A 55,339-nucleotide genomic window follows, 5' to 3' on the forward strand; every position below is an offset into this window, starting at 1 on the left:
CGTGGTATTGCTCACGGAGCCGTGGCACGGCAGTATCGACCTCGTCGGCATCGGGTTCGCGCTGGCCGCCGGTGTCTGCTGGGGCCTGTACAACCTGTTCACCCAGCACGTGGGCGACCGGTTCTCCGGCATCTCCGGGCTGTCGTTGACGATCCCGGTCGCAGCACTCGCGACACTCCCCTTCGGGTTGCCGCAGGTCGTCAGTGGCGACTTCAGCTGGTGGGTGCTGCCTGCTGCTGCGGGGATCGCGCTCGTCACGCCCGTGATCGCGTTCGGGCTCGAGATGCTCGCCTTGCGCCGCATGACCCACACCGCGTTCGGCACCCTGCTGTCCATCGAGCCCGCATTCGGCATCCTCGTCGGCTTGCTCGTGCTCGCGCAGACCCCCACGCTCATGCAGCTCGTCGGGATCGCGATCGTCATCGTCGCCGGAGCCGCGGCACAGCGCGGAGGCCGACGAGACGCCGAACCCGTCACCACGGACCTGCCCGCGACGCCTGAGAAGGAGACCTCATGACCGCGACCCCGAAGTACAGCTCCACGTTCATCTTCGAGACGAAGGGGCTCACGGGCGAGTTTCACCGCATCGACAGCGAGATCGCCGAGCATGCCCGCGAGATTCCCGGTTTTCTCGGCGAGGAGGCATGGCACAACGAAGACACCGGCCTGCACGCCGAGGTCTACTACTGGAGCGAGCTGGACGCCCTGAAGCAGCTGATGGGCATGGACACGCACCGGCTCGCGAAACGCCGCTACCGGGAGTGGCTCGGCGAGTACCGGGTGGTGATCGCCGAAGTGCAATCCGTCTACGGCAGCCCGACCCTGGGCCTCGAACACCGTCCGGAGCATCAGGAGCAGTCATGAGCGGCATCTTCACGGGCCTGAGCGCATTCCCCCTCACGCCGCTCCATGACGACCAGCTCGATGAACGGGCCTTCGCGGGACTCATCGAACGGCTCGTCGCCGCCGGAGTGGACTCGATCACCGCGCTCGGATCGACGGGGTCCTACGCCTACCTCTCCCCCGACGAGCGCGCCCGCGTCGCCCACCTCGCCGTCGAGCACGCCGGCCCGACGCCCGTGTTCGTCGGAGTCGGCGGACTGCGCACGTCCCAGATCCTCTCGCACGTCGCGTCCGCCGAGGCCGCGGGAGCCGCCGGAGTGCTGCTGGCGCCGATGACGTATCAGCCGCTGACTGCGGATGACGTGTTCGAGCTCTATCGCACCGTCGCCGAGTTCACGAAGCTCCCGGTGATCGTCTACGACAACCCCGGGACGACGCACTTCACGTTCACCACCGAGCTGTACGCGCGGATCGCGGAGCTGCCGGGGATCGCGTCGATCAAGATCCCTGGCGTTCTCGTGGATCAGGCGGCGCAGCACCGCGTCGCGGAGATCCGGGCGGCGATCCCCGAGCACGTCACGATCGGCGTCTCCGGAGACGCGTTCGCGGCGGCGGGCCTGTCTGCAGGATGCGACGCCTGGTACTCGGTGATCGGCGGCACGCTTCCCGAACCTGCGCTCACGATCACCCGTGCGGCGCTGCGGGGCGAGCGCGCTGCGGCATTCACCGAGTCGGAGCGGCTCGCACCGCTCTGGTCACTGTTCGCCGAGTTCGGGGGCAGCCTGCGCGTGGTCGCCGCCATCGCCGAGCACCTCGGTCTTGTCCCCGAGCGGTGCCTGCCGTTGCCGATCCAGGGGCTCGATGGCCCCCAGCGTGCGCGAGTCGCCGCGGTCGTGGAGCAGATCGGGCTCTGACGCTGGAGTGGATGCCCTCGTCAGGCGGCCGTCCGCCACTGGCGCAGCGCGAACGATCGCGTCTTCACGCTCCGCCCGCAGAGGGGCTGAGGCCGGCTTGCCCCAGCGGCTTGCGCATCTGCTGCGTGATCACGGCGTAGCCGCTCGAGGAGTACAGCCCGATCGCCGCGGCGTTGCCACCGAAGACGTTGAGCTCGAGGGCATCCGCCCCGGCTTCGCTCGCCGCGTGCTCGACCGCCGTGAGCATGGCGCGACCGAGACCGGAGCCGCGCCGCCCCTCCACGATCTCGAAGTCGTACAGGAAGGCCACGCCGGGCGCGCCCCGCGGGTGGTCGAGACCGACCCAGGCCTGCCCGACCGGCTCGCCGAGCGCGTCGACTCCCCGCAGAAGCAGCATGCGGGGCGTCTGCAGTCCCTCCGGCAGCCGGCTGGTGTTCTCGGCACGGGCGCGCTCGACCGCACCGTCCGCGGGCCAGGCGCCGCTCGCGACCTGTTCGGCCGCGTACTCCTCGGCGATCGCCGACTGCCAGGCCTCGTACTCGTCGGGCGTCATCGCCCGCACCGTCACCGTGCTCATCGCCCCATCGTCACACGGCCGGCCCGCGGAACACCCACACACCCGAGTCTTCGACATGCCCGCGTGGGTACTCGAAGACCTCGACGCCGATGAGCTCGAAGCCGACCTTGCGGCAGATGGCGCCCGAGGCCTCGTTCGTCATGCGCGGGTACGCGTAGATCGCGACCGCCGGGTCGTGACGACGCACCTCCGCGATGAGGGCGCGAAGCGCGCCGGTCGCGATGCCCCGGCCCTGATAGCTCGATTCCACGGCCCATCCTGCCTCGACCGCCGCCTCGCCGTGATGCTCGTGCGGCCAGTACCCGATGGATCCGACCCCTTCGGGGTGCCCGTCGATCACGATGCGGAACATGCGCGCGGCGCCCTCGCGCCACTCGGCCAGGTATCGCTCATGACGGCGTTCGACGGCCTCCGCCGATTCGGGGCCGCCCAGGTGGGCCGTCATCTCTGCCGTGTTGCTGCGCTGCAACGTCGCGAGATCGTCGTCGGACCAACGTTGCAGTCGCACTTCAGTCATGGCGCCAGTGAATCACCGACTACCGACACTCCATCGAACCGAGCAGAGGCCCGAGTAGCCTGACCAGACGGACGGGCAGAGGGGGGTGGGAATGCGGGCCGACGCTGATACTCCCCCATCCCTCCTCGACGGCCTCATCGCCCGTGCCGGCTTCGACTCCAGCGAGGTGTCCCGCGTCATCGGCGTCGGCGACGCGCTCTGGCATCGCGCTGCGGTGGATCTGCTCCGATGGCGCGTGAAGACGCGCAGCGGCTTTCGTGTGCCGGGCGGGGCCGTCGCCGCCCCGGGGGCACGCCTCGCGGTCCGCGTCGGTCTGCTGAACTGGACCATCGAAGAGCCGGTGGAAGTCATCGCTGTGGTCGACGAGCCCGGCCGCGTGGGCTTCGCCTACGTCACGCGGCCGGGCCATCCCCTCGAGGGCGAGGAGGCGTTCGTGCTCGAGCGCACGAGCGACAGCGCGATCACCCTCACGATCAGATCGCGATCGCGCGCGGCGCCGTGGGGTCCGTGGCGCCGCGCCTACCCGGTGCTGCGCATCGCCCAGCGCGTCACGAGGTGGCGCTACCTTCGCGCCCTCCGCTGACCGCGGACCGCTCAGCCCGCCGAGGCGCGCTGTTCGTACCGTTCCAGCCGGCGCCCCTGCGCGGGCATGCCGAGTTCATTGAGCGGTCCTGACGCCGCGGGCTCCGGCAAACGCTCCGACGTGGGACACGTCATGACGATGTTGCCGGACAGGTCGTCGAAGGTGTGCTCGAAGATCGCGTGACCGCAGACCGGACACGGTCGGCTCCGCAGCTCCGCGGCATCCACCTGGTCGATGTCGCCGGCCGTCGGTGGGGCGCCGAAGATCGGCTCGAGCGCGGAATCGACTCGATCGAAGAACCTGGTGAAAGCGTTGCCGTCGCCTGGGCGGCTCGCTGCGTCGCGTGCCATGGCCGGATGCTACGCCTCGACGCCGGGCGCCGCCACCCCGCTGCCGTGCCTAGGCTGGACCCATGACCTCCGACACCACGAGACGGGCCACCATCATCACCGGCGGCACCCGCGGGATCGGCCGGGCCATCGCCGAGCGCCTCGCGAACACTGGGCACGCGCTCCTGCTCAGCTACCGCAGCCGGGACGACGAGGCACAGGAGCTCGCCACGCGTCTCCGCGCGAGCAGCGCCCGAGTCGAGCTCCTCCGGGCCGATCTGGCCGACCTCGACGCGGCCGCGAGCATCGTCCCAGCCGCCATCGAGCACTTCGGCACCGTCACCGGACTCGTGAACAACGCCGGCATCACCGGGAAGATCGGCGGCTTCCTCGACGTCCCGCTCGAGGAGAGCGAGCTCGTCTTCCGGGTGAACGTGCTCGCGCCGCTCCTCATCACCCAGCAGGCGATCCGGCACATGTCCACCGAGCTGGGCGGGCGCGGCGGCTCGATCGTGAACATCTCGTCCGGTGCGGCGACGAGCGGCTCGCCGAACCGCTACATTCCCTACTCGATGAGCAAGGCCGCCCTGAACGTGCTCACCCTCGGCACCGCCAAGGAGTTCGCACGCGCGGGCGTCCGGGTGAACACCGTCTCGCCGGGCACGACGCGCACCGAGATCCATGCCGACGCCGGCCGGCCGAACGCCCCCGAGGAGCGCGCCGCCTCCATCCCGATGGGACGCGCCGGCGAGCCGCACGAGATCGCGGGCGCCGTCGAGTACCTCCTGTCGGACGACGCGAGCTACACGACGGGCACTGACATCCGGATCAGCGGCGGCAACTGACCCCAGCGGCACGCTCGGCCGCCGTCAGACCTCCCCGAACCCCGACTCGACGAGCTCGGCGAGCGCATCGACGGCGGCGCCGCCCGCGGGATCCGCGCTTGCGATCACGACCTCGGCCCCCTTCGTCAGCCCCATCGCCATGATCGCGAGCAGACTCTTCGCGTCCGTGCCGTTCACGGTCACCGGCTGCGCGAAGGTGCTCGCGAGCTTCACCAGCTCGGCCGCGGGCCGCGCGTGCAGCCCGGACGGGTTGATGAGTCGCACCGTGCGCTGCGGTCCGCTCGGCGCGGACGCCGATGCGGGGCCGGGTTCCGGAATGGCGGATGCCTCGACGGCCCCCGCCGCGCCGCCGGCGGCGCTCTGCGCCGCGGCGACCACCGCATCCAGCCCGTCGCCGGCCTGCGCCGCCACCGCGGCGGCCACGCCGCCCTCGACGATCGGGGCATCCACGATGCGCACGCGCTCGCGCACCTCGTCGTCCAGGAAATCGAGCGCCGTCTCCGCGGTCAGGATCGCCGAGCCCAGATCGCAGAGCACGACGACGCCGCGGCCGCCATCCGCTTCCGCGATGGCCGCGCTCACGCGGTCGAAGCTCGTGCCGATGCGGCCGTCGTCCGTTCCGCCCGCCGCCACGAGCGCCGTCTCCGGCGCCATCTGGCCCGCCAGCTCGACGAGCCCGTCGGCGATCTTCGCGGAGTGCGAGACGAAGACGAGGCCCACGCGGCCCTCCGACGCCATCCCTCAGTCCCCCGCCGCGGCCTCTGCGGCCTCCGCCGCGGCGCGCAGCAGCAGTGCCGACGACTCGGCCCCCGGGTCGCGATGCCCGGCCGAGCGCTCGCCGAGATAGCTCGCCCGCCCCTTCCTGGCGACGAGCGGCTCGGTCGCCTCCGCGCCGGCCTCGGCCGCGGTCGCCGCGGCCTCGAGCACCGTGCGGGCGTCCGCCCCGGTTTCCGCTGCGGCATCCGCTGCCTCGACCGCCGGCGTCCAGGCATCCACCATCGTCTTGTCGCCCGACTCGGCCTTGCCGCGGGCGACGATGCCGTCGCGGGCCGCGGTGAGCACCGCAGCGATCGCCGACCCGTCCAGGGAGGTCGCGCTTCCGGCGGCCATCGCGCCCTTGAGGTACGCGGTGCCGTAGAGCGGTCCGGCGGCACCGCCGACCGTCGAGATCAACGTCGTCGCCACGAGTTTGAGCACATCCCCCGGGGTCGAGCCCGCGGCGAGGTCGTCGAGCTTCGGCAGCACGGCCTGGAAGCCGCGATCGAGGTTCTCGCCGTGGTCGCCGTCGCCGATCTCACGATCGAGCGCGATGAGCCTCGTGCGATGCTCGGCGACGGTCTCCGCGCTGCGGCGCACCCAGTCGACCGCCCAGGTGATGTCCAATCCCACGCTCAGCCCCTCCCTACCGGCCCCAGCGGAGCGCAGCCGTCTGCACGGGCGCGTCCCACAGCTGGATCATCTCGTCGTCGAGCTTCAGTAGCGTGATCGACATGCCCTGCATCTCGAGCGCCGTGATGTAGTTGCCGACGAGCGAGCGAGCGATCTCGATCCCGCGCTCGCCGAGCGCCTCGGCCGCGCGACGGTACGCGAGGTAGAGCTCGAGCTGCGGGGTGCCGCCCATGCCGTTGACGAAGAGCAGCACCCGGTCGCCCGAACCGAACGGCAGGTCGTCGATGATCGGGTCGAGCAGCCGGTCGACCAGCCGGTCGGCCGGCTCGAGCTTGATTCGCTCGCGGCCCGGCTCGCCGTGGATGCCGATGCCGATCTCGATCTCGTCCTCGTCGAGGGTGAAGCTCGGCTCCCCGGCGTGCGGGACGATGCACGGCGTGAGCGCGAGGCCCATCGACCGCGCGTTGGCGTTCACCCGCTCGGCGACGGCGGCCACCTCGTCCAGGGAATCGCCCCGCTCCGCGGCGGCGCCGGCGATCTTCTCGACGAGCACGGTGCCCGCGACGCCTCGGCGCCCGGCCGTGTAGAGCGAGTCCTTCACCGCGACGTCGTCGTTGGTGACGACGGCGCGGACCTCGATGCCCTCCGCCGCCGCGAGATCGGCCGCGGTCTCGAAGTTCAGCACGTCGCCCGTGTAGTTCTTGACGATGTGGAGCACCCCCGCTCCCCCGTCGACCGCCTTCGTCGCGGCGAGGATCGGGTCGGGCGTCGGCGAGGTGAAGACGGCGCCGGGGACGGCGGCGTCGAGCATGCCGGAGCCGACGTAGCCCGCGTGCAACGGCTCGTGTCCGCTGCCTCCGCCGCTCACGAGCCCGACCTTGCCGGCGACCGGCGCATCGGCCCGCACGACGAAGATCGGGTCGTACTCGACACGCACCAGATCGGCGTGGGCCGCCGCGAAGCCCGCCACGGACTCGTCGACCACGCGCTTCGGGTCGTTGATGATCTTCTTCACCGCAAATCCCTTCCCCGCAGGGCCGCGCGGCGTCGCGCAGAGGGCACCGACGCCGCAACGGCAGTACCGCCAACCTACGCCCCGGCGAGCGGTTCGGGTAAGGGGGCTCCGAGGAATCGAGCGGAACGCGCCGGAGGGAGCGCTCTTCCCCCGCGCCCGAGTCTGTGACTAGGGTGAGCACTATCACCGCCCTTGGGCGCGGCCCGCGGGCTCAGCGAAAGGATGGGTAGTCAACGTGGACAATCTCGGGGTCTTGTTCCTCGCGGAGCTCGTCGGCACGGCGATGCTCGTACTGCTCGGCTGTGGCGTGGTCGCCAACGTCGCACTCGTGCGCACCAAGGGATTCAACGGCGGGTTCCTCATGGTCAACTTCGGCTGGGGCCTCGCGGTCTTCGCCGGTGTCGTGGTCTCGTACGCCTCGGGCGCGCACATCAACCCGGCGGTCACGCTCGGCCTCGTCGCGAACGGCGCAACCGAGTTCGGCAACGCTGCGATGGGGACGACGGTGCCGGTCTCGTTCCTGAGCGTCATCACCTACATCGGGGCGCAGCTGATCGGCGCCATCATCGGAGCCGTGCTGTGCTGGCTCGCCTACAAGCAGCACTTCGACGAGGAGCCCGAGCCGGCGAACAAGCTCGGCGTGTTCTCGACCGGCCCGGCGATCCGCTCCTACGGCTGGAACCTCGTGACCGAGATCATCGGCACCTTCGTGCTGGTCTTCGTCGTGATCGGCTTCGGCCGCAACGGCGACGCCTCCGGTCTCGCCGCGCTCGGCGCTTTGCCCGTCGCCCTGCTCGTGGTCGGCATCGGCGCCTCGCTCGGTGGCCCGACCGGCTACGCGATCAACCCGGCCCGTGACCTGGGCCCGCGCATCGCGCACGCCATCCTGCCCATCAAGGGCAAGGGCTCGAGCGACTGGAGCTATTCCTGGGTGCCCATCGTCGGCCCGATCATCGGCGGCGTCCTCGCCGGGTGGGCGGCCATCTTCGCCCTGCCGCTCCTCGGTTGAACCGCTCGGGGCCGCCCTCTCGGAGGGCGGCCCCGAGTCGTTCCGACCGCCTGAACCTCAGCATCACTACGACGGCGACCGCCGGAGGGCGGACGCGAGAGGAGCCATCCCATGGCCGACTACATCCTGTCGATCGATCAGGGCACCACGAGCACCCGGGCGATCATCTTCGACAAGTCCGGCTCGATCGTCTCGACCGGGCAGCTCGAGCACGAGCAGATCTTCCCGAAGGCCGGCTGGGTCGAGCACGACCCTATGGAGATCTGGAACAACACCCGCGAGGTCATCGGCCAGGCGCTCGGCAAGGCGGACCTGACCCGCCACGACATCGCCGCGGTCGGCATCACCAACCAGCGCGAGACCGCCGTCGTCTGGGACAAGAACACGGGACAGCCCGTGTACAACGCGATCGTCTGGCAGGACACCCGCACCCAGGCCATCGTCGACCGCCTCGCCGCGGACGGCGGCGTCGAGCGCTTCAAGCAGGACGTGGGCCTCCCCCTCGCCACCTACTTCTCGGGCACCAAGATCGTCTGGATCCTCGAGAACGTCGACGGCGCCCGTGAGAAGGCCGAGGCCGGCGATCTCCTCTTCGGCACCACCGACTGCTGGGTGCTGTGGAACCTCACCGGCGGGGTCGACGGCGGCGTGCACGCCACGGATGTCACCAACGCGAGCCGCACCCTCTTCATGGACCTGGAGACGCTGAGCTGGCGCGACGACATCCTGGAGGCGTTCGGGGTGCCGCGCTCGATGCTGCCCGAGATCAAGAGCTCCTCGGAGGTCTACGGCACCGTCGAGCCGTCGAGCCTCCTCCGCGAGGTGCCCGTGGCGGGCATCCTGGGCGACCAGCAGGCCGCGACCTTCGGCCAGGCGGCCTTCGATCCGGGCGAGTCGAAGAACACCTACGGCACGGGCAACTTCCTGATCTTCAACACCGGCACCGAGATCGTGCACTCGAAGAACGGGCTGCTCACCACCCTCGGCTACAAGCTCGGCGACGACGAGCCGCACTACGCGCTCGAGGGCTCGATCGCGGTCACCGGCTCGCTCATCCAATGGCTGCGCGACAACCTCGGCCTCATCTCGAGCGCCCCGGAGGTCGAAGAACTCGCCAAGAGCGTCGAAGACAACGGCGGCGCGTACTTCGTGCCGGCGTTCTCGGGCCTGTTCGCCCCCTACTGGCGCCCCGATGCCCGCGGCGCGCTCGTCGGCCTCACCCGCTACGTGAACAAGGGCCACATCGCCCGCGCCGCGCTCGAGGCCACCGCCTTCCAGACCCGCGAGGTGCTGGACGCGGTGAACGCGGACTCGGGCGTCGAGCTCAGCGAGCTGAAGGTCGACGGCGGCATGATCGCGAACAACACGCTCATGCAGTTCCAGGCCGACATCCTCGGCGTACCGGTCGTGCGACCGGTCGTCGCGGAGACCACGGCGCTCGGCGCGGCCTACGCCGCCGGCCTCGCGGTCGGCTTCTGGTCGGGCCTCGACGACCTCCGCGCCAACTGGCAGGAGGACCGTCGCTGGGAGCCGGAGATGGACGCCGAGGAGCGCGAGCGCGAGCTGCGACTCTGGAAGAAGGCCGTCACGAAGACCCTCGACTGGGTCGACGAGGACGTGCGCTGACGCGCGGCCGTCGCGCTCCGACCGGCAGAAGGACGACGGATGCCCCGCACACTCGTGCGGGGCATCCTCGCGTCTGCCGCCGGTGACCGGGTCAGCGCTGCGTCGCCGCGACCCACTCGCCGAGCTTGCGCTCCGCGGCGCCGGAGTCGATCGCCTCTTCGGCGACCGCCATCTTGTCGCGGAAGCGATCGATGATCGCCCGCTGCACCTGAGCCGGGTCCTTGGCCAGTTCGAATGCGACGAGCCCGGCCGCCGCATTCAGCACGACGATGTCCCGGATCGGGCCGCGCTCCCCCGCGAACACGCGGTGCACGATCTCCGCGTTGTGCGCGGCGTCGCCGCCCACCAGCGCCCCGATGTCGGCGCGCGGGATACCGAGGTCGCGCGGGTCGAGGTCGTGCTCCTTCACGGTGCCAAGAGACACCTCCCAGATGTGCGAGTGGCCGGTCGTCGTGAGCTCGTCGAGCCCGTCGTCGCCCCGGAACACGAGGGCGGTCGCCCCGCGCGTCTGGAACACGCCGACGATCAGCGGGACGCGGTCGAGGTGCGCGACGCCGACCGCGGAGGCCTCGGGGCGGGCCGGGTTGCAGAGCGGGCCGAGGAAGTTGAACACCGTCGGCACGCCGAGCTGCGAGCGGACGGGACCGGCGTGCCGGAACCCAGGGTGGAACGCGCCGGCGAAGGCGAAGGTGATACCGGACTCGCCGAGCACCTCGGCGACGCGCTCGGGCGGCAGCGAGAGGTCGATGCCGAGCGCGGCCAGCACGTCGGACGAGCCGGAGGCGCTGCTGGCGGCGCGGTTGCCGTGCTTCACGACCGGGACCCCGGCCGACGCGGCGATGACCGACGCCATTGTCGACACGTTCACGGTGCCGAAGCGATCGCCGCCGGTGCCGACGATGTCGAGCGCCATCGGGTCGACCGCGAGCGGCAGCGCGTGCTCGAGGATGGCGTCGCGGAAGCCGACGATCTCGTCGACGGTCTCGCCCTTGACCCGCAGCGCGACGAGGAATCCGGCGAGCTGCGCCTCCCCCGCCTGACCGGTCATGACCTGCTCCATGCACCAGGCGGCGTCCGACACGCTGAGGTCCTCGCCCTCCAGAAGGGAGCTGATGATCGCGGGCCAGGTGCGTTGAGCCGTCATGGCTTCGATCCTACTGGCGCGGATTCACGGTGAATTCCCGGCGATCCCGCAGCCCGACTGAGGGTTGCCTTACTTCAATGGTCGGACACGGCTTGCCCTCCTGACGAAAACTCAGCGCTGGTTTCAGCCATAATGGAGGGGTGACGAGCACCTCTATCACTCCTCAGGCGAGCATGCCCGTGATCAATCGGCCCAACACCGTGGCGGTGGGGACGATCGTCTGGCTCGGCAGCGAGGTCATGTTCTTCGCTGGCCTCTTCGCTATCTACTTCACGCTGCGGTCGACGTCGCCCGAGCTCTGGACGTTCGAGGCGGGACGCCTGAACTTCCCATTCGCGCTGACGAACACCATCATCCTCGTGCTGTCGAGCTTCACCTGCCAGTTCGGCGTCTTCGCCGCCGAGCGCATGCAGCCGTACATGACCGGCGCCTGGTACAACCCGCTCAAGTGGGGCATGGTCGAGTGGTTCTTCCTCACCTACGCCATGGGCGCGGTCTTCGTCGCCGGCCAGATCTGGGAGTACGCCACGCTCGTCACCGAGGGCATCGCGATCGACTCGAACGCCTACGGTTCGGCGTTCTACCTCACCACCGGCTTCCACGGCCTCCACGTGACGGGTGGTCTCATCGCGTTCCTCCTCGTCATCGGCCGCGTGTTCGCGGTCAAGAACTTCGGCCACAAGGAGGCGACGAGCGCCATCGTCGTCTCGTACTACTGGCACTTCGTCGATGTCGTCTGGATCGGCCTCTTCCTCGTCATCTACGTGCTCAAGTGATGAACCCGAAGCGCCGACGCAGCATGTCCGAGAACAGAAAGAGCCCTATGAACCGCCAGAAGCGACGCACCGGCCGCCGGCACCCGCTCGCCACCGTCGCACTTCTCGCCCTGGGCCTGGTCTTCACCGGCGGCGCCTACGCGGCGTTCAGCACCGGCACGGCCCAGGCCGAGTCCAGCGCGAACTCGCAGCAGACGATCGACGAGGGCAAGAAGCTCTTCCAGGCGAACTGCGCCACCTGCCACGGCCTCGAGGCCCAGGGCACCAAGGAAGGCCCGAGCCTCATCGGCGTCGGCGCCGCGGCCGTCGACTTCCAGGTCGGCACCGGGCGCATGCCGATGCAGATGCAGGGCCCGCAGGCTCAGCAGAAGCCGGTGCAGTTCACCGATGAGCAGGTCAAGCAGCTCGCCTACTACGTCGCCTCGCTCGGCCCCGGCCCGGACATCCCCGCCGACCACCTCACCAACGGCGGCGGCGACGCCGCGAACGGCGCGGAGCTCTTCCGCATCAACTGCGCCATGTGCCACAACGTGGCCGGTGCGGGCGGTGCGCTCACCGAGGGCAAGTTCGCTCCCCCGCTGACGGATGTCTCGGGCGTGCACATCTACGAGGCCATGGTCACCGGCCCGCAGAACATGCCGGTGTTCAACGACATGAACATCTCGCCCGAGGACAAGCGCGACATCATCACGTACCTCAAGTACGTGCAGGACAACCGCTCGCCCGGCGGCTTCGAGCTCGGCTCGATCGGCCCGGTCGCGGAGGGTCTGTTCATCTGGATCTTCGGTCTCGGCTCGCTGGTCGCGATCACCGTGTGGATCACGGCCAAGTCCAACTGACGCACCCCGGCATCGAAGAAGCTTCACAAAGGAGAACCATGGCTCAGGACGACCACAGCGGCGCGGAGATCGCCGCTGCCGACTCGTCGCACGCCGCGCCCGCCGCTTCGCCGGGCACCGCGCTCATCGCCCAGGATGCGTTCGAGAACCCGGGCTTCCCGCCCCATCGTCCGCGCGTCACCGACGAGGACCCCAAGCGCGAGAAGCGCGCCCAGCGCACGGTGTACACGCTCTTCTACCTGTCGATCGTCGGCAGCGTGTGGGCGATCGCCGCGTACATGCTCTTCCCGATGGAGTCGAACAACGTCGGCGACGTCCGGCTGAACAACCTCTTCATCGGCCTCGGTGCGACGCTCGCCCTCCTCGGAATCGGCTTCGGCGCCGTGCACTGGGCGAAGTCGCTCATGTACGACGTCGAGCTTGTCGACGAGCGCCACCCGGTCGGCGGCTCCCCCGAGACGCAGGCCGCCGCGATCAAGGTGTTCCAGGACGCCGACCGCGAGTCGGGCTTCTCCCGCCGCGCGGTGATCCGCAACAGCCTCATCGGCGCGCTCCTGGTGTTCCCGCTCCCCGCCGTCGTGCTGTTCCGCGGTCTCGCGCCGCAGGACCAGAACCCGATCGAGCTGCTCAGCCACACCATGTGGAAGAAGGGCACGCGCCTCGCGCTCGACCCTTCCGGCGCCCCGATCAAGGCGTCCGACGTCACGATGGGCAGCGCGTTCCACGTGATCCCCGAGGGCCTGCAGGACCTCGAGCACGGCAAGCTCGACGAGAAGGCCAAGGCCGCCGTCCTGCTCATGCGTCTCGACCCCAAGGACCTCAACGAGCTCCCCGAGCGCAAGGACTGGTCGTACGACGGCATCGTCGCGTACTCGAAGATCTGCACGCACGTCGGCTGCCCGGTGGCGCTCTACGAGCAGCACACCCACCACCTGCTGTGCCCGTGCCACCAGTCGCAGTTCGACGTGTCGAACCACTGCGAGGTCATCTTCGGCCCGGCCAAGCGGCCGCTGCCGCAGCTGCCGATCGCCGTCGACGACGAGGGCTACCTCATCGCGCAGAGCGACTTCACCGAACCTGTCGGCCCGAGCTTCTGGGAGCGTCATTGAGCACCGCAACCACCAACGCCCCGCAGAAGCGGTCGTTCACCGCGGCGGCGTCCGTCTACGTCAACGAACGCACGAGCATCGCGGGCTTCGTCAAGGAGCTCGGCCGCAAGGCCTTCCCCGACCACTGGTCGTTCCTGCTCGGTGAGGTCGCGCTCTTCGCCTTCGTGGTCGTGCTCATCTCGGGCACGTTCCTGACCTTCTTCTTCCAGGCCTCCATGGCCGAGGTGCACTACAACGGCTCGTACGTGCCGCTGAAGGGCGTCGAGATGTCGGTCGCCATGGCGTCGACGCTCGACATCTCCTTCGACATCCGCGGCGGCCTCTTCGTCCGCCAGATGCACCACTGGGCGGCCCTGCTGTTCGTGGCGGCCATCGGCCTGCACATGCTGCGCATCTTCTTCACCGGTGCGTTCCGCAAGCCGCGCGAGCTCAACTGGGTGATCGGCTTCGTGCTGTTCATCCTGGCCATGGCCGAGGGCTTCACCGGCTACTCGCTCCCCGACGACCTGCTCTCCGGCAACGGCCTCGCGATCATCAACGGCATGATCAAGGGCTTCCCCCTGGTCGGCACGTGGATGTCGTTCCTGCTGTTCGGCGGCGAGTTCCCGGGCACCGACATCGTCGGACGCCTCTACACGCTGCACATCCTGCTGCTGCCCGCGCTCGTGGTCGCCTTCGTGGCCCTGCACCTCGTGTTCGTGGTCGTGCACAAGCACACCCAGTACGCAGGCCCCGGCAAGACTCCGGGCAACGCGGTCGGCCCGCCCATCCTCCCGGTGTACGCGGCCAAGGCCGGCGGCTTCTTCTTCATCGTCTTCGGTGTCCTCGCGCTCATCGCGTCGCTGTTCACGATCAACCCGATCTGGAACTACGGCCCGTACGACCCGTCGCCCGTCTCCGCCGGTACCCAGCCCGACTGGTACATCGGCTTCGCCGACGGCGCGCTGCGACTCATCCCGCCGGGCTGGGAGTTCGTCTGGCTCGACCGCACCTGGTCCTTCAACATCCTGGTGCCCATCATCGCGATCGGCGTGTTCATCGTCCTCGCCCTGATGTACCCGTTCATCGAGGCCTGGGTGAAGGGCGACAAGCGCGAGCACCACATCGCCGACCGTCCCCGCAACGCCCCGACCCGCACCGCGATCGGCGCCGCCGGCGTCACGTTCTACGCGGGCCTCTGGGCCGCGGCGAGCTCCGACCTGCTCGCGACGCACTTCTCGCTGACCATGGAGGGCGTGATCCACGCGCTCCAGGCCGTGGTCATCCTCGGGCCGTTCGTGGCGTACTTCATCACGAAGCGCGTCTGCATCGCCCTGCAGAAGAAGGACCGCGAGATCGTGCTGCACGGCTTCGAGTCCGGCCGCATCGTGAAGCTCCCCGGTGGCGAGTTCATCGAGGTGCACGAGCCGCTCGACGAGTACGAGCGCTGGCGCCTGGTCAGCTTCGAGACCTACGAGCCGCTCATGCTGCGCCCGAACTCGCGCGGCAAGATTACCTTCGGTCAGCGCCTGCGCGCCGGCATGTCGCGCTGGTTCTTCGAGGACCGGATCGCTCCGGTCACGAAGGGCGAGCTCGAGGCCGGTCACGGCGAGCACCACTGAGCCGACCCGCTCAGCTTCAGCTCGGGCACCGCATGACCATTCAGACCCTGTCTGAGTGGCTGCGGTGCCCGAGCTGTTTCGCGTCTCCGCTCGAGGCGCTCCCCCCGCTGCAGCTGCGCTGCCCGAACGGGCATTCCTTCGACGCGAACAAGCGCGGCTACCTCACGGCGCTCGGACCGGCCTCGGCGCGACTCCGCGGCGACGATGCGGCGATGCTCGACGCCCGTGATCTCGTGCACGACGCCGGCTTCTTCGATCCCCTGAAGCGCGAGCTCGCGGCCGTGCTGCGTGACGCCGCGCTCGCACCCGAGCCGCGGGTCCTCGACGCCGGCTGCGGCACGGGCCACTACACGGCCCTCGCACTCGAGGCGCTGCTCGGAGCGACTGAGCAGGATCCGCGGGTGCTGGCGATGGACCTCTCCCCCGCTGCCGTCGCGCGCACCGTCCGTCGTCGCCTGGAGTCCGTCGACGGCCTCGTCGCCGACACCTGGCAGCCGCTGCCGGTCCGCGACAGCTCCGTCGACGTCATCTTGGACGTGTTCGCCCCGCGGAACGCGAGCGAGTTCCACCGCATCCTGCGTCCCGGCGGCCTCCTGCTCGTGGTGGTGCCCCGCCCCGAGCATCTGCAGGAGCTCCGCACCGACGGTCGGGTGCTGACCATCCCAGAGGGCAAGGCGGCCGCGCTCGTCGAGGAGCTCGCCCCGCGCTTCGCACTCCGCACCGCACGGTCCGTCGACGCGCGCTTCGCGCTCGATCAGGATGCCGCCGCTGACGACCGACTCGCAGCAGCCATCGTCGCGATGGGTCCGTCGGCCCATCATCGGACTGCTGAGCCCGCAGCGGGCTCCCAGCGGCTTCCCGAGGCCATCACGCTGGCGGTCGACCTGCTCGTCTTCGACGCGGTCGGCGATGCTGCCGAGGCCGACTCGGTTGGCGAGCCCGTTCGCAAGTAGCTCCTCCGGACGCCACTTCGGTGTCCGCAGGCCCGCGCGGTGCATCAACGCAACGCATGGGCGCCACTTCAGCATCGTTGCGCCACGTGATCTGGCGCGTGGCGGCCGAACTGGCGCAGACGCGAGCCTGCGCGGGCCGCCGACCCCCGGCACCGCACCGTCTCGCGCGGATGCGAAACGGCCCGGCATCCGAGAGGATGCCGGGCCGTTCGAAACGCGATGCGTCAGCGGGCGAAGTTGCCGCGGTAGTACTCGTAGACCCAGCCCACGAGCGAGATCAGCACGAGCGGGATCGCGATGAACGAGATCCAGAAGCCGACCGCGAGGCCGAGGAAGCCCAGCGCCGCGGCGCCCGCGAGCACGATCGGCCACCAGCTCCACGGGCTGAAGAAGCCCAGCTCGGGGTCGCCGTCGTCGATGTTCGCGTCGAGCCGGTCCTCCGGGAGCTCGGCGCCCTGCGCCTTGTGCACCCGTCCGAGGTAGAACGCGATGAACGCGGACAGGATCGCCGCCAGCGAGATGGCGATCATGCCGGCCCACTCGGGGCCACCGTTCACCTCGATGCCGCTCGCTGCGGTCCACACGCCGTAGACGGCGGCGATGATCGCGAGGAAGATCGCGAGGAGCCAGAAGAGGATGACATTCGCGCGCATTACTTGATCTCCTCCTTGGCGGCGTCGTACACCGGAGCCTCAGGGGCGTCCTTCGCGGGTCCGATGCCGACGGGCACGCCCGCCTCCGGGTGGTTGAGGTCGAACGCCGGACGCTCCGAGCGGATGCGCGGGATCGACGTGAAGTTGTGCCGCGGCGGCGGGCAGCTGGTGGCCCACTCGAGCGAGCCGCCGTAGCCCCACGGGTCGTTGACCGTGACCTTCGGAGCCTTCCGCGCCGTGATGTACACGTTGAGGAAGAACGGGATCAGCGAGATCGCCAGGATGCCGGCGCCGATCGTCGACAGCTGGTTCATCCAGGTGATGTTGTCCTCGGGCAGGTACGAGTAGTACCGACGGGGCATCGCGACGACGCCGAGCCAGTGCTGCACGAGGAACGTCGTGTGGAAGCCGATGAACAGCAGCCAGAAGTGCCACTTGCCGAGCGTCTCGTTCAGCATCTTGCCGGTCCACTTGGGCCACCAGAAGTAGAAGCCCGCGAACATCGCGAAGACGACCGTGCCGAACACCACGTAGTGGAAGTGCGCCACGACGAAGTACGTGTCGGAGACGTGGAAGTCGAGCGGCGGCGACGCGAGGATGACACCGGTGAGGCCACCGAAGACGAAGGTGATCAGGAAGCCGAGCGACCAGATGAGCGGCGTCTCGAAGGTGATCGAGCCGCGCCACATCGTGCCGACCCAGTTGAAGATCTTCACACCGGTCGGGACCGCGATCAGCATCGTCATGAGCGCGAAGAACGGCAGCAGCACGGAGCCGGTGACGTACATGTGGTGCGCCCAGACCGTGACCGAGAGCGCTGCGATGGCGATCGTCGCGTAGATCAGCGTCTTGTACCCGAAGATCGGCTTCCGGCTGAACACCGGGAAGATCTCGGACACGATGCCGAAGAACGGCAGCGCGATGATGTACACCTCGGGGTGGCCGAAGAACCAGAACAGGTGCTGCCACAGGATGACGCCGCCGTTGGCGGGATCGTAGATGTGCGCGCCGAAGACGCGGTCGGCGCCGGCGGCGAGGATCGCGGCGGCCAGCACCGGGAACGCCATCAGGATCAGGATCGAGGTGACGAGCGTGTTCCAGGTGAAGATCGGCATGCGGAACATGGTCATGCCGGGCGCGCGCATCGTGACGATCGTCGTGATGAAGTTCACGGCACCGAGGATGGTGCCGAAGCCGGAGAGGCCGAGGCCGAGCATCCACAGGTTGCCGCCGACACCGGGCGAGAACGTCGTCGAGGCGAGCGGCTGATAGGCGAACCAGCCGAACGAGGCCGCACCCTGCGGGGTGAAGAAGCCGGCGACCGCCATCAGCGAACCGAAGTTGAACAGCCAGTAGGCGAAGGCGTTCAGACGCGGGAACGCCACGTCGGGGGCGCCGATCTGCAGCGGCATGAGCACGTTCGCGAAGCCCGCGAAGAGCGGGGTGGCGAACATCAGCAGCATGATCGTGCCGTGCATCGTGAAGAGCTGGTTGTACTGCTCACGGGTCTGGATGATCTCCAGGCCAGGCTCGAACAGCTGGGCGCGGATGATCAGCGCCATCACGCCGCCGATGCAGAAGTAGATGAACGAGGTGATCAGGTACATATACCCGATGACCTTGTGGTCGGTCGAGGTGATCCACTTGACGAGGACGTTCCCCTTGCGCTCCACCTTCGAAGCGCCGAACGGCAGGCTCGACGACTGCGGTCGAGCCGGTGCGGTCGTGGTGCTCATTCGGCTTCGTGCTCCTCTTTCAGTTCGGGCGCGCCCGTGCCGGGCAGGTTCAGGTTCCGGTCGTACTCGTTCGACAGCTGGCCTTCCTGGCCCGCGTCGCGGAGCGACTGGATGTAGGCGTCGTACTCGCTCTGCGAGACGACCTCGACGTTGAAGAGCATGAGCGAGTGGTACTCGCCGCAGAGCTCGGCGCACTTGCCCGCGAAGGTGCCCTCGCGCTCGGGGACGAACGACATGTAGTTCGTCTTGCCCGGGTACATGTCCTTCTTGTAGAGGAAGTCCACGACCCAGAAGGAGTGGATGACGTCGCGCGACTCGAGCTCGAGCTCGACGTTCGCGCCGACGGGCAGGTAGAGCGTCGGCAGTGCGGCCTGGTCGACCGAACCGGCGGGGCCGTTCGGGTCGAGCTGCGCCTGGATGCCGGGCGAGTAGACGTCTTCGTTGACGTAGTTGAAGTCCCAGGCCCACTGCTTGGCGATGACCTCGACCTTGACGTCGACCTCGTCGGCGGTGAACCGCTTCTCGATCTCGGCCTGGTCGCGCGCCGTGAAGGCGAAGAAGCCCAGCACGAGGATGAGCGGCACGATCGTGTAGAACACCTCGATCGGCATGTTGTAGCGCAGCTGCACGGGCAGACCGGTCTGGCCCTTGCGGCGGCGGTACGCGATGACCGCCCAGATCGTGAGGCCCCAGGTGATCACGCCCACGACGAGGAGCACGATCCAGGAGGTGACCCACAGACCCGAAACGCGCTCCGTGTGATTGGTCGCGGGCGACTCGCCCTCGATGAATCCGGGGAGGAATCCGTTCAGCTGCGCCTGGGTGCACCCGGCGAGGACAAGAGTGAGCGTCGCTGCGATCGGAACTGCAGCCCATCGGAGTCGGCGATTGTTGCGCACCGGAGACCTTTCGGGAGACTCGAAGGCGCTTCACAGGGAAGCGCGGTGATCGCTGTCTAGCCTACTCCGACTCCGCGGCCCGGGTGTGCACTCGACCCGGATGTCGCGACGGCATTCGCGACGATTTCCGAGTGGATCTGCGAAAAAACACGCGAGGGAGACCGCGAAGCGGTCTCCCTCGGAGCGAGTTTCTCGGGTGGATCAGTGGAACGAGTCACCGCAGGCGCAGCTTCCCTGCGCGTTCGGGTTGTCGATCGTGAAGCCCTGTTTCTGAATCGTGTCCTCGAAGTCGATGGTCGAACCGTCGAGGTACGGGACGCTCATCTTGTCGACGATGACCTCGACGCCGTCGAAGTCGACGACCGCGTCGCCGTCGAGCATGCGCTCGTCGAAGTAGAGCTGGTAGATCAGGCCGGAGCACCCGCCGGGCTGCACCGCGACGCGCAGCCGGAGGTCGTCGCGACCCTCCTGCGTGAGGAGGCTGCGCACCTTGTCGGCCGCGGGCTCGCTCAGCTTGACGCCGTGCGTCGTCTCGGTGATGGTCTCGCTCATGTCACTCCTCGTGATCTCGCCGTTCTGACGACGATTGTACGTCCACTCCGTAGAGCGTCGGCTGAATGCCGGATATTCCCGACCCACGGCGAGACGCGGGGCGGCGCGCCCGCCGCGGGCCGATCAGGCGCCGCGGGCGTTCAGCCGGCCGAACAGCAGCGCCTCGCTCAGCAGGGCGCGCTTGAAGACGCCGAGGTGGAGCGACTCGTTCGGGCTGTGCGCGCGCGAGTCGGGGTCCTCGACGCCGGTGACGAGGATCTGCGCACCCGGGAACTCCTCGACGAGCTCGGCGATGAAGGGGATCGAGCCGCCGACCCCCGTGTCGACCGCGGGCTTGCCCCACGCCTCGGCCATCGCCGCTCGCGTCTCCGCGACCGCCCACCCGCTCGTGTCCACGAGGAAGGCCTGACCGCGGTCGACGTCCTCGAAACTGAGCTTGGCCCCGAACGGCGCGTTCGCCTCGAGGTGGGCGCGGAGGGCGTCGAAGGCCTCCCCCGCATCCTGTCCGGGCGCGATGCGGGCGCTGATGCGCACCCGCAGCGACGGGATCAGGGTGTTCGAGGCGTTCGCGACGTCGGGCGCGTCGATGCCGGTCACGGTGATCGCCGGCTGCGCCCAGATGCGGTCGAGGATCGAGCCCCGTCCGATGGGGCTGACCCCCTCGAGCAGCCCGGCCTCTGCGCGCAGCTGCGCTTCGTCGTAGGCGGGGATGTCGAGCTCCGCGCTCGTGAGGCCCTCGACGGCCACGGCGCCCTCGGCATCCCACATCGTGCCCAGCATCCGGATGGCGGCGAGCATCGCGTCGGGGACGGCACCGCCGAACATGCCGGAGTGCGAGGCGTGCGCGAGCGTCTCGACACGGAGGTTGAACGCGACCGCGCCGCGGAGGGCGACCGTGATCGCGGGGGTGTCGATGTCCCAGTTGCCCGAGTCGGCGACGATGATCGCGTCGGCCTCGAGGAGCTCGCGGTTCTCGCGCAGGAAGTTCCCGAAGGAGCGGGAGGCCCACTCCTCCTCGCCCTCGATGAAGACCGAGAGGCCGAGGTCGAAGTCGCCGGATGCCTCGGCGAACGCCCGGATCGCGCCGATGTGCGCCATGACGCCCGCCTTGTCGTCGGCGGCGCCGCGCCCGTGCAGGCGGTCGCCGCGCTGGGTCGGCTCGAACGGCGGCGTGTCCCAGTCCTCGTCCTTGCCGGGCGGCTGCACATCGTGGTGCGCGTAGAGGAGCACCGTCGGGCGGCCGTTGCGCGCGGCACGACGCGCTACGATCGCAGGCTGGCCGAGCTCCGAGCCGTCCTCGACGGGCGCACGCCGGATCTCGACGAGCTCGAACACCCCCGTCCCGCGCAGCAGCTCCGCTACGGCCTCCGCGCTCTCCGCGACATGCGCGGGGTCGAATGCGGGCCAGGAGACGGAGGGGATCCGGACGAGTCGGCCGAGCTCGGCGACGACGCCCGGGAAGGCCGCATCGACGGCGGTTCGGATCGCGTCCGCGTTCGGCGTCGTGGGCGCGGCGGATGCGTGGTTCGTGGGGTCGGTCATGCCGGTAATCTTAAAGGTGAACCGATTCGAGGAATCCAGTGGCCAAGCAGCAGAAGACCGAGCAGACGTCGACCGAGACGCTCGAGGAGACGCGGGAGCGTCTGAAGAGCGGCGGCAAAGGCGTCCCCACCCCGACCCGTGCCGAGCAGGAGGCCGCGCGCAAGCGGCCGCTCGTGCCGTCCGACCGCAAGGAAGCGGCGAAGCAGGCCCGTGCCAAGGCCGCGGAGGCGCGCGAACGCGCCCGCGTCGGCATGGCGATGGGCGACGACAAGTACCTCCCCGCCCGAGACCGCGGGCCGCAGAAGAAGTTCGTGCGCGACTACGTCGACGCCCGCTTCAGCATCGGCGAGATCCTGATCCCCGTGATGTTCCTGGTGATCATCCTGACCTTCGTTCCAAGCGCCGAGGTGCAGGCGATCAGCATCCTCGTGCTCTGGGCGTTCTTCGCCGTCGCCGTGCTCGACTGCATCATCCTCGGCTACCTGCTGACGAAGAAGCTCCGCGCCAAGTACGGCGACAAGGCCGAGCGCGTGCGCTGGTACGCCGCGATGCGGGCGCTGCAGCTGCGCCCGCTTCGGCTCCCGAAGCCGCAGGTCAAGCGCGGCCAGTACCCCGCCTGACCAGAACAGCAGGGCCCCGCCTCGACGGCGGGGCCCTGCGGCGTTTCCGGGCGACGGCGCGAGCGGCACGGCTCGGCGGCGTCGGTCTCGGGCTCAGCGGGCGAACGCGCCGAGGCGGATGAGCGGGATACGCGTCTCCTCGTCGCTCAGCGAACCGTGCTGGCCGATCATCCGCTCGGGCGCCCGGTTCGCCTCGCGGGCGTCGTAATAGGCGATGCCCGCCCGGGCGGCGACGAGCAGATCGCCGATGCGCGGGCGCACGGCATCGTCGACGCGGGCGCCGAAGAGCCCGGCCTCGATCGCCTCGTCGCGGGTGAGCACCCAGGCGCGCTTCGCCTCGGCTTCCCGCCAGAGCCCGGCCACCCGCTCCCGCTCGAGGTCCGGGAACGACGGGTCGAACCAGAGCGCCAGGCAGCGGGGCTCTCCCCCGACGTGCCGCACTCCGTCGAGCAGGGCGGGCCGCGCGTCGATGTGCACGTGCCGGTGCTCCGGCACGTCGATCACGCCGTGGTCCGCGGTCACGAGCATGCCGACGTCGCGCGGGAGGCGGGCGGCCAGCGCGGATGCCTCGGCGTCGAGCTCCTCGAGCGCGGCGAGCCAGCGCCCCGACTCCCAGCCGTGGGCGTGCGCGATCTGATCGAGCTCGGGCACATAGAGGTAGACGAGCGTGGGCTCGGGGGCGGCGACCGCCTCGAGCGCCGCGGCGAACCGTTCGGTGAGACTCGTGCCCGAGCGGTACTCCGCGCCGCGCAGCACCGCCCGCGTGTAGCCGCTCGTCGCGTACCGCGGGGCGCCGACCGCGATCGGCCGCACGCCGAGCTCGCCGGCGCGTTCGAAGAGGGTCGCGCTGCGCTGCCAGTCGGTGGGGAGCTGTCCGTGCTCCCAACCGTTCAGCTGGTTGGCCAGCACGTCGCGCGAGGGCTCGAGCGCGCGGTAGCCGACCAGCCCGTGCTCGCCGGGCATGACCCCGGTCGCGAACGAGGCGATGGCCGCGGCCGTCGTCGAGGGGAAGACCGTCCGGATCACATCGCGCTTCGCCATCCGCCCGGCGAGGAATCTCGCATGGCCCGCGCGCGCCTGCAGGTTCGCCGCGCCAAGGCCGTCGACGAGCAGCACGATCGCCGAGCGCACGGGCGGCAGATCGAACGCGCCCCCGCCCCCGGAGACGGCGGCGAGCGAACTCGCCAGCACCCCGGCAAGCCGCGGGGTCGTGTCGTCGGTCACCGGTAGCATGGCAGGCATCGCGCCCAGTCTGACACAGGCCGGGCGCGCCCCTGTTGCCTCGCGCGCGAGCGCCTCGACCGAGATTGACGGATGACCCGAGCACCCCACGACCCCGAGCAATCGCCCATCGCCGAGCGAATCGAAGACGTCGACGTCGCCGCAGAGATGCAGGGGTCCTTCCTCGAGTACGCGTACTCGGTCATTTACTCGCGCGCCCTGCCCGACGCCCGCGACGGCATGAAGCCCGTGCAGCGGCGCATCCTCTACATGATGAGCGACATGGGCCTCCGGCCCGACCGCGGGCACGTGAAGTCGGCCCGCGTCGTCGGCGAGGTCATGGGCAAGCTGCACCCGCACGGCGACTCGGCGATCTACGACGCCCTGGTGCGGCTCGCCCAGCCCTTCACGCTCCGCGTTCCGCTCGTCGACGGCCACGGCAACTTCGGCTCGCTCGACGACGGCCCGGCCGCCGCGCGGTACACCGAGGCGCGCCTCGCTCCCCCAGCCATGTCGATGACCGAGAGCCTCGACGAGGACGTCGTCGACTTCGTCCCGAACTACGACAACAGCCACCAGCAGCCCGAGGTGCTGCCCGCCGCCATCCCGAACCTGCTGGTGAACGGCGCGAGCGGCATCGCGGTCGGCATGGCGACCAACATGGCGCCGCACAACCTCGTCGAGGTCGTGCACGCCGCCCGCCACCTGCTCGAACACCCCGACGCCGGCCTCGACGAGCTCATGGAGTTCGTGCCCGGCCCCGACTTCCCCTCCGGCGGCACGATCGTCGGCCTCGCCGGCATCCGCGACGCGTACGCCACCGGCCGCGGCTCGTTCAAGACCCGCGCGCGCGTGAGCGTCGAGCAGCTGACCGCGCGCAAGGCGGGCCTCGTCGTCACCGAGCTCCCGTACCTCGTGGGCCCCGAGAAGGTCATCGAGAAGATCAAGGACGGCGTCAACGCCAAGAAGATCACCGGCATCTCGGACGTCACCGACCTCACCGACCGCAAGCGCGGGATGCGGCTCGTCATCGGCATCAAGACCGGCTTCAACCCGCAGGCGGTGCTCGAGCAGCTCTACCGGCTCACCCCACTCGAGGACTCGTTCAACATCAACAACGTCGCCCTCGTCGACGGCCAGCCGCAGACGCTCGGCCTCCGCGAGCTGCTGCTCGTCTACATCGGCCACCGCATCCGCGTGGTCACCCGGCGCAGCGAGTTCCGCCTCGCCCGTCGCCGCGAGCGGCTGCACCTCGTCGAGGGCCTGCTCATCGCGATCCTCGACATCGACGAGGTCATCCAGGTCATCCGCACGAGCGACGACACCGATCAGGCCCGCCACCGCCTGCAGGACGTCTTCGACCTCAGCCAGCTGCAGGCCGAGTACATCCTCGAACTGCGCCTGCGCCGGCTCACGAAGTTCTCCCGCATCGAGCTCGAGGCCGAGCGCGACAAGCTGCAGGCCGAGATCGCCGAGCTCGAGGAGCTGCTCGGCAGCGAGGCCCGCATCCGGGCGCTCGTCTCCGCGGAGCTCGAGCAGGTGGCCGAGCTCTACGGCACCCCTCGGCGCACGCTGCTCACCGAGGCGAAGGCGCTCCCCGCCGGAGCCTCGCGCAAGGCCGTCGCCGCCTCGCTCGAGCACGCCGACGTCCCCTGCCGCGTCTTCCTCAGCGTGAGCGGTCGCATCGCGCGCGTCGACCGCCCGGAGGGCGAGGAGACGCTCGCGATCACCGTGCCCGCCCGGCGCAGCAAGCACGACGCCGTGGCCTCGAGCCTCGACACCACGAGTCGCTCCGAGATCGGGGCGATCACGTCGAAGGGGCGGCTCGTGCGCTTCTCGCCGCTCGATCTGCCCACGCTGCCGGCGAACTCGGTACAGCTCGGCGCCGGGGTCCGCATCGCCGACTACCTCGCGCTCAGCGACCGCGCCGAGCGCGTGCTCGCGATCGTGTCGCTCACGAGCGAGCAGCCCATCGCGCTCGGCACGAAGCAGGGCATCGTGAAGCGGGTGGCGCCCGGCGGGTACCCGAACCGGCCCGACTTCGAGGTGATCTCGCTGAAGCCCGGCGACGAGGTCGTCGGCGCAGTCCAAGGCGGCGACGACGCCGAGCTCGTCTTCATCGCGAGCGATGCGCAGCTGCTGCACTTCCCCGCGTCCTCGGTGCGCCCGCAGGGCTGCCCCGCCGGCGGCATGGCGGGCATGAAGCTGTCCGCCGGGGCGCGGGTGCTCTCGTTCACCGCGCTGACGCCCGCCGAGCTCGAGTCGGCGGTCGTCGTCACGATCGCGGCGACGAGCGACACCCTGCTCGGCGCCGACCCGGGCGCCGCGAAGGTGTCGACGTTCGACGAGTTCCCCGGCAAGGGCCGGGCGACGGGCGGTGTGCGGGCGCAGCGCTTCCTGAAGGGGCAGGACGCCCTCACGGTCGCCTGGGCCGGGCCCGAGCCGGCGTACGCCCTCGGCGCCGACGGCTCGGTGCGCGCCCTCCCCGAGGCCGGGGCGAAGCGCGACGCCTCCGGCGTGCAGCTCGACGCCGTCGTCAGCGCCGTGGGTCGCCGCATCGGCTGATCGGGGCGGTGACCCGGGCGCGCGCAGCGCCCGGGATCGGCCGGATGCAGCGCCGTGCTCAGCCGGGGCTCAGGCGTCGATGCGCTCGCGGCTGAGACCCGTGGCGCTGTCGACGATGAACTCCTTGCGCGGCGCGACCTCGTTGCCCATCAGCAGTTCGAACACACGCCCGGCGTTCTCGGCGTCGGCGAGGTTCACCCGACGGAGCGTGCGGTGCTGGCGGTCCATCGTGGTCGACGCGAGCTGCTCGGCATCCATCTCACCGAGGCCCTTGTAGCGCTGGATCGGGTCCTGGTACTTCTTGTTCTGCCGCTTGAGCGTCGCGAGCACGCCGTTCAGCTCGGCCTCGGAGTAGGTGTAGATCGTCTCGTTCGGCTTCGAACCCGGGTTCTGCACGACGATGCGGTGCAGCGGCGGCACCGCGGCGAACACCCGCCCCTCCTCGATCATCGGCCGCATGTAGCGGAAGAAGAGGGTCAGCAGGAGCGTGCGGATGTGCGCGCCGTCGACATCGGCGTCACTCATGATGATGACCTTGCCGTAGCGCGCGGCCGAGAGATCGAAGGTACGCCCCGAGCCGGCACCGATCGTCTGGATGATCGCCGCGCACTCCGCGTTGCCGAGCATGTCGGCCACGGACGCCTTCTGCACGTTCAGGATCTTGCCCCGGATCGGCAGCAGCGCCTGGTGCTCGCTGTCGCGGGCGAGCTTCGCCGTGCCGAGCGCGGAATCTCCCTCGACGATGAACAGCTCGCTCTGCGCGACGTCGCTCGAGCGGCAGTCGGCGAGCTTCGCGGGCAGCGAGGAGCTTTCGAGCGCGTTCTTGCGGCGCTGCGTCTCTTTGTGGGTGCGCGCCGAGATGCGCGCCTTCATCTCGGAGACGATCTTCTCGAGCACGAGCGAGGTCTGGGCCTTGTCGTCGCGCTTCGTCGAGGCGAAGCGCTCGCCGAGCTGCTTGGTGATGACCGAGGAGACGATCGCGCGCACGGCCGGCGTGCCGAGGATCTCCTTCGTCTGGCCTTCGAACTGCGGCTCGGGCAGGCGCACGGTGAGCACGGCGGTGAGTCCGGCGAGGATGTCGTCCTTCTCGAGCTTGTCGTTACCGACCTTGAGCCGCCTGGCGTTCTGCTCGACCTGCGAGCGGAGCAGCTTCAGCAGGCCCTGTTCGAAGCCGGCGACGTGCGTGCCGCCCTTCGGCGTGGCGATGATGTTCACGAAGCTGCGGACGACCGTGTCGTAGCCGGTGCCCCAGCGCAGCGCGACGTCGACCTCGCAGGTGCGCTCGACCTCGGTCGGGATCATCGCTCCGCCCTCGGAGAGCACGGGCACCGTCTCGGTGAAGCGGCCTTCGCCCGTGAGCCGCCAGATCTCGGTCACCGGCCCGTCGGTGGCGAGGTGCTCGACGAACTCCGAGATGCCCCCTTCGAAGTGGAAGCGGTGGGTCTCGGGCGCCTCGCCGCGCTCGTCGACGACGGTGAGCCCGAGTCCCGGCACGAGGAAGGCCGTCTGCCGCGCGCGGCCGAGGAGCTCGTCGATCTGGAAGCTCGCGCCCTTCGTGAAGATCTGCGGGTCGGCCCAGTACCGAACGCGGGTGCCGGTGACGCCCTTCTTCACCTTGCCGACGACTTCGAGCGAACTCGACTGCTCGAAGGGGGTGAACGGGGCGTCGGGATCGGGCGCGCCCGCATCGGCGAAGCGCCCGGGCTCGCCCCGGTGGAACGACATCGCCCAGGTCTTGCCGTCGCGGTCAACCTCGACGTCGAGTCGCGAGGAGAGCGCGTTGACGACCGACGCGCCGACGCCGTGCAGACCGCCCGAGGCCGCGTAGGAGCCGGAGCCGAACTTGCCGCCCGCGTGGAGCTTCGTGAAGACCACCTCGACGCCGGTGAGCCCCGTCTTCGGCTCGACGTCGACCGGGATGCCTCGTGCCTGGTCGCGCACCTCGACGCTCTGGTCGGCGTGCAGCACCACCTCGATCTCGCGACCGTGGCCCGCGAGCGCTTCGTCGACCGCATTGTCGATGATCTCCCACAGGCAGTGCATGAGCCCTCGGGAGTCGGTCGACCCGATGTACATGCCGGGTCGCTTGCGCACGGCCTCGAGGCCCTCGAGCACGGAGAGATGGCGGGCGGAGTAATCGGAGCTCACGTCGATCAAGCCTAGTGACCGGGAACGACAGTGCTGCGCAGCCACTGCGCTCTCAGCGAAATGCCCCGCGATACGGAAGGAACCCCGTACGGCGCGTGTTTTGATTGAGGAACACGGAAGTCAGCGCGCGAACGAAGGAGGAGCTATGACCCAGCAGACCGAGGCGAACGATGCGGTCGACGTCGAGCGCGCCTACGAGCTCACCGCCCTCGATCGTTGCGACGCGTGCGGCGCCCAGGCGTACATCCGCGTGGTCGTCGCGAACGGCGAGCTCCTGTTCTGCGCCCACCACGGCCGCAAGCACCAGGAGAAGCTCTCCCAGATCGCGCAGAGCTGGCACGACGAGTCCGACCGACTCCTCGTCGACGCTCGCGACTGAGTCCGACCCGCTTCACGGAACGCCCCGGCTTCGGCCGGGGCGTTCCGTCGTTCAGGCCGACTGCTCGTCGAGGCCGGCGGCGCGGAGCTGCGCGGCGCGGGCGGCCGCGGCGTAGGCATCGACCGCCGCGGCACGCTCCCCCGGCGCGTAGACGATGCCACGGCGCTCGGCCATGATCCGCAGGAGCGCGTCGGCGAAGGCCGGGTTCTTCGCGAGCACGGGCCCGTGCAGATGCGTCCCGATCACGGAGCCCATGATCACGCCCTCCTGCCCGGAGTCCCGGCCGTTGCCCTCACCGGCGCGCAGCCGCCCGAGCGGCGAGGCCTCGGCACCGACGTAGGCGCGGGCATGATTCTCGAAGCCCACGAGCTGGCCGAAGCGCGGCGTGGCGACGACGACGTCGCCGGTCACCCGGCCGTCGCGCGGCACGGCGCGCCCCGGGAGGATGCCGAGTCCCTCGAGCGAGCTGCCGTCACGGTGCTCGATGCCCCAGCTGAGCAGTTCCCAGCCCGTGCCGACGCCGAGGATCGGGATGCCCTCGGTGCCCCAGCGGCGGAGTTCGTCGTGCATCGTGCGCAGCACGTCGCGGCTGCGCTCGAGCGAGGCGTCGCTGCCGGAGCCGAGCACGATCGCATCGATCTCGCTCGGCAGCTCCGACGCGCGCTCGACGACGACGGTGCGGGCGGCGATGCCGGCCCACTCCGCTCGCGTCTCGAGCACCGTCGCGTTTTGCGCGTCGCCGTTCGTGTTCTGCGTGCCGGGCAGCAGGGAGACGATCGTGAAGGTCATTCCGCCTCCGTGAGTCCGAGGTGGGCCCGGGTCCGGCGCATCGAGTCGGCGGTGAAGACGATCGTCTTCACCCCGTTCGCCGGCGCGGGCGCCGCCAGGAAGTCGTCGAGCGCGCGGCCGAGCTCGGGCTCGACCCGGTCGATCGCGACGCCGTCGTAAGCGAGCATGAGGGCCGCCTCGGCCGCCTTCGACCCGCTGACGATCGACACGCGGCCGAGCGAGGAGGCGTCGACCGGCCAGAAGTACGAGGGATCGCGCACGTCCGAGCCGATCGCGAAGAGGATCTGCTCGGTGCCCGCCGGGATCGCGTCGATGTTCAGCTGGTAGCTGGCGGGATTCTGCACGAGCACGAAGTCCACGTCCTGGTCGCGGATGCGCACCCGCTCACCACGGCCGAACACCGGCGGGATGCTCGACAGCGCCGCCGCTGCGGTCTCGGGCGAGAAGCGCTCGCCGAGCACCGCGCGCGCCGTCGCATAGGCGGCGGCCGCGTCGACCGCGTAGTGGATGCCTCGCGCCGGCAGCCCGATCGGACGCTCCACCCCGCCGTCGAGCAGCACCGCGGACGCCCCGTCGACTCGTGCCACGACGACGCCGTCGGCCGGGTCGAGGCGCGTTTCGCTCGTCTCGGTGTTGCCGAGACCGCGCGGCGCGGCGGCGAGCACCTCGGCCGAGACGCCGAAGCGCCGCACCGCGACACCGGGGGCGACCCGGGCGGCGAGCCGCTCGAGGTACGCGTCGTCGGCGTTCAGCACGACGGCTTCGCCGGCACGTGCGGCGATGCGCGCCAGCATCCCGGCGACCATCTCCGAATCGTGGAAGCGGTCGATCTGGTCGACCATGACGTTCGTGAGCGCCACGACCCTCGCGTCGACGCCCTGCATCACGAGCGCTCCGTGCCCCTCGTCCATCTCGAGCACGGCGACGTCGCCGGGAACCCGGCCGCGCCAGTCCGCCTGTTCGAGGAGCGCGGAGGTGAGCCCCTGGCTGATGTTCGCGGTCGACGGGTTCGTGAAGATCGAGACCTCGTGGGCGCGGAGGATCGCGACGAGCATCTTCGTCGTCGTGGACTTGCCGCTCGACCCCGACACCACCACGAGCCCCTGGGGGAAGCCCGACAGCGTGCGCTTGAGGTACCCGGGCGCGATGCGGTTGACGATCAGCCCCGGGATCGCGGAGCCGCCGCCCGGCTTCCTCAGCCGGGCGGCGATTCGAACGAGCTTGCCGACGGCGATCGCCGGCGCGTAGCGCACCGCCGGCCTACTCGAGGTAGTCCCGCAGCGACTGCGAGCGCGACGGGTGCCGCAGCTTCGCCATCGTCTTCGACTCGATCTGGCGGATGCGCTCGCGCGTGACCCCGAAGGTGTCGCCGATCTGGTCGAGCGTCTTCGGCATGCCGTCGCCGAGTCCGAAGCGCATGCGGATGACGCCCGCCTCGCGCTCGCTCAGCGAGTCGAGCAGCGACTCGAGCTGCTTCTGCAGCATCGTGAAGCCGACCGCGTCGGCCGGCACGACCGCCTCGGTGTCCTCGATGAGGTCGCCGAACTCGCTGTCGCCGTCCTCGCCGAGCGGGGTGTGCAGCGAGATCGGCTCCCGGCCGTACTTCTGCACCTCGATGACCTTCTCGGGGGTCATGTCGAGCTCCTTCGAGAGCTCTTCCGGCGTGGGCTCGCGGCCCAGGTCCTGCAGCATCTGGCGCTGCACCCGGGCGAGCTTGTTGATGACCTCGACCATGTGCACCGGGATGCGGATGGTGCGCGCCTGGTCGGCCATGGCGCGCGTGATCGCCTGACGGATCCACCAGGTGGCGTACGTCGAGAACTTGAAGCCCTTGGTGTAGTCGAACTTCTCGACCGCGCGGATGAGACCGAGGTTGCCCTCCTGGATCAGGTCCAGGAACTGCATGCCGCGGCCGGTGTAGCGCTTGGCGAGCGAGACGACGAGACGCAGGTTCGCGCCGAGCAGGTGGCTCTTCGCCCGCTGCCCGTCCTTCGCGACCCACTGCAGCTCACGACCGAGCTGCGAGCGCTTCTCGGCGTCGGACATGTGCGAGAGCTTCTCCTCGGCGAAGAGCCCCGCCTCGATGCGCATCGCGAGCTCGACCTCTTCGGCCGCGTTGAGCAGTGCGACCTTTCCGATCTGCTTCAGGTAGTCCTTGACCGGGTCGGCGGTGGCGCCGGTGATCGCCGCGGAGTAGACGGGAACCTCGTCCTCGTCGTCGGCCGCACGCAGCACGAGCGCACCCGTGGGGTGCGGGTCGGCCGGGATCGGCTTGGCCTCCTCGTCGGCGTCCGCGTCGGCGTCGTCGCCGGCGGCCTCGACGTCGGCCTCGTCGGCCTCCGCCTCGTCGACGACGGGCTCGTCGTCCTCGTCGAGCTCCTCGTCCTCGTCGTCGCCCTTGCGCTTGCTCTTCGGCTTCGTCGCGGCCTTCGCCGTGGCGGTGCGGGGCGTCTTCGCGGCGGTCTTCGCCTTCGGCGCGGCCTTCGCCGCACCCGCCTTGGCGGTCGAGCGCTTCGTCCCGGCTGCGGCGGGCTTCTCGGCGTTCGCCTCGGCCTCGGCCGTCGCAGTCTTCGTGGACTTGGTTGCCATAGGTGTTGACCCTCTCCTCGTCGGTGCGCTCGCGACACGACGACGGTGCTCGGCATGTTCGGCTGCCCGGTAATCTCGGACCCTGCCCGGTGTTTTCGGACACTACGAGGACCCATGTCAAGTCCGCTGCGAATGCGATCGAGATCGCCTCGGCCGACCAGACCGGGTCCTGCCTACAATTATACCAGCGAGCCGCCGGTTCTTCGCACGTTCGGCGCCGATGCGGCCGCGCGCACCCTTCGAAGAGTGAGAACGCCTCGGCATCCGCCGCTATTCCGTTGCGCGGGCGCCAGGGCCGAACTCAGACGGGGTGCGGCGGTTCCTCGTCGGAACGGCGGAAGGCGAGGAACTTCTCGAGCTCGGCGGCGATCTCGTCGGCCGTCGGCACCTCGCCGTCCTCGTCGGTCAGCGGGGAACGCAGGCTCGTGCCGGCCATGTACGCGTCGTAGCGGTGCTCGAGCGTCGTCACGAGCTTCGCGAGCTCGCCGTTCTCGGCGACCTGCTCGTCGATGCGGGCCACGAAGTCGCGCCCCTGCTCGCGCAGCACCTCGGTCGGGAAGATCAACCCGGTGCCCGCGCTGATCGCCTCGAGCGCCGCGATGGCCGCCGCCGGGTACTCCGTGTCGCCCAGGTAGTGCGGAACCAGCAGTACGAAGCCGGCGACGGGCAGCTCGCGCTCATGCAGCCGGTACTCGACGAGGTGCAGCGCGTTCGCCGGGACCTGCGTCGTCGGCCGCCAGACGGACATGGTCTCGATCAGCTCGCTGCGGTTTCCGCTCACCGTGACGCCGATCGGCCGCGTGTGCGGCACCGGCATCGGGATGGCGTTCAGCCAGCTGAAGGAGGCGACCTGGTAGCGCTCGACGAGCTCGAGCACCGCCCGGGAGAAGCGCTCCCACTGGAAGTCCGGTTCGAAGCCCGTGAGCAGCAGGAACGGGCGACCGAGCTCGTCCTTCGCGAGATCGAGGGCGAGCCGCGCGGGGCGGTACTCGGTGAGGTGATCGCCGTCGAAGACGATGATGGGGCGGCGCGCCCGGTAGTCGAGCAGCTCATCGGCATCGAACTCGGCCACGACCGTGGTGTCGAGGGTCGAGCGCAGATACTCCGTGGTCTGCGCGACCGCGCCGCCGGCGTCGGCGAAGCCCGTGAGCCCGGCCACGAGCGGGAGGCCGAGCGGGACGTCGACCGCGGGGTTCGGCTCGTACAGGGATCGGGGGTCGCGCATGATTCCAGACTACTGAGGCGCGTCGGGCCCACCGCCGGCGCGGATGCCTCCCGCGAACGCTCACAGCGAACACCGCCCCGCGTAGCATCGATGCCATGCCCACACCCACGATCTCGTTGTCCTCCTCCCCTGCCGTCGACGCCGCCGTCGACGTCGTCGTCCTCGCAGCGCGGAGCGGCGACGACGGGGTCGCCCTGCTCGCGCCCGCCGGTTTCGAGTGGGCGGAGGCGCAGCTGCGGGCGCTCGGGGCGAAGGGCTCCGCCGACGAACTCGTCCGGCTCGCCGACCCCGCGGTCGAGGGCCGGGTCGTGGCCGTCGCCGGCACGGGGTCCACCGCCGACGTCGACGCCCTCCGGCTCGCCGCGGGGAGCGCCCTCCGCCAGCTGAGCGACGTGGAGACCGTCGCGATCGGCATCCCCGCCGCTTCCCCGGCCGAGGCCGCCGCGCTGCTCGAGGGCGCCGTCCTCGGCGCGTACCGCTTCAACGAGTACCGCTCGAAGCCCAAGGCGCCCGTCGCCTCGATCACCCTGCACACCGGGTTCGGCGACGACGAACTCGGCACCGAGCGCGTGCGCGCGGTCACCGAGGCGGTCGCCTCGACCCGCGACCTCGTGAACCTCTCGCCGTCCGAACTCTTCCCCGCCAGCTTCGCCGAGCTCGCGGCCGAGGCGGCGCGCGCGGCCGGCGTCGAGGTGCGGGTCTCCGCCGAGGACGAGCTCGAGGCCGGCGGCTTCGGCGGCATCCTCGGCGTCGGCCAGGGCTCGACCCGCGGGCCGCGGCTCGTCCGGCTCGAGTACGCCCCGGAGGGCGCCACCCGCTCGCTCGCCCTCGTCGGCAAGGGCATCACCTTCGACTCCGGCGGCCTCAGCCTGAAGCCCATGCAGTCCATGGTGGGCATGAAGGGCGACATGGCCGGTGCCGCCGCCGTGCTCAACGCGACGATCGCGCTCGCCCGGCTGAACGTGCCGATCCGGGTCACCGCCTGGCTGTGCCTCGCCGAGAACCTGCCGTCGGGCACCGCGATGCGGCCGAACGACGTGCTGCGCATCCGCGGCGGCAAGACCGTCGAGGTGCTCAACACGGACGCCGAGGGCCGGCTCGTGCTCGCGGACGGCATCGTCGCCGCGAGCGAGGAGCAGCCCGACGCGATCGTCGACGTGGCCACGCTGACGGGCGCGCAGATGGTCGCGCTCGGCGGACGGATCACGGGGCTGATGGGCGAAGACGGACTCGTGCAGCGCGTGCGCGACGCGGCCGCAGCCGTCGACGAGGCCGTGTGGCCGATGCCGCTGCCCGCCCACCTCCTCCCCCTCCTGAAGTCCGACGTCGCCGACCTGACGAACACCAAGCTCGGTGGCATCGTCCCGGGCATGCTGCTCGCGGGCGTGTTCCTCCAGGAGTTCGTGGGCGAACGCGACGGCGCGAAGATCCCGTGGGCGCACCTCGACATCGCCGGGCCTGCCGACAACGGCGGGGCGGGCTGGGGATTCACGAGCGGCGGACCGACCGGTATCGCCGTGCGCACCCTCGTCCGCCTTGGCGAGGAGCTCGCCGCGGGGTAGTAAGGTCGAACCGGGGCGAAAACACTCGCCCCGGTCACTCGCTCCGGGCACGAACCCGGTGCGGTCCGTGTCGCAGATCTGATGCGCGAGGGAGATACCGGTTTGTCCGAGCAGAACTTTGACATCGTCGTCCTGGGCGGCGGGAGCGCCGGGTACGCGGCGGCCATCCGAGCGGTCGAACTCGGCATGACCGCCGTCGTCATCGAGAAGGACAAACTCGGTGGCACCTGTCTGCACCGCGGCTGCATCCCGACGAAGGCGCTGCTCCACGCCGCCGAGGTCGCCGAGTCCGCCAAGGACGCGGCGAAGTACGGCGTCAAGACCGCGTTCGAGGGCATCGACATGCCCGGCGTGACCGCCTACCGCGAAGGCATCGTCGCGAGCAAGTGGAAGGGCCTGCAGGGCCTCCTGAAGGCGCGCGGCATCCCCGTCGTCGAGGGCGAGGGCCGTCTGGTCTCGCCGAACACCGTCGAGGTCGCGGGCGAGCGCTACGTCGGCAAGAACGTCGTGCTGGCCACCGGCTCGTACTCCCGCTCGCTGCCCGGTCTCGAGATCGGCGGCCGCGTGATCACGAGCGAGCAGGCGCTGCAGCTCGACTTCGTGCCCGGCAAGGTCGCCGTGCTCGGCGGCGGCGTCATCGGCGTCGAGTTCGCGAGCGTCTGGCGCTCCTTCGGTGCCGAGGTGACCGTCATCGAGGCGCTCCCCCACCTCGTGCCGAACGAGGAGGAGTCGATCTCGAAGCAGCTCGAGCGCGCCTTCAAGAAGCGCGGCATCGACTACTCGCTCGGCGTCCGCTTCCAGAGCGTCACCCAGAACGAGTCGGGCGTCGTCGTGACGCTCGAGAACGGCACCACGATCGAGGCCGAGCTGCTGCTCGTCGCCGTCGGCCGCGGTCCCTCGACCCAGGGTCTCGGCTTCGAAGAGGTCGGCGTGCAGCTCGATCGCGGCTTCGTGCCCACGAACGAGCGCCTCCAGACGAACGTGCCCGGCGTCTACGCCATCGGCGACATCGTCCCCGGCCTCCAGCTCGCCCACCGCAGCTACCAGCAGGGCATCTTCGTCGCCGAGGAGATCGCGGGCCTGAACCCGATCGTCGTCGAGGACGTCAACATCCCGAAGATCACCTACTGCGAGCCCGAGGTCGCCTCGGTCGGCTACACCGAGGCGAAGGCCGCGGAGAAGTTCGGCGCCGAGCAGGTCACGAGCTACGAGTACAACCTCGCGGGCAACGGCAAGAGCAGCATCCTCGGCACGAGCGGCTCCATCAAGGTCGTGCAGGTCAAGGAGGGCCCGATCGTCGGCGTCCACATGATCGGCGGCCGCGTCGGCGAGCTCATCGGCGAAGCCCAGCTGGCAGTGAACTGGGAGGCGTACCCGGAGGACATCGCGCCCTTCATCCACGCCCACCCCACCCAGAACGAGGCGTTCGGCGAGGCCGTGCTGAAGCTGGCCGGCAAGCCGCTGCACGCGATCTGACCCCACCCGCTCCATAATCGGACCGCACAAGGCGTCCAACGCTGTGAAGGAGACAAGCGAATGAGCCAATCAGTCAGCCTCCCGGCACTCGGTGAGAGTGTCACGGAGGGGACGGTCACGCGCTGGCTGAAGGCCGTCGGCGACCGCGTGGAGGTGGACGAGCCCCTGCTCGAGGTCTCCACCGACAAGGTCGACACGGAGATCCCGTCGCCGGTCGCCGGCGTCATCGAGGCGATCCTCGTCCAGGAGGACGAGACCGTCGAGGTCGGCACCGCCCTCGTCACCATCGGTGACGGCTCGGCCGCCGCCGAGGAGCCCGCGGCCCCGGCCGCTGAGGCGCCCGCTGCTGAGGCAGCGGCTCCGGCCCCGGCTGCCGAGGCCCCCGCGGCCCCGGCCCCGGCTGCTGAGACGCCGGCCGCTCCGGCGCCCGCCGCGGCCCCGGCCCCGACTGCTGAGGCGCCAGCTGCTCCGGCGCCCGCTGCTGCTCCGGCGCCCGCTGCTGCCCCGGCCGCACCCGCCGCCGCTCCGGCACCTGCCGCTGCGCCGGCACCTGCCGCTGCTCCGGCCGCACCCGCCGCTGCTCCGGCACCTGCCGCCGCTCCGGCACCGGCTGCACCCGCAGCCCCGGCCGCCGGCGGTTCGCACGCCGGTCCCAGCGGCTACGTGACGCCGATCGTGCGCAAGCTCGCGAGTGAGCAGGGCGTCGACCTCGCGAACGTCACCGGCACCGGGGTCGGCGGTCGCATCCGCAAGCAGGACGTGCTGCAGGCGCAGGGCGCCCCCGCCGCGGGCGCTGCCGCTGCACCGGCCCGCACCCCGCTCGAGACCTCGCCGCTGCGGGGCACCACGCAGGCGATGACTCGTCTGCGAAAGGTGGTCGCCGAGCGCGCCGTCGTCTCGATGCAGTCGACCGCGCAGCTCACCACGGTGGTCGAGGTCGACGTGACGAAGGTCGCGAAGCTGCGCGACCGCGTTAAGGGCGAGTTCCTGCAGAAGACGGGCAACAAGCTCTCGTTCCTGCCGTTCTTCGCGATGGCCGCGGCCGAGGCGCTCCGCGCCTACCCGATCATCAACTCGACCGTCGAAGGCGACTCGATCGTCTACCCGGCGCAGGAGAACATGAGCATCGCGGTCGACACCGAGCGCGGCCTGCTCACGCCGGTGGTCCGCGACGCCGGCGAGCTCGACCTCGCCGGCCTGGCCGCGCAGATCGCCGACCTCGCCGAGCGCACGCGCAACAACCAGCTGAAGCCCGACGAGCTCTCCGGCGGCACCTTCACGCTGACCAACACGGGTTCGCGCGGCGCGCTGTTCGACACCCCGGTCGTCTTCCTGCCGCAGACCGCGATCCTCGGCACGGGCACCGTGGTGAAGCGCGCGGTCGTCGTCTCGCAGGACGGCTCGGACGCCATCGCGGTTCGCTCGATGGTGTACCTCGCGCTGTCGTACGACCACCGCATCATCGACGGCGCCGACGCGGCCCGCTTCCTCACCGCGGTGAAGGAGCGGCTCGAGGAGGGCGCGTTCGAGGCCGACCTCGGCATCTAGTCGAAGATCTCCCGCAGACGCCAACCGGCCTCGCTCCGAATCATGAGGAGCGAGGCCGGTTCGCGTTCGGCCCCGGTGACCGGCACCTCGAGCAGCACCGCACCGCCCATGGTGCCGACCACGGCCACGGCGTCGAGGTCGTAGGGCGTCTGCGCTGCGGGGAGCTCCCCCGCCAGCGTCGCCAGATCGCTGCGCTCGAGCGCGGATCCCGGCTGGACGACCTGGCCGAGGCACTGCCGGTCTGCGGCGGCGAGGCACATCGCACGATCCGCGAGCAGCTCGGCAGCGACGGCGACGAGCGCGTCGGGTTCGTCGAGCGGGGCCTCGTCGGGCTCGGGTGACTCCGCTCCAGCGTCGAGCTGCTGCCCCTCGGGCGCCGACCACGGCGGAACGGGCGATGCTCCGTCTTCGACCGCCGTGGGCGGCGAGTCCGGGCGCCGCTCGACGGACTCGCCACGCTGCGGGGGAACGAGCGTGAGCAGCAGGACGGACGCCGCCGCGGCGACGAGCGCGCCTACCACGATCGTGCCGCGCCGGCGGGCGAGCCGTTCGCCCAGGCGGCTCCGCCAGCGACCGCTGCGCAGCAGCTCGAGCACCGGCGTCTCGGCGGCGAGGAGTTCCCCCAGCCCGCCGCTCCGGTCACCGCCCTCGTCGCGTTCGCGCGCACGCGGCTTCGAACGCCCCCGTTCCGCGCTCACTGCTGTGCTCGAAGACGGAGCCTCGTGCACCGGCTCGAGCGTGCCGCTCCCGGGGAACGGCGGTCGCTGCACGGGAGTCCTGGTCGGACGGTCTTCGCCGGCACCGATGACCGGGGCGGCGGTCGCGAGCCGGAACAGGGCGTGCTCGACCTCGAGCGCGAACGACTCGAACGGGCGAGCGGCGAGCCGGGCACGGGCGAGCTCGACGACGCGCTGCAGCGCCGGCGCGGGGTGCGTCGCGCCGACGACCAGTTCGACGACGTCGACGAGCGCCTCGTGCGCGCGCCGTTCGAGCGCGGTCCGCTCGGCCGAAGCGGGCCCCAAGCGCTGCAGCTGGCCGAGCCCGGTGATGCGGGGGCGCCCGGCCGCATCGAACCGCACGTCGGCCGCCGACAGCAGCGGGTGCGCGAATCCGCATTGCGCCAGCTCTCGGACCGCGGCGGCGATGGGCGCGAGAACCGTCACGGCCTCGCCCGGCGAGAGGCGCCGCTCGTCGAGCAGGTTCGACAAACGACTGCCGGTGATCGCCTCGACGACGAGGCACACCGTGTGGCCCGAGGTGAAGACGTCGGCGATCGCGGGCAAGGTGCCGCCGCCGAGCACCTCGAGCGCCTCCAGCTCGATCATGACGGTGCGCTCATCCACCTGCTCGTCGTAGACGCGCAGCGCCATCGCCTGCTCGACGGGCTCGAGCCCCGGGAGCCCGCTGCCCGGTGCGGTCGCGAGTTCCGGCCGAACGAGGAACACCTGCGCCCGAGCCCCCGAGCCGATGCGTCGGAGCAGGCGGTAGCCGCCGAGGCATCCGCCCGAGACGACGGCCTCGCCCGTCGGCGGATCGCCGCCGGACTCGGCCCAGGGCGAGCGAAGCGGCCGAATGCCCGGCTCGGCCGCGAGCGGCGACCGCGACGGCGACCGCGACGGCACCGCTGCGGCGACGGCCGCGCCGCTGCTGCGCCGATTGCCGGTCTGGCTGCGGACGCGCCGCCCGCGTCGAGTCTGCTGCGTCTGCTGTTCCATCCCCCGATGCTCGCCCGACGGATCGGCGCGTGATCGCCGACGGTCGGCATCGGTGGACGGCGCCGCCGGCGGCGCGCCTGTGGACGACCTCCATCGTCGCTGACGAGGTGTCTAGACTGATCCGCATGCTCGACTCTGTCGTCACGGGGCTAAGCGCCAACTCCGTGCCGTACGAAGAGGGACTCTCCCTCCAGCGCGCCGTCCATCAGGCGGTGGTCTCCGGAAGCAACCCGGGCACCGTCATCCTCCTCGAACACGAAGCGGTCTACACCGCCGGTAAACGGACGAGTCCAGACGAGCGGCCGGTCGACGGCACACCCGTCGTCGACGTCGACCGCGGCGGCAAGATCACCTGGCACGGTCCGGGTCAGCTCGTCGGCTACCCGATCCTTCGACTGCCGGAGCCCATCGACGTCGTCGGCTACGTCCGACGGCTCGAGGACGTGCTCATCGCCGTCCTCGCCGAGCTCGCCATCGCCGGGCGCCGGGTCGACGGACGGTCCGGCGTCTGGGTCGGCGACGGGATCGACGAGAAGATCGCCGCCATCGGCATCCGCGTCGCGGACGGGGTGACCATGCACGGCTTCGCCCTCAACTGCTCCAACTCGCTCGAGCCGTACGAGAAGATCGTCGCCTGCGGCATCCGCGACGCCGGGGTCACCACCATCTCGCGCGTCCTCGGCCGCACGGTGCGACCGATCGATGTCGTCGAGCCGGTGCTCCGGCACCTCGAGGCGGCCGAGGCGGCGATCGCCGCGTGAGCGCCGAACCGCAGGGGCGCCGTCTGCTGCGCCTCGAAGTCCGCAACGCCCAGACGCCCATCGAACGCAAGCCGGAGTGGATCAAGACCCGGGCGAAGATGGGCCCCGAGTACCGTGCGCTGCAGTCCCTCATGAAGAGCGAGGAGCTGCACACCGTCTGCCAGGAGGCGGGCTGCCCGAACATCTACGAGTGCTGGGAGGACCGCGAGGCCACCTTCCTCATCGGCGGCTCGCAGTGCACCAGGCGCTGCGACTTCTGCCAGATCGACACCGGCAAGCCCGCCGAGTTCGACGCGGACGAGCCGCGCCGCGTCGCGGAATCGGTCGTCCGCATGCAGCTGCGGTATTCGACGGTCACCGGCGTCGCCCGGGACGACCTCCCCGACGGTGGCGCCTGGCTCTACGCGGAGACGATCCGGCAGATCCACGCACAGTCGCCGGGCACGGGCGTCGAGATCCTCGTGCCCGATTTCAACGGCGAGCCGGCACTGCTCGCCCAGGTCTTCGAGGCCCGGCCCGAGGTCTTCGCGCACAACGTCGAGACGGTGCCGCGCATCTTCAAGCGCATCCGCCCGGCGTTCCGCTACGACCGCTCGCTCGACGTCATCACGCAGGGCCGCGAGGCGGGGCTGATCACGAAGTCGAACCTCATCCTCGGGATGGGCGAGGAGCGCGCGGAAGTCTCGCAGGCCCTCCGTGACCTGCTGGCGGCCGGCACCGACATCATCACGATCACGCAGTACCTCCGGCCGAGCCCGAGGCATCTGCCGGTCGCCAGGTGGGTGCGGCCCGAGGAGTTCCTCGAGCTGAAGGCCGAGGCCGAGGAGCTCGGCTACCTCGGCGTGCTCGCCGGTCCGCTCGTGCGCTCGTCGTACCGCGCGGGGCGCCTCTGGGCGCAGTCGATGCGGGCCAAGGGGCGCGAGCTCCCGCCCGGCCTCGCCCACCTCGCCGACGCCGAGCTCGGCTTCGCCCAAGCAGTCGGCTGAGCGCAGCTCCGCCCGGTCTCCTCGCCGGGTCCGGCGGGGGTCGCACGCGGGCCGTGAACACGGTCGGCGGCGGCTCCCGCCGCCGGTATCCTTGACGCATGGCACGCACCAAGGACTCCGCGTCCTCCCCCAAGGAGCCCGGCCGTCTGAAGCAGATGTGGCAGGTCTTCCAGATGACCCGCCGCTACGACTCGACCGCGCAGTGGCTCATGCTCCTCGGCTTCCTCGCCCCCATCGCGGTGACGCTCGGGCTCGCACTGTGGCTCAGCGAGGGCAACGGCTTCACCATCGCGCTCTGGGTCGTCGCGGGTGTGCTCGCCGGCCTCCTGATCGCCATGATCATCCTCGGCCGTCGCGCCGAGCGCGCGGCGTACTCGCAGATCGACGGGCAGCCCGGCGCGGTCGGCGCTGTCCTCCGCAGCGGCCTCCGCGGCGGCTGGGTCGGCAACGAGATGCCGGTCGCCGTCAACGGCCGCACGCAGGACGCGGTCTACCGCGCCGTCGGTCGCGGCGGCGTCGTGCTGATCAGCGAGGGCCCGGCCAGTCGCACCCGGCGCATGCTCGACGACGAGCAGCGCAAGGTCGCGCGCGTGCTGCCGACGGTCGACGTCACGCTCATCTCCGTCGGCCACGAGGACGGCGACGTCGAGCTGCACCGCCTCGCGGCGACGCTGCGCAAGCTCAAGAAGACGCTCACCAAGCCCGAGGTCATGGCGGTCTCGAACCGGCTCAACTCGCTGCAGAGCTCACTGCCGATCCCGAAGGGCATCGACCCGCTGAAGGTGCGTCCGCAGCGCGGCAAGCTCCGCTGACCAGGGTCCCGACGATGTGAACGGGGCGGTCTCCTTCGGGAGGCCGCCCCGTTTCGCTCGCGCGGAGCGCGCGTCGTGCCGATGCGGATGCCGCGGGTCAGCGGCTGCGGATGAGGACGGTGCCCGCGACCTTGTCGTGGAAGCCGCGCTGGTCAGAGTCCCACACGAGCGCGGGCACGACGATGATGAGCAGCAGCGACCGGACCACGGGTCGGCGGATGCCGATCCAGCCGCCCTCGAGCGGGACGACCGCCATGCCGAGCAGGCGGTGGCCGATGCTGCCGCCGATCGTCGGGATGAACACGATCTGCAGCACGACGAAGACGAGGGGCGTCACGAAGTTGTAGGCGACCGAGTCGTACGGGGTGAACAGGAGGGCGAGGAGCATCGCGCTCGCCCAGTCGATGAGGAGGGCGGCGATGCGACGGCCGACCCGCCCCACGGAACCACGGCCCGACTCGGGGAGCCCGAGCCGCTCCCCCGGCCACTTGCTGGGCTGGAGGTCTCCGAAGGTGGTGGGCTTCGCGTCGGGCATCCTTCGATCCTACCGAGCACCTGCTGTGTAACATGCCGGAAACATTCACGTCATGGCCGGGAAACGGCCCGAGGATACCGTCAGTGACGGCTGCTGGCCGCCCCGGAGATTCCGGACTTCCCGCCCGCCCCCTTGGAGAGTCGTCGCATGTTCAGTGATTCGTCTGAAGTCCTCAAGTTCATCACGGAGACCGAGGTCAAGTTCCTCGACATCCGTTTCACCGACCTCCCGGGTGTGCAGCAGCACTTCAACATCCCGGCGTCGACGGTCGACGAGGACTTCTTCACCGTCGGCCAGCTCTTCGACGGCTCCTCGATCCGCGGCTTCGCGTCGATCCACGAGTCGGACATGCAGCTCATCCCCGACGTGTCCACGGCGTACATCGACCCGTTCCGCGCCGAGCGCACGCTCATCATGATCTTCGACATCTACAACCCGCGCACGGGCGAGATCTACGCGAAGGACCCGCGCCAGGTCGCGAAGAAGGCCGAGAAGTACCTCGCCTCGACCGGCATCGCCGACACCGCCTACTTCGCCCCCGAGGCCGAGTTCTACATCTTCGACGACGTCCGCTACGAGGTGAACCAGCACACGAGCTTCTACTCGATCGACTCCAGCGAGGGCGCATGGAACTCGGGTCGCGTCGAAGAGGGCGGCAACCTCGCCAACAAGACTCCGTTCAAGGGCGGCTACTTCCCCGTCTCGCCGGTCGACCAGCACGCCGACCTCCGCGACGACATCTGCCTGAAGCTCATCGACGCGGGCCTCGAGCTCGAGCGCAGCCACCACGAGGTGGGCACCGCCGGCCAGGGCGAGATCAACTACAAGTTCGACACGATGGTCCACTCCGCGGACGACATCCTGAAGTTCAAGTACATCGTCAAGAACACCGCCCACGAGTGGGGCAAGACGGCGACGTTCATGCCGAAGCCGCTGTTCGGCGACAACGGCTCGGGCATGCACACGCACCAGTCGCTGTGGAACGACGGCAAGCCGCTGTTCTACGACGAGGCCGGCTACGGCGGCCTGTCGGACATCGCCCGCTGGTACATCGGCGGCATCCTCAAGCACGCCCCGGCGCTGCTCGCCTTCACGAACCCGACGGTGAACTCGTTCCACCGCCTCGTGCCCGGCTTCGAGGCCCCCGTGAACCTGGTCTACTCGGCGGGCAACCGCTCGGCGGCCATCCGCATCCCCATCACGGGCACGAACCCGAAGGCGAAGCGCATCGAGTTCCGCGCGCCGGACGCCTCGGGCAACCCGTACCTCGCCTTCGCGGCGCAGCTCATGGCCGGCATCGACGGCATCAAGAACCGCATCGAGCCGCACGAGCCCGTCGACAAGGACCTCTACGAGCTGCCGGCCGAGGAGGCCAAGACGATCCCCCAGGTGCCGGGTTCGCTCGGTGCCGTGCTCGACGCGCTCGAGGCCGACCACGACTTCCTCCTCGAGGGCGGCGTGTTCACCAAGGAGCTCATCGAGACCTGGATCGACTACAAGCGCGAGAAGGAGCTGAAGCCGCTGGCCCAGCGTCCGCACCCCTTCGAGTTCGAGCTGTACTACGGCGTCTGAGCCGCAGCTCTCGATCCGAACGCCCCGGTCAGCGTCAGCTGCCCGGGGCGTTCGTCGTCGGCGGGGCGTGCCCGATCCTCACTCGGACGCGGCCGGGATCTCCCGCACCTCGGCCGTCCGCGCTCCCCCGGCGTCGCCGGTGTTCACGGTGCCCTTCGGTTCGATGAGGATCGCGTGCACCTCCTCGTCGGCCCGCGGGCAGTGCTCCACGCCCTTCGGCACGACGAAGACGTCGTTCGGCCCGAGCACGACGTCGCGGTCGCGCAGCTGGATGGTCAGCTCGCCCGCGACGACGAGGAACAGCTCGTCGGTCTCGGGATGGCTGTGCCAGACGAACTCGCCGTGGAGCTTCACCACCTTCACGTCGTAGTCGTTCACGCTCGTGAGACGGTGCGGCTGCCAGGGCTCGCCGACCGCGGCGAGGGCAGTCAGCACGTTTCGGACGTCGTCGTTCATCCCGCCATCGTAGGGGGCGTCCGAACGCGCGATCGGATCCCGTCCCCGTGCACGTTTGCCCCCTTGTGCGCGCGGGCGTCTGGACGCCACGATGTGTTCGAGTCGGCGCACGCCGGCGCCCGTATCGAGAAGGGGCCGAGAATGGCTGGGAAGTTCGAGCTCTACACCGACGCGCGAGGCGAATGGCGCTTCCGTCTGAAGGCCGGCAACGGCGAAACGATCGCGGTCTCCGAGGGCTACAGCTCGAAGTCGGCCGCCCAGAACGGCATCGAGTCGGTCAAGAAGAACGCCCCGGACGCCCCGGTCGTCGAGGCCTGATCCGCGACTCCGGAACCCCGCGCCGCCCCATGCCGCGCGGGGTTCCGGCCCGCCGGGCGGCCGAACAGCTCAGCGCGTGGGCTCCCGCCCCGGCTCGATGCCGTAGAAGTCCCGGTCGAACACCGCGCGAGCGCGCCGGGTGAGCTGCAGGTAGTCCTGCTCGAGCCGGGCGGCGGAGCCGGGCGGATAGCCCATGAGGCGGGCGACGCCCTCGAGCTGGGTGCGTTCGACGGGCAGCACGTCGGTGGTGCGATCGAGCCAGAGGGTCAGCGCCGAGCGCGCGCGCGAGGCGAAGATCCAGGCCGCGCGCAGCGTCTCCGCATCGTCGGCGGCGACGAGGCCGGCGTCGACCGCCGCCTGCAGGGCATCGAGGGTCGAGGTGGTGCGGAGCGCCGGCACCGACGCGGCGTGCTGCAGCTGGATGAGCTGCACGAACCACTCGACGTCGCTCAGCGAACCCCGCCCGAGCTTCAGGTGCCTCGCCGGGTCGGCGTTCTGCGGCAGCCGCTCGTTCTCGACCCTCGCCTTGATGCGCTTCACCTCGCGCACGGCCTGCTCGGCGATCGACGCCGGGTAGCGCACGCCGTCGGCGAGCTCGCGGAAGTCGTCGAGCAGCGCGGCATCCCCCGCCACACCGCGCGCACGCAGCAGCGCCTGCGCCTCCCAGGTGAGCGACCAGCGCGCATAGTAGGCGCGGTACGCCTCGAGCGAGCGCACCATGACCCCGTTGCGCCCCTCGGGGCGCAGGTCCGCGTCGAGTTCGAACGGCAGGCGCGCGTCCTCGGTGAGCCGGCCGAGCTCCGAGACGATGCGCAACGCGACCCGGTGGGCGGCGTCGCCCTCGAGCGCGGCGGGGCGGTAGACGTAGATGACATCGGCGTCCGAGGAGATGCCGAGCTCGCGCCCGCCGAAGCGGCCCATGCCGATCACCGCGAACTCGATGCCGTCTCCGTCGTCGTGACCGTCTTCGCCCCGCCTGATGGCCGCGACGGTCGTCGCGAGGTGGTTCTCGGTGACGTCGCTGAGCCCGTGGCCGAGCTCCTCGACGCTGCAGACGTCGAGGATGGCGGCCAGCGCGAGGCGCAGCACCTCCCGGCGCCGGATGGCCCGGAGCACCTTCGCGGCGGCTTCCACTTCGCCATGGCGCGCGAGGACGGCCGAGGACTCCTCTCGGAGTGCCGCGAGCGACCGCGGTCGCAGCTCGTCGAGGTCCTCGAGCCAGGCGACCGACTCGGGGCTCCGTTCGAGGAGCTCGCCGACGAAACGGGACCCCGAGAGCACCCGGGTGAGCCGCAGCGCCGCGTCGGAGGAGTCCCGGAGCAGGCGCAGGTACCAGTGGGTCGTGCCGAGCGTGTCGGACAGACGTCGGAAGGCCAGCATGCCGTAGTCGGGATCGGCGCCCTCCGCGAACCACGAGATGAGCACCGGCATCAGGTGCCGTTGGATGGTCGCGCGTCTCGAGACCCCCGCGGTGAGCGCCGCGATGTGGCCGAGCGCGCCCTTCGGATCGCGGAACCCGATGGCGGCGAGCCGGGCCTCCGCCTGCGCGCTCGTGAGTTCGAGCCCGCTGGCCGGCAGCGCCGCGACCGCGGAGAGCAGCGGACGGTAGAAGAGCCGTTCGTGCAGGCCGCGCACCCGCTGCCGCGTCGCCTGCCAGAGCGCGGTCAACTCGGCCGCGTTGCGCGCGAGCCCGCTCGCTCGGGCGAGCACGCGCAGCTCCGACTCGTCGCGCGGCATGAGGTGCGTCCGGCGCAGCCGCGACAGCTGCAGGCGATGCTCCAGCACGCGCAGCAGGCGGTAGTCGTGGGCGAACTCCGCCGCCTCCTCGCGACCGACGTAGCCGCGGCTCGCAAGGGCGCCGAGGGCGGGCAGCGTGCCGCGCTGGTGGATCTCGTCGTCGCTCGCGCCGTGCACGAGCTGCAGCAGCTGCACGGTGAACTCGATGTCGCGGAGCCCGCCCGGGCCGAGCTTCAACTGCACGTCCACCTCGTCGGCGGGGATGTGCTGGGTGACCCGCTCGCGCATCTGCTGCACCGACTCGACGAAGCCCTCGCGCCCCGAGCTCGCCCAGACCATCGGCGAGAGCGCGGCGAGGTACCTGGCGCCGAGCTCGGCGTCGCCGGCGAGCGGCCTCGCCTTCAACAGGGCCTGGAATTCCCAGCTCTTCGCCCAGCGCTCGTAGTACTGCACGTGCGAATCGAGCGTGCGCACGAGCGCCCCGTCCTTGCCTTCGGGGCGGAGGTTCGCGTCGACCTCCCAGAGCGGCGGCTCGATCCCGGCGTCGTCGATGAGCCGGCTCGCGACGACGGCGAGGCGGGTCGCGATCTCGACCGCGCGCCCCTGGGCGAGGCGCTCCTCGTCGGCGGACTCCGCGACGAAGATCACGTCGACGTCGCTCAGATAGTTGAGCTCGCGCGCCCCGGCCTTGCCCATGCCGATGACGGCGAAGCGGGTCGCCGCGACCTCCTCGGCCGGGTAGCGGCCGGGAGCGGCCGCCTCGCCCGGGCCTCGCCCGACCAGTCGGCGGGCCGCGACGAGGGCGGCGTCGAGCGCCGCACCGGCGAGGTCGGCGAGACCGGCCGCGATCGTGTCGACGGCCTCGATCGCGCTCGCGCGGGTGAGGTCGTAGACGGCGATGCCGGCGAGCAGGCGCCGGTAGCGGAGCCGGATGGCCCGGGCCGCCGCTTCGGGCTCGACCGGCCCATCGCCCCGCTCGTCGAGGGCGCCGACGAGCACCGCGCGCGCCTCGCGCTCACCGAGCGGCGGCTCCGGCTCGCGCTCGAGCAGCGCGAGCTCGTCGGGGTTCCGCAGGAAGAACTCCCCCAGCCCCCGGGAGGCCCCGAGCAGTCGGGCGGCGCGCTCGGCGGACGCCGGGCGCTGGAGCACGCGACGGAGCTCCGCCGGGGCCCGCTCGGCGAGCCGCTCGAGCGTGGCCAGTGCCTCGTCCGGATCGGCCGCGGCCGTGAGCGCCTCGAGCAGCTCGGGCGCCCCGACCTCGCTCGCCTCCGCGAGCCGGGCGAGCCCGGCGCGGGCGCGCTCGAAATCGTCGAAGCCGGCCCGGGCGAGCCCGCTGTACGGCGCCGCCTGCCGAGTCATCCGGTCAGAGGATCTCGAGGTTGCGCGTGAGCTCGAACGGCGTCACCTGCGAGCGGTAGTCCTGCCACTCGGCGCGCTTGTTCGCGAGCACGTAGCGGAACACCTCCTCGCCCAGGGTGTCGGCGACGAGCTCCGAGCGCTCCATCTCCTCGATCGCGTGGTCGAGGCTCGCCGGCAGCGGGCTGTAGCCGAGGGCGCGCCGTTCGCGGTCGCTCAGCATCCAGACGTCGTCCTCGGCCTCGGGCGGGAGCTCGTAGCCCTCCTCGACGCCCTTGAGGCCGGCGGCGAGCAGCAGCGAGAACGCGAGGTACGGGTTCGCGGCCGAGTCGATCGCGCGGTACTCGACGCGCGCGCTCTGCCCCTTGTTCGGCTTGTAGAGCGGCACCCGCACGAGCGCCGAGCGGTTGTTGTGCCCCCAGCAGACGAAGCTGGGCGCCTCGCCGCCGCCCCAGAGTCGCTTGTACGAGTTCACGAACTGGTTCGTGACGGCGGAGATCTCCCCCGCGTGACGCAGCAGCCCGGCGATGAACTGCCGGCCGATCTTCGAGAGCTGGTACTGCGCGCCGGGCTCGTAGAACGCGTTCTGATCACCCTCGAACAGCGAGAGGTGGGTGTGCATGCCGCTGCCCGGGAACTCGGAGAACGGCTTCGGCATGAACGTCGCGTACACGCCCTGCTCGATCGCCACCTCCTTCACGACCGTGCGGAAGGTCATGATGTTGTCGGCGGTCGTGAGCGCGTCGGCGTAGCGCAGGTCGATCTCGTTCTGGCCGGGGCCCGACTCGTGGTGGCTGAACTCGACCGAGATGCCGAGGTCTTCGAGCATGCGCACCGAACGGCGGCGGAAGTCGTGCGCGGTGCCGCCGGGCACGTTGTCGAAGTAGCCGGCGGAGTCGACCGGCTGCGGGCCCTCCGGGCCGTACTTCGACGACTTCAGCAGGTAGAACTCGATCTCGGGGTGCGTGTAGAACGTGAAGCCGCGGTCAGCGGCGTGCGCGAGGGTGCGCTTCAGCACGTTGCGCGGGTCGGACACCGCCGGCTCGCCGTCGGGCGTCGTGATGTCGCAGAACATGCGCCCGGTCGGGTCGACGTCCCCGCGCCAGGGCAGCGTCTGGAACGTCGACGGGTCGGGGTACGCGAGCAGGTCGGACTCGTAGGTGCGGCTCAGGCCCTCGATCGCGGACCCGTCGAAGCCGATGCCCTCGGTGAACGCGCCCTCGACCTCCGCCGGGGCGATCGCGACCGATTTCAGGGTGCCCACGACATCGGTGAACCACAGCCTGATGAACTTGACCCCACGTTCTTCGATGGTCCGGAGAACGAAGTCGCGCTGCTTATCCATCCACACCCTTTCTCGCGCTTCTCAGCGTACTGGGTCGGGCCGGGCGGGACCTGCGGCTGTGCCAGACTGACGGCATGTCAGAGCAGAACCCGTACGGCGGGGCTTCGGCCTCGGGCGGACCCAAGCGCGTACGCACGCGGCACTTCCAGAACGCCAAGCGCGACGGCATCAAGATCACTGGCCTCACGAGCTACGACCAGCTCACGGCCCGCATCTTCGACGAGGCAGGCATCGACTTCCTGCTCGTCGGCGACTCGGCCGGGAACAACGTGCTCGGCTACGAGACCACGCTCCCGGTCACCGTCGACGAGCTGATCCCGCTGACGCGCGCCGTCGCCGGCGCCGTGCAGCGCGCCTTCGTCGTCGCCGACATGCCGTTCGGCTCCTACGAGAACGGCGCCGAGGAGGCGCTGCACACGGCCGTCCGCTTCATGAAGGAGACCGGGGCGCACGCCGTCAAGCTCGAGGGCGGCGAACGCAGCCACAAGCAGATCCGCCGTATCGTGCAGTCCGGCATCCCGGTCATGGCCCACATCGGCTACACGCCGCAGAGCGAGCACGGGCTCGGCGGGCACATCATCCAGGGCCGGGGCGAGGGGCTCGAGCAGCTGCTCGCGGATGCCGTCGCCGTGCAGGAGGCGGGCGCCTTCGCCGTCGTCCTCGAGATGGTCCCCGCCGACGCGGCACGCCAGGTCACGGAGCGGCTCGACATCCCGACCATCAGCGTCGGCGCCGGCCCGCACACCGACGGCCAGCTGCTCGTGTGGACCGACTGGGCGGGCCTCACCCCGGGGCGGATCCCGAAGTTCGTCAAGCAGTACGCCGACCTCTCCGGCATCCTCGGTGCGGCCGCGAAGGCGTGGCAGCAGGATGTCTCGGCCGGCGTCTACCCCGGCCCCGAGCACTCCTACGAGTAGCCGGACACGATGAGCGAGGGGCGGGCGCTTCGGCGCCCGCCCCTCGTCGTCTCAGTCCTCCGCGGCGTCCTCCGCGGCCCACTTCTCGCTGTTCGCCCGCAGCTTCTCGAGCGCGTGCTCGGCCTCCTGGCGGGTGTCGAAGGGGCCGACGCGATCCGCCGATGGCGAGACGAAGCCCTGCTCGACCTCGCCCGTGCGCATGTTGTACCAGAACCGGTGCTCGATGTCCTCCGTCATAGGCTGATCCTATGCCCAAGGACTCCGCCGGCCACCTGATCCCCGGCCGCCTCCCCGCGCCCCGCACGGTGCCCGGCGCGATCGCCCGCCCCGAGTACGTCGGGCGGGCTGCGCCCCGCCCGAACACCGAGGGCGACCGCTACTCGACGGAGGAGGTCGAGCGCATCCGCGCGGCCGGCCGCATCGCCGCCGGCGCGATCGAAGCGGCCTCCGCTGCGATCGTCCCCGGGGTCACGACCGCCGAGCTCGACCGCATCGTGCACGAGTACGTGGTCGGGCACGGCGCCTACCCCTCGACGCTCGGGTACCGGGGGTTCCCCGCCTCGAGCTGCACCTCGGTCAACGAGGTGATCTGCCACGGCATCCCCGACGACACCGTGCTCGACGAGGGCGACCTCGTGAACCTCGACGTCACCGCCTACCTCGACGGCATGCACGGCGACACGAACGCGACCTTCCTCGTGGGCGACGCCGCAGAGGAGACGCGGCTCCTCGTCGAGCGCACGCGCGAGGCGCTCGCCCGCGGCATCAAGGCGGTCGCCCCCGGGCGCCAGGTGAACGTCATCGGGCGCGCCATCGAGGCCTACGCGAAGCGCTTCGGCTACGGCGTCGTGCGCGACTACACCGGCCACGGTGTCGGGCGCGCCTTCCACACCGGCCTCGTGATCCCGCACTACGACGCGCCCGAGCACGACACGGTGATCGAGCCGGGCATGGTGTTCACGATCGAGCCGATGCTCACCCTGGGCACCACGGAGTGGGACCTCTGGGCCGACGACTGGACGGTCGTCACCCGCGACCGCTCCCTCACGGCCCAGTTCGAGCACACCCTCGTCGTCACCGAGCGCGGCGCCGAGATCCTCACGCTGCCCTGAGCGACGGGCCCGCCGGGTAGGGTGAACGCCATGACGCAGGACCTCGCGATCGGCATCGACATCGGCGGCACCGGCATCAAGGGGGCGGTCGTCGACCTCGCGAGCGGCGAGCTCGTCTCGCCCCGCCGCAAGGTCGCCACTCCCGAGGGCGGCCGACCGGCCGACATCGTCGAGGCCGCGAGCGCGCTCCTCGAGGAGTTCTCCGAGTCCGGCGGCGACGGGCTGCCCCTCGGTGTGTGCTTCCCCGCCGTCGTGAAGCGCGGGCTCACCCTCTCGGCGGCGAACGTCTCGCACGAGTGGATCGGCCTGCACGCGGAGGAGCTCTTCGAGCAGGCGCTCGGCCGGGACATCCACTTCATCAACGACGCGGACGCGGCCGGGGTCGCCGAGCTCCGCTACGGCGCCGCCCGCGGCGCCGACGGCCTCGTCATCCTGACCACCCTCGGCACCGGCATCGGCTCGGCGTTCCTCTTCGACGGCGTGCTCGTGCCGAACACGGAGCTCGGCCACCTCGAGCTCGACGGCGACGACGCCGAGCATCGCGCCGCGTACTCGGCGATGGAGCGCGAGGACCTCGACTGGGCGGAGTGGGCGAAGCGCCTGCAGCGGTACTACGCCCACCTCGAGATGCTGTTCTCCCCCGACCTGTTCGTCGTCGGCGGCGGCGTCTCGAAGCACCACGAGCAGTTCCTGCCGCTGCTCGAGCTTTCGACCCCGATCGTGCCCGCCGTGCACCGCAACAACGCGGGCATCCTCGGCGCCGCCTCGCTCGCAGCCGACTGAGCCGCGCCGGGTGCCCTCGACGGCCGGTCGGGAGAGGTGCGAGCGGGCCGGCTGATACGCCGGGTTCTGTTCACCGGGCGCTTGCGCGACACCGGCTGGACGGCCATCTCTCTCGGGACCGCGTTGCCACGGCCCTCTAGCGGCCTACCCGGGAACGGGACGGGCAGCCCCATGGTTCCCTGTCTGGCCTTGCTCCGGACGAGGTTTACCGAGCCGACCGCGTCACCGCGGCCGCTGGTGGGCTCTTACCCCACCGTTTCACCCTTACCGCGGGCCGAAGCCCGAGGCGGTCTGTTTTCTGTGGCACTGTCTCGCGGGTCACCCCGGGTGGGCGTTACCCACCGTCCTGCCCTGCGGAGCCCGGACGTTCCTCGGCGCCCGATCGCTCGGGCGACGCGACCGTCTTGCCGACCCGCTCGCCGGGCCAGTCTACCGGGCGGGAGGACCGAGGCCCTGCCGCCCGGCGCGATTCAGAGCCCGGACTCCTCGGTGCGGACCAGGATGCGGTCGCACTCGGGGCACTGCACGACCTCGTCGGGCCCCGAGCGACGCACCGCCTCGAGGTCGCTGCCGGTGAGCGTGATGGTGCAGCCCCCGCAGGTGCGCTGGCGGAGCAGGGCCGCACCCACTCCGGCACCACGCTCGCGCCGCTGCTCGTAGAAGGCGAGCAGCGCCTCGGGCACCGTGGCCGCGACCGTGCCGCGATCGCGGACGGCCTGCTCGCGCTCGGTCTCGAGGCCGGCGGCGGCCTCGGCGCGCTCGGACTCGAGCTGCTGCTGCGCCACGGCGATGCCGGCGCGCTCGTCGTCGATCGCCGCGACCGCGGATTCCGCGCCCTCGACGCGCTCCATGACGACGAGCTCCTGATCTTCCAGGTCGGAGAGACGGCGGCGGAGGGAGACGAGCTCGGACTCGAGCGCCGCGACGTCCTTCACCGAGGAGGTCTGGGTGAGCCGCTCGCTGTCGCGCGCGATGCGGGCCTCGACCATCTCGACGTCGGACTCGATGCGCTTGAGCTCGGCGCGGGTGTCTTCGAGGACGCCGTGCGCCTCGGCGCGGGAGCGACGCACGCCGTCGTCGCGGCTCGCGAGCTCGGCGAGCGGACCCGCCTGGGGCAGGTTGCCGAGTCGGTGCGTGAGTTGGGCGATCCGGGTGTCGATCGCCTGGAGCCGCAGCAGCGTCTCCTGGTCGGCGGGGCTGGCCTTCACGTGTTGCTCCTCGTGGGGTCGGCGGTCGGGATGGCGGGACCGGTCATTGGACGACCTGGAAGTCCCAGGGGTCGGTGCGCAGTTCGGAGACGACGACGTCGAGCTCGGGCAGGTCTTCGCGGAGCTCGTCGGCGGCGCGGTCGAGCCAGAGCCACTCGCTCGCCCAGTGCGAGACGTCGAGCAGTGCGGGCCCGCCGCCGACGAGCGCCTGCTCGCGCGCCTCGGAGGCGGGGTGGTGGCGGAGGTCGGCGGTGACGTAGACGTCGGCCGCGCGGACCGCGGGATCGGCGAGCAGCGAGTCTCCTGCGCCGCCGCACAGCGCGACCGTCTCGACCGGCTCGTCGAATCCGCCGGCGGCGCGGACCCCGGTCGCGGTCGGCGGCAGCAGTTCGGCGACTCGGCGGGCGAAGCGGCCGAGCGTCGTCGGCTCGGGGAGACGGCCGACTCGGCCGAGGCCGGTGCGGCCGTCGGCCGACGGCACGATCGGCCGGAGGTCGAGCAGCCCGAGCCGCTCGGCGAGCACCGCGGAGGTGCCCGTCTCGACCACGTCGGCGTTCGTGTGGGCGGCGACGAGCGCGCAGCCGCCGCGGATGAGCTTCGCGAGCACGGCGCCTTTGTAGCGGTCCTCGGCGACCGTCGTGACGCCGCGGAGCAGGAGCGGGTGATGCGCGATCACGAGGTCGAAGCCGCCGTCGATCGCTTCGTCGACCGTCGCCTGCACGGCGTCGACGACGAGCAGGATGCGTCGGACCTCGGCCTTCGGGTCGCCCACGACGAGCCCGGCGGCGTCCCACGGCTCCATGCCGGAGATCGGCCAGCGTCGTTCGACGACGTCGAGCACTTCGGCGAGCGTGCGGCTCATGCGCGTGCGGCCCGGTGCTCGGAGCCGGTGGCGTCGGAGCGCTCGCGATGGTCCACGGTCGTGCTCACCTTCCCGGCCGCGCCGGATACGCGGGTCCGTGCCTCGGACCATCGTATCGTCAGCGCCGCCCCTCGCCCCGGTGGGCCCGGCCGGGCTCGAACCGACGACATCCACGGTGTAAACGTGGCGCTCTACCAACTGAGCTACAGGCCCGCACGCGAAGCGCGGCGAGCCCCCATCCTATCGGCCGGCCGGCAGCCGAGCCGTACACTCGCGGTATGCGCAGCGACGCCGAGGATGCGACCGCCTCGTCCGACGACGACGCCCCCGCTTCGCCGGTGCAGGAGCGACGGGCCGAGACACGCTGGGCGGCGTTCGCGGGCATCGTCGTGGCGGCCGCCCTCACCGCACTTGTGCAGGAGCCGGCCACCGCAGTCGGCCGCACGCTCGGGCTGATCGTGCTCGCCGCGATGGCGGTGCCGCTGTTCGTCATCAACCCCCACCGGCTCGACCGGCAGACGCAGTGGTCCCGCGCCCTCGCGATCGCGTTCGCGTCGGTCCTCGTGCTCGTGAACCAGCTCGGCGTCGTGAACGTGATCGCGCGCCTGGTCGACGGCAGCGCCGACGGCGCGACGGTGCTGCTCGCGGCCGGGCAGGTCTGGGTGACGAACGTGATCGCCTTCGGGCTGCTCTACTGGGAGTTGGACCGCGGCGGCCCGGTCGCGCGCGGCACGCTGCCCCGGAGCACGCTGCCCCTCGCGGACTTCGCGTTCCCGCAGGACGACGAGGCCGACGCGACCCGCGAGGTCGCCGCCGGCTCGTCCCGACGCGGCGACTGGCGGCCCGGATTCGTCGACTACCTCTACGTCTCCCTCACGAACACGATGGCGTTCAGCCCGACCGACGCGATGCCGCTGCGCAGCCGCACGAAGCTGCTGATGTCGGTGCAGGCGCTCACGGGCTTCGTGCTGCTCGCGCTCGTGATCTCGCGCGCGGTGAACATCCTCGCCTGACGACGCCGCTGCCCGTGCGGACGTCCGCTCAGAGCGCGGCGATGGCCTCGCGGTAGGCGGCGAGGGGTCGCGGCTCCCCCGGCGCGCTCGCGAAGGAGGCCCGCACCCGGCGTTCGCGGTCGATCACGAAGGTGGCGCGGGATGCCGTGCCGGCATCCTCCCGGAACGCGCCGTAGGCGCGCGCCACCTCGCCGTGCGGCCAGAAGTCGGCCAGCAGCGGGAAGTCGAAGCCCTCCTGCTCGCCCCAGGCGCGCAGCGCGAACTTCGAGTCGACCGAC

Annotated in this window: 53 protein-coding genes, 1 tRNA gene, 1 other RNA gene and 1 pseudogene (2 of these 56 running past the window's edge); 27 read left to right on the plus strand and 29 right to left on the minus strand. The window is 70.8% G+C overall.

All coding sequences use genetic code 11. The features are described from left to right. The 3 genes in view from ACFWE1_RS11345 to ACFWE1_RS11355 are tightly spaced (at most 5 nt apart) and all read left to right on the plus strand, a layout consistent with a single transcriptional unit that may run on beyond the window. Window positions 1-517 carry the 3' portion of a DMT family transporter gene (locus tag ACFWE1_RS11345; protein WP_376933772.1) on the plus strand. Its footprint begins 347 nt before the window's first position, so 517 of the gene's 864 nt are visible here — the last part of the coding sequence; the start codon falls outside the window, past its left edge; it ends in the stop codon at window positions 515-517. After that, entirely contained in the window at window positions 514-864 is a 351-nt protein-coding gene (locus ACFWE1_RS11350) for an antibiotic biosynthesis monooxygenase family protein (RefSeq protein ID WP_376933556.1), read from the plus strand. The genes ACFWE1_RS11345 and ACFWE1_RS11350 overlap by 4 nt, the downstream gene beginning before the upstream one ends. A 5-nt stretch (window positions 865-869) precedes the next feature. After that, entirely contained in the window at window positions 870-1,757 is an 888-nt protein-coding gene (locus ACFWE1_RS11355) for a dihydrodipicolinate synthase family protein (RefSeq protein WP_376933773.1), read from the plus strand. 64 nt (window positions 1,758-1,821) lie between these two features. On the opposite strand, the gene ACFWE1_RS11360 is transcribed toward ACFWE1_RS11355, so the two are convergent. Then, window positions 1,822-2,334, minus strand: a complete 513-nt coding sequence (locus tag ACFWE1_RS11360) for a GNAT family N-acetyltransferase (protein ID WP_376933557.1) — start codon at window positions 2,332-2,334, stop codon at window positions 1,822-1,824. A gap of 10 nt (window positions 2,335-2,344) precedes the next feature. Further along, a complete protein-coding gene (locus tag ACFWE1_RS11365; protein WP_376933558.1) occupies window positions 2,345-2,851 on the minus strand; it encodes a GNAT family N-acetyltransferase in 507 nt (168 codons plus the stop codon). Window positions 2,852-2,942: 91 nt separating this feature from the next. Between ACFWE1_RS11365 and ACFWE1_RS11370 the strand changes: the two genes are divergently transcribed. Continuing rightward, the gene (locus ACFWE1_RS11370) at window positions 2,943-3,434 is read left to right on the plus strand and encodes a DUF1990 family protein (RefSeq protein ID WP_376933559.1); all 492 of its coding nucleotides are present in this window, start codon (window positions 2,943-2,945) and stop codon (window positions 3,432-3,434) included. 11 nt (window positions 3,435-3,445) lie between these two features. Here ACFWE1_RS11370 and ACFWE1_RS11375 read toward each other — a convergent pair whose 3' ends face one another. Next, on the minus strand, window positions 3,446-3,784 hold the full coding sequence (locus tag ACFWE1_RS11375) for a hypothetical protein (RefSeq protein WP_376933560.1): 339 nt from the start codon (window positions 3,782-3,784) through the stop codon (window positions 3,446-3,448). Between the two features lie 62 nt (window positions 3,785-3,846). Between ACFWE1_RS11375 and ACFWE1_RS11380 the strand changes: the two genes are divergently transcribed. After that, on the plus strand, window positions 3,847-4,608 hold the full coding sequence (locus ACFWE1_RS11380) for an SDR family NAD(P)-dependent oxidoreductase (protein ID WP_376933561.1): 762 nt from the start codon (window positions 3,847-3,849) through the stop codon (window positions 4,606-4,608). 24 nt (window positions 4,609-4,632) lie between these two features. Here ACFWE1_RS11380 and dhaM read toward each other — a convergent pair whose 3' ends face one another. Genes dhaM through dhaK form a run of 3 tightly spaced genes read right to left on the minus strand, consistent with a single transcriptional unit; the run spans window position 4,633 to window position 7,012 of the window. After that, complete coding sequence (gene dhaM, locus ACFWE1_RS11385) at window positions 4,633-5,346, minus strand: dihydroxyacetone kinase phosphoryl donor subunit DhaM (protein ID WP_376933562.1); 714 nt, start codon at window positions 5,344-5,346, stop codon at window positions 4,633-4,635. A 3-nt stretch (window positions 5,347-5,349) separates the two neighbouring features. Continuing rightward, the gene (gene dhaL / locus ACFWE1_RS11390) at window positions 5,350-5,997 is read right to left on the minus strand and encodes a dihydroxyacetone kinase subunit DhaL (protein ID WP_376933563.1); all 648 of its coding nucleotides are present in this window, start codon (window positions 5,995-5,997) and stop codon (window positions 5,350-5,352) included. A 13-nt stretch (window positions 5,998-6,010) separates the two neighbouring features. Next, on the minus strand, window positions 6,011-7,012 hold the full coding sequence (gene dhaK, locus ACFWE1_RS11395) for a dihydroxyacetone kinase subunit DhaK (RefSeq protein ID WP_376933564.1): 1,002 nt from the start codon (window positions 7,010-7,012) through the stop codon (window positions 6,011-6,013). A 235-nt stretch (window positions 7,013-7,247) separates the two neighbouring features. Here dhaK and ACFWE1_RS11400 point away from each other — a divergent pair, with 235 nt between their 5' ends. Continuing rightward, complete coding sequence (locus ACFWE1_RS11400) at window positions 7,248-8,021, plus strand: MIP/aquaporin family protein (protein ID WP_376933565.1); 774 nt, start codon at window positions 7,248-7,250, stop codon at window positions 8,019-8,021. A 111-nt stretch (window positions 8,022-8,132) separates the two neighbouring features. Next, window positions 8,133-9,647 carry a glycerol kinase GlpK gene (gene glpK / locus ACFWE1_RS11405; RefSeq protein WP_376933566.1) on the plus strand — a complete coding sequence of 505 codons (1,515 nt, stop codon included), beginning with the start codon at window positions 8,133-8,135 and terminating at the stop codon, window positions 9,645-9,647. Window positions 9,648-9,738: 91 nt separating this feature from the next. Here the strand turns inward: glpK and trpD are convergent, their stop codons facing one another. Then, window positions 9,739-10,791, minus strand: a complete 1,053-nt coding sequence (gene trpD / locus ACFWE1_RS11410; protein ID WP_376933567.1) for an anthranilate phosphoribosyltransferase — start codon at window positions 10,789-10,791, stop codon at window positions 9,739-9,741. A gap of 173 nt (window positions 10,792-10,964) precedes the next feature. Between trpD and ACFWE1_RS11415 the strand changes: the two genes are divergently transcribed. From ACFWE1_RS11415 to ACFWE1_RS11435, 5 genes are read left to right on the plus strand one after another with little or no spacing between them, the layout of a single operon-like run. Further along, the gene (locus tag ACFWE1_RS11415; RefSeq protein WP_376933774.1) at window positions 10,965-11,567 is read left to right on the plus strand and encodes a heme-copper oxidase subunit III; all 603 of its coding nucleotides are present in this window, start codon (window positions 10,965-10,967) and stop codon (window positions 11,565-11,567) included. A gap of 47 nt (window positions 11,568-11,614) precedes the next feature. Next, complete coding sequence (locus ACFWE1_RS11420; protein WP_230768765.1) at window positions 11,615-12,406, plus strand: cytochrome c; 792 nt, start codon at window positions 11,615-11,617, stop codon at window positions 12,404-12,406. A gap of 38 nt (window positions 12,407-12,444) precedes the next feature. Beyond that, the gene (locus ACFWE1_RS11425; protein ID WP_376933568.1) at window positions 12,445-13,515 is read left to right on the plus strand and encodes a Rieske 2Fe-2S domain-containing protein; all 1,071 of its coding nucleotides are present in this window, start codon (window positions 12,445-12,447) and stop codon (window positions 13,513-13,515) included. Next, on the plus strand, window positions 13,512-15,116 hold the full coding sequence (locus tag ACFWE1_RS11430) for a cytochrome bc complex cytochrome b subunit (protein ID WP_189086380.1): 1,605 nt from the start codon (window positions 13,512-13,514) through the stop codon (window positions 15,114-15,116). Before ACFWE1_RS11425 ends, ACFWE1_RS11430 begins: the two co-directional genes overlap by 4 nt. A gap of 32 nt (window positions 15,117-15,148) precedes the next feature. Then, window positions 15,149-16,069 carry a methyltransferase domain-containing protein gene (locus ACFWE1_RS11435; protein WP_376933569.1) on the plus strand — a complete coding sequence of 307 codons (921 nt, stop codon included), beginning with the start codon at window positions 15,149-15,151 and terminating at the stop codon, window positions 16,067-16,069. Between the two features lie 224 nt (window positions 16,070-16,293). On the opposite strand, the gene ACFWE1_RS11440 is transcribed toward ACFWE1_RS11435, so the two are convergent. The 5 genes from ACFWE1_RS11440 to ACFWE1_RS11460 form a co-directional block, all read right to left on the minus strand. After that, a complete protein-coding gene (locus ACFWE1_RS11440) occupies window positions 16,294-16,722 on the minus strand; it encodes a cytochrome c oxidase subunit 4 (protein ID WP_243568397.1) in 429 nt (142 codons plus the stop codon). Further along, window positions 16,722-18,458, minus strand: a complete 1,737-nt coding sequence (ctaD, locus tag ACFWE1_RS11445) for a cytochrome c oxidase subunit I (protein WP_243568398.1) — start codon at window positions 18,456-18,458, stop codon at window positions 16,722-16,724. Before ctaD ends, ACFWE1_RS11440 begins: the two co-directional genes overlap by 1 nt. Further along, window positions 18,455-19,357, minus strand: a complete 903-nt coding sequence (coxB, locus tag ACFWE1_RS11450; protein WP_376933570.1) for a cytochrome c oxidase subunit II — start codon at window positions 19,355-19,357, stop codon at window positions 18,455-18,457. The genes ctaD and coxB overlap by 4 nt, the downstream gene beginning before the upstream one ends. Window positions 19,358-19,558: 201 nt before the next feature. Next, window positions 19,559-19,909 (minus strand): iron-sulfur cluster insertion protein ErpA, encoded by a 351-nt coding sequence (gene erpA, locus ACFWE1_RS11455; RefSeq protein WP_376933571.1) that lies wholly within the window; start codon window positions 19,907-19,909, stop codon window positions 19,559-19,561. Between the two features lie 123 nt (window positions 19,910-20,032). Continuing rightward, window positions 20,033-21,451 carry a dipeptidase gene (locus tag ACFWE1_RS11460; RefSeq protein ID WP_376933572.1) on the minus strand — a complete coding sequence of 473 codons (1,419 nt, stop codon included), beginning with the start codon at window positions 21,449-21,451 and terminating at the stop codon, window positions 20,033-20,035. 38 nt (window positions 21,452-21,489) lie between these two features. Here ACFWE1_RS11460 and ACFWE1_RS11465 point away from each other — a divergent pair, with 38 nt between their 5' ends. Then, the gene (locus ACFWE1_RS11465; RefSeq protein ID WP_376933573.1) at window positions 21,490-22,071 is read left to right on the plus strand and encodes a DUF3043 domain-containing protein; all 582 of its coding nucleotides are present in this window, start codon (window positions 21,490-21,492) and stop codon (window positions 22,069-22,071) included. Window positions 22,072-22,164: 93 nt separating this feature from the next. Here the strand turns inward: ACFWE1_RS11465 and ACFWE1_RS11470 are convergent, their stop codons facing one another. Further along, entirely contained in the window at window positions 22,165-23,313 is a 1,149-nt protein-coding gene (locus tag ACFWE1_RS11470; RefSeq protein WP_376933574.1) for an alkaline phosphatase family protein, read from the minus strand. 72 nt (window positions 23,314-23,385) lie between these two features. On the opposite strand from ACFWE1_RS11470, the gene ACFWE1_RS11475 reads away from it, so the two are divergent. Next, a complete protein-coding gene (locus tag ACFWE1_RS11475) occupies window positions 23,386-25,857 on the plus strand; it encodes a DNA topoisomerase (ATP-hydrolyzing) subunit A (protein WP_376933575.1) in 2,472 nt (823 codons plus the stop codon). A gap of 69 nt (window positions 25,858-25,926) precedes the next feature. Here the strand turns inward: ACFWE1_RS11475 and ACFWE1_RS11480 are convergent, their stop codons facing one another. Continuing rightward, the gene (locus tag ACFWE1_RS11480) at window positions 25,927-28,005 is read right to left on the minus strand and encodes a type IIA DNA topoisomerase subunit B (protein ID WP_376933576.1); all 2,079 of its coding nucleotides are present in this window, start codon (window positions 28,003-28,005) and stop codon (window positions 25,927-25,929) included. Window positions 28,006-28,150: 145 nt separating this feature from the next. On the opposite strand from ACFWE1_RS11480, the gene ACFWE1_RS11485 reads away from it, so the two are divergent. Then, entirely contained in the window at window positions 28,151-28,384 is a 234-nt protein-coding gene (locus ACFWE1_RS11485; protein WP_376933577.1) for a hypothetical protein, read from the plus strand. 51 nt (window positions 28,385-28,435) lie between these two features. Here ACFWE1_RS11485 and ACFWE1_RS11490 read toward each other — a convergent pair whose 3' ends face one another. The 4 genes and pseudogenes from ACFWE1_RS11490 to ACFWE1_RS11505 all read right to left on the minus strand — a co-directional run bounded on the left by ACFWE1_RS11490 (window position 28,436) and on the right by ACFWE1_RS11505 (window position 32,987). Next, window positions 28,436-29,173 carry a type 1 glutamine amidotransferase gene (locus ACFWE1_RS11490; protein WP_376933578.1) on the minus strand — a complete coding sequence of 246 codons (738 nt, stop codon included), beginning with the start codon at window positions 29,171-29,173 and terminating at the stop codon, window positions 28,436-28,438. Continuing rightward, a complete protein-coding gene (locus ACFWE1_RS11495) occupies window positions 29,170-30,426 on the minus strand; it encodes a Mur ligase family protein (RefSeq protein ID WP_376933579.1) in 1,257 nt (418 codons plus the stop codon). The genes ACFWE1_RS11490 and ACFWE1_RS11495 overlap by 4 nt, the downstream gene beginning before the upstream one ends. 7 nt (window positions 30,427-30,433) lie before the next feature. Beyond that, window positions 30,434-31,831: pseudogene (locus ACFWE1_RS11500) on the minus strand (RNA polymerase sigma factor); the annotation flags it as partial. A gap of 232 nt (window positions 31,832-32,063) precedes the next feature. Continuing rightward, window positions 32,064-32,987 (minus strand): proteasome assembly chaperone family protein, encoded by a 924-nt coding sequence (locus tag ACFWE1_RS11505; RefSeq protein ID WP_376933580.1) that lies wholly within the window; start codon window positions 32,985-32,987, stop codon window positions 32,064-32,066. Between the two features lie 95 nt (window positions 32,988-33,082). Between ACFWE1_RS11505 and ACFWE1_RS11510 the strand changes: the two genes are divergently transcribed. The 3 genes from ACFWE1_RS11510 (at window position 33,083) to sucB (ending at window position 37,573) form a co-directional block, all read left to right on the plus strand. Continuing rightward, window positions 33,083-34,549 (plus strand): leucyl aminopeptidase, encoded by a 1,467-nt coding sequence (locus ACFWE1_RS11510; RefSeq protein WP_376933581.1) that lies wholly within the window; start codon window positions 33,083-33,085, stop codon window positions 34,547-34,549. 102 nt (window positions 34,550-34,651) lie between these two features. Further along, the gene (gene lpdA / locus ACFWE1_RS11515; protein ID WP_376933775.1) at window positions 34,652-36,025 is read left to right on the plus strand and encodes a dihydrolipoyl dehydrogenase; all 1,374 of its coding nucleotides are present in this window, start codon (window positions 34,652-34,654) and stop codon (window positions 36,023-36,025) included. Window positions 36,026-36,085: 60 nt separating this feature from the next. After that, window positions 36,086-37,573: a 2-oxoglutarate dehydrogenase, E2 component, dihydrolipoamide succinyltransferase gene (gene sucB / locus ACFWE1_RS11520; protein ID WP_376933582.1), complete on the plus strand. Its 1,488-nt coding sequence runs from the start codon at window positions 36,086-36,088 to the stop codon at window positions 37,571-37,573. On the opposite strand, the gene ACFWE1_RS11525 is transcribed toward sucB, so the two are convergent. After that, the gene (locus ACFWE1_RS11525) at window positions 37,570-39,288 is read right to left on the minus strand and encodes a hypothetical protein (protein WP_376933583.1); all 1,719 of its coding nucleotides are present in this window, start codon (window positions 39,286-39,288) and stop codon (window positions 37,570-37,572) included. The two genes, sucB and ACFWE1_RS11525, sit on opposite strands and share 4 nt — an antisense overlap. Window positions 39,289-39,413: 125 nt before the next feature. On the opposite strand from ACFWE1_RS11525, the gene lipB reads away from it, so the two are divergent. From lipB to ACFWE1_RS11540, 3 genes are all read left to right on the plus strand, one after another. Further along, a complete protein-coding gene (gene lipB / locus ACFWE1_RS11530; RefSeq protein ID WP_376933584.1) occupies window positions 39,414-40,049 on the plus strand; it encodes a lipoyl(octanoyl) transferase LipB in 636 nt (211 codons plus the stop codon). Continuing rightward, entirely contained in the window at window positions 40,046-41,035 is a 990-nt protein-coding gene (lipA, locus tag ACFWE1_RS11535) for a lipoyl synthase (protein ID WP_376933585.1), read from the plus strand. The genes lipB and lipA overlap by 4 nt, the downstream gene beginning before the upstream one ends. A 98-nt stretch (window positions 41,036-41,133) precedes the next feature. Then, window positions 41,134-41,847 carry a DUF4191 domain-containing protein gene (locus ACFWE1_RS11540; protein ID WP_376933586.1) on the plus strand — a complete coding sequence of 238 codons (714 nt, stop codon included), beginning with the start codon at window positions 41,134-41,136 and terminating at the stop codon, window positions 41,845-41,847. A gap of 97 nt (window positions 41,848-41,944) precedes the next feature. Here ACFWE1_RS11540 and ACFWE1_RS11545 read toward each other — a convergent pair whose 3' ends face one another. Beyond that, entirely contained in the window at window positions 41,945-42,382 is a 438-nt protein-coding gene (locus tag ACFWE1_RS11545) for an RDD family protein (RefSeq protein ID WP_189086401.1), read from the minus strand. A 147-nt stretch (window positions 42,383-42,529) separates the two neighbouring features. Here ACFWE1_RS11545 and glnA point away from each other — a divergent pair, with 147 nt between their 5' ends. Then, entirely contained in the window at window positions 42,530-43,954 is a 1,425-nt protein-coding gene (gene glnA / locus ACFWE1_RS11550) for a type I glutamate--ammonia ligase (RefSeq protein WP_376933587.1), read from the plus strand. A 78-nt stretch (window positions 43,955-44,032) separates the two neighbouring features. Here glnA and ACFWE1_RS11555 read toward each other — a convergent pair whose 3' ends face one another. Further along, entirely contained in the window at window positions 44,033-44,410 is a 378-nt protein-coding gene (locus ACFWE1_RS11555) for a cupin domain-containing protein (protein ID WP_376933588.1), read from the minus strand. A gap of 141 nt (window positions 44,411-44,551) precedes the next feature. Between ACFWE1_RS11555 and ACFWE1_RS11560 the strand changes: the two genes are divergently transcribed. After that, window positions 44,552-44,728 (plus strand): YegP family protein, encoded by a 177-nt coding sequence (locus tag ACFWE1_RS11560; protein ID WP_189086404.1) that lies wholly within the window; start codon window positions 44,552-44,554, stop codon window positions 44,726-44,728. A gap of 69 nt (window positions 44,729-44,797) precedes the next feature. On the opposite strand, the gene ACFWE1_RS11565 is transcribed toward ACFWE1_RS11560, so the two are convergent. Both ACFWE1_RS11565 and ACFWE1_RS11570 read right to left on the minus strand, forming a co-directional pair. Beyond that, on the minus strand, window positions 44,798-47,824 hold the full coding sequence (locus ACFWE1_RS11565) for a bifunctional [glutamine synthetase] adenylyltransferase/[glutamine synthetase]-adenylyl-L-tyrosine phosphorylase (protein ID WP_376933589.1): 3,027 nt from the start codon (window positions 47,822-47,824) through the stop codon (window positions 44,798-44,800). Window positions 47,825-47,828: 4 nt separating this feature from the next. Further along, entirely contained in the window at window positions 47,829-49,166 is a 1,338-nt protein-coding gene (locus ACFWE1_RS11570; RefSeq protein WP_243568420.1) for a glutamine synthetase family protein, read from the minus strand. A 74-nt stretch (window positions 49,167-49,240) separates the two neighbouring features. Here ACFWE1_RS11570 and panB point away from each other — a divergent pair, with 74 nt between their 5' ends. Continuing rightward, a complete protein-coding gene (gene panB / locus ACFWE1_RS11575; protein WP_376933590.1) occupies window positions 49,241-50,083 on the plus strand; it encodes a 3-methyl-2-oxobutanoate hydroxymethyltransferase in 843 nt (280 codons plus the stop codon). A gap of 51 nt (window positions 50,084-50,134) precedes the next feature. Here panB and ACFWE1_RS11580 read toward each other — a convergent pair whose 3' ends face one another. Further along, window positions 50,135-50,320, minus strand: a complete 186-nt coding sequence (locus ACFWE1_RS11580; protein WP_376933591.1) for an SPOR domain-containing protein — start codon at window positions 50,318-50,320, stop codon at window positions 50,135-50,137. Window positions 50,321-50,331: 11 nt separating this feature from the next. Between ACFWE1_RS11580 and map the strand changes: the two genes are divergently transcribed. Beyond that, window positions 50,332-51,195 (plus strand): type I methionyl aminopeptidase, encoded by an 864-nt coding sequence (gene map / locus ACFWE1_RS11585; RefSeq protein WP_376933592.1) that lies wholly within the window; start codon window positions 50,332-50,334, stop codon window positions 51,193-51,195. 30 nt (window positions 51,196-51,225) lie between these two features. Then, window positions 51,226-51,978, plus strand: coding sequence for a polyphosphate--glucose phosphotransferase (gene ppgK / locus ACFWE1_RS11590; RefSeq protein ID WP_376933593.1), 753 nt, complete (start codon window positions 51,226-51,228; stop codon window positions 51,976-51,978). A 39-nt stretch (window positions 51,979-52,017) separates the two neighbouring features. Here ppgK and rnpB read toward each other — a convergent pair. The 4 genes from rnpB to ACFWE1_RS11610 all read right to left on the minus strand — a co-directional run bounded on the left by rnpB (window position 52,018) and on the right by ACFWE1_RS11610 (window position 54,261). After that, window positions 52,018-52,393: RNase P RNA component class A (gene rnpB / locus ACFWE1_RS11595), an RNA gene on the minus strand. 55 nt (window positions 52,394-52,448) lie between these two features. Beyond that, entirely contained in the window at window positions 52,449-53,186 is a 738-nt protein-coding gene (locus tag ACFWE1_RS11600; protein WP_376933594.1) for a zinc ribbon domain-containing protein, read from the minus strand. Window positions 53,187-53,229: 43 nt separating this feature from the next. Further along, window positions 53,230-54,048: a Nif3-like dinuclear metal center hexameric protein gene (locus ACFWE1_RS11605; RefSeq protein WP_376933595.1), complete on the minus strand. Its 819-nt coding sequence runs from the start codon at window positions 54,046-54,048 to the stop codon at window positions 53,230-53,232. Window positions 54,049-54,188: 140 nt separating this feature from the next. Next, window positions 54,189-54,261: transfer RNA gene (locus tag ACFWE1_RS11610), tRNA-Val, on the minus strand. A gap of 65 nt (window positions 54,262-54,326) precedes the next feature. On the opposite strand from ACFWE1_RS11610, the gene ACFWE1_RS11615 reads away from it, so the two are divergent. Continuing rightward, complete coding sequence (locus tag ACFWE1_RS11615; RefSeq protein ID WP_376933596.1) at window positions 54,327-55,061, plus strand: hypothetical protein; 735 nt, start codon at window positions 54,327-54,329, stop codon at window positions 55,059-55,061. Window positions 55,062-55,089: 28 nt separating this feature from the next. Here ACFWE1_RS11615 and ACFWE1_RS11620 read toward each other — a convergent pair whose 3' ends face one another. Further along, window positions 55,090-55,339, minus strand: partial view of a peroxiredoxin gene (locus ACFWE1_RS11620; RefSeq protein ID WP_376933597.1) — the 3' portion only. Its footprint extends 209 nt past the window's final position; the window shows 250 of its 459 coding nt (coding positions 210-459); its start codon lies beyond the right edge, outside the window; its stop codon occupies window positions 55,090-55,092.

Origin of the sequence: Agromyces sp. NPDC060279 (assembly GCF_042726785.1) — a bacterium.
Lineage (GTDB): Bacteria > Actinomycetota > Actinomycetes > Actinomycetales > Microbacteriaceae > Agromyces.

Coding starts and splice junctions, on each gene's coding strand:
- ACFWE1_RS11350 (WP_376933556.1), top strand. CDS start 514: ATGACCGCGACCCCGAAGTACAGCTCCACGTTCATCTTCGAGACGAAG.
- ACFWE1_RS11360 (WP_376933557.1), bottom strand. CDS start 2,334: ATGAGCACGGTGACGGTGCGGGCGATGACGCCCGACGAGTACGAGGCC.
- ACFWE1_RS11365 (WP_376933558.1), bottom strand. CDS start 2,851: ATGACTGAAGTGCGACTGCAACGTTGGTCCGACGACGATCTCGCGACG.
- ACFWE1_RS11370 (WP_376933559.1), top strand. CDS start 2,943: ATGCGGGCCGACGCTGATACTCCCCCATCCCTCCTCGACGGCCTCATC.
- ACFWE1_RS11375 (WP_376933560.1), bottom strand. CDS start 3,784: ATGGCACGCGACGCAGCGAGCCGCCCAGGCGACGGCAACGCTTTCACC.
- ACFWE1_RS11380 (WP_376933561.1), top strand. CDS start 3,847: ATGACCTCCGACACCACGAGACGGGCCACCATCATCACCGGCGGCACC.
- dhaM (WP_376933562.1), bottom strand. CDS start 5,346: ATGGCGTCGGAGGGCCGCGTGGGCCTCGTCTTCGTCTCGCACTCCGCG.
- glpK (WP_376933566.1), top strand. CDS start 8,133: ATGGCCGACTACATCCTGTCGATCGATCAGGGCACCACGAGCACCCGG.
- trpD (WP_376933567.1), bottom strand. CDS start 10,791: ATGACGGCTCAACGCACCTGGCCCGCGATCATCAGCTCCCTTCTGGAG.
- ACFWE1_RS11415 (WP_376933774.1), top strand. CDS start 10,965: ATGCCCGTGATCAATCGGCCCAACACCGTGGCGGTGGGGACGATCGTC.
- ACFWE1_RS11420 (WP_230768765.1), top strand. CDS start 11,615: ATGAACCGCCAGAAGCGACGCACCGGCCGCCGGCACCCGCTCGCCACC.
- ACFWE1_RS11425 (WP_376933568.1), top strand. CDS start 12,445: ATGGCTCAGGACGACCACAGCGGCGCGGAGATCGCCGCTGCCGACTCG.
- ACFWE1_RS11435 (WP_376933569.1), top strand. CDS start 15,149: ATGACCATTCAGACCCTGTCTGAGTGGCTGCGGTGCCCGAGCTGTTTC.
- ACFWE1_RS11440 (WP_243568397.1), bottom strand. CDS start 16,722: ATGCGCGCGAATGTCATCCTCTTCTGGCTCCTCGCGATCTTCCTCGCG.
- ctaD (WP_243568398.1), bottom strand. CDS start 18,458: ATGAGCACCACGACCGCACCGGCTCGACCGCAGTCGTCGAGCCTGCCG.
- erpA (WP_376933571.1), bottom strand. CDS start 19,909: ATGAGCGAGACCATCACCGAGACGACGCACGGCGTCAAGCTGAGCGAG.
- ACFWE1_RS11460 (WP_376933572.1), bottom strand. CDS start 21,451: ATGACCGACCCCACGAACCACGCATCCGCCGCGCCCACGACGCCGAAC.
- ACFWE1_RS11470 (WP_376933574.1), bottom strand. CDS start 23,313: ATGCCTGCCATGCTACCGGTGACCGACGACACGACCCCGCGGCTTGCC.
- ACFWE1_RS11475 (WP_376933575.1), top strand. CDS start 23,386: ATGACCCGAGCACCCCACGACCCCGAGCAATCGCCCATCGCCGAGCGA.
- ACFWE1_RS11485 (WP_376933577.1), top strand. CDS start 28,151: ATGACCCAGCAGACCGAGGCGAACGATGCGGTCGACGTCGAGCGCGCC.
- ACFWE1_RS11490 (WP_376933578.1), bottom strand. CDS start 29,173: ATGACCTTCACGATCGTCTCCCTGCTGCCCGGCACGCAGAACACGAAC.
- ACFWE1_RS11505 (WP_376933580.1), bottom strand. CDS start 32,987: ATGCGCGACCCCCGATCCCTGTACGAGCCGAACCCCGCGGTCGACGTC.
- ACFWE1_RS11510 (WP_376933581.1), top strand. CDS start 33,083: ATGCCCACACCCACGATCTCGTTGTCCTCCTCCCCTGCCGTCGACGCC.
- sucB (WP_376933582.1), top strand. CDS start 36,086: ATGAGCCAATCAGTCAGCCTCCCGGCACTCGGTGAGAGTGTCACGGAG.
- ACFWE1_RS11525 (WP_376933583.1), bottom strand. CDS start 39,288: ATGGAACAGCAGACGCAGCAGACTCGACGCGGGCGGCGCGTCCGCAGC.
- lipB (WP_376933584.1), top strand. CDS start 39,414: ATGCTCGACTCTGTCGTCACGGGGCTAAGCGCCAACTCCGTGCCGTAC.
- ACFWE1_RS11540 (WP_376933586.1), top strand. CDS start 41,134: ATGGCACGCACCAAGGACTCCGCGTCCTCCCCCAAGGAGCCCGGCCGT.
- ACFWE1_RS11545 (WP_189086401.1), bottom strand. CDS start 42,382: ATGCCCGACGCGAAGCCCACCACCTTCGGAGACCTCCAGCCCAGCAAG.
- glnA (WP_376933587.1), top strand. CDS start 42,530: ATGTTCAGTGATTCGTCTGAAGTCCTCAAGTTCATCACGGAGACCGAG.
- ACFWE1_RS11555 (WP_376933588.1), bottom strand. CDS start 44,410: ATGAACGACGACGTCCGAAACGTGCTGACTGCCCTCGCCGCGGTCGGC.
- ACFWE1_RS11560 (WP_189086404.1), top strand. CDS start 44,552: ATGGCTGGGAAGTTCGAGCTCTACACCGACGCGCGAGGCGAATGGCGC.
- ACFWE1_RS11565 (WP_376933589.1), bottom strand. CDS start 47,824: ATGACTCGGCAGGCGGCGCCGTACAGCGGGCTCGCCCGGGCCGGCTTC.
- ACFWE1_RS11570 (WP_243568420.1), bottom strand. CDS start 49,166: ATGGATAAGCAGCGCGACTTCGTTCTCCGGACCATCGAAGAACGTGGG.
- panB (WP_376933590.1), top strand. CDS start 49,241: ATGTCAGAGCAGAACCCGTACGGCGGGGCTTCGGCCTCGGGCGGACCC.
- ACFWE1_RS11580 (WP_376933591.1), bottom strand. CDS start 50,320: ATGACGGAGGACATCGAGCACCGGTTCTGGTACAACATGCGCACGGGC.
- map (WP_376933592.1), top strand. CDS start 50,332: ATGCCCAAGGACTCCGCCGGCCACCTGATCCCCGGCCGCCTCCCCGCG.
- ppgK (WP_376933593.1), top strand. CDS start 51,226: ATGACGCAGGACCTCGCGATCGGCATCGACATCGGCGGCACCGGCATC.
- ACFWE1_RS11605 (WP_376933595.1), bottom strand. CDS start 54,048: ATGAGCCGCACGCTCGCCGAAGTGCTCGACGTCGTCGAACGACGCTGG.
- ACFWE1_RS11615 (WP_376933596.1), top strand. CDS start 54,327: ATGCGCAGCGACGCCGAGGATGCGACCGCCTCGTCCGACGACGACGCC.